Here is a 57,671-nt window from a genome sequence, read left to right as displayed (position 1 = left end):
AAGAACGTGCAGCAGACGCTCTGGAGTACCTTGCCAAATCATTGGACGACCTTTCGCGTTGTCCGCACCCCACCAGCCGGTGAAGCGTGATTCGTTGAATTGGTACATCTGAACAGCAGACAGAACTGGGATTACCACTTGATTGTCAGACAGGATCTTCTCAATCTTGTGTGCAACTTCCATTTGCTCAGACTTGTCAGCCGTTGCGTAGAAGCTGTCCAGCAGTTTGTCTAGCTCAGCGCTCTTGAAGCGGTGCATCGCGAAGCGTGGGTTACCTTCTTTACCCATGAAGCGCGAGTGGAAGCCAGAGTCCCAAGTCAGGTGTGGATCTGGACCTGTGAAGTAGTTAGTCAACGCTACGTCGAAAGTACCGCCAGCCATTGCTTCGTTGTATACGGAGAAGTCTGGGGTTACTGCTTTCGCTTTGATACCTACGTCAGCCAGGTTTTCTGCAGCCAGTTGTGCAGTGTTGTTCCAGTCAGTCCAGCCAGATGGAGTCTGGATAGCCAGCTCGAAGCTCTTGCCTGATGGAGTCTCTACGAAGCCGTCACCGTTGGTGTCTTTAAAGCCAGCTTTTTTCAGCAGCTCTTTAGACTTAGCAACGTTGTATGAGTTAAATACTTTCGCTTTTTCGTAAACGTCTTTGTCAGACCAGCTTTGGTACAGAGCAGCGATACCTGCTGCAGAGTGGTTTGGAGTACCTGCGCCGTAGAACGCGATGTCAATGATAGATTGACGGTCGATAGCGGTAGACATTGCGCGACGGAAGTCAACGTTAGTCAGCGCTTCGTTTTTCGCTGCTTCTGGGTGTTCGAAGTTAACCAGCAGGTTAACCGCAGAACCTACTGGTGCTGGCCAGTATTTGTGGTTCTTGTTCACAGAAGCATAAACTGCGTCGATGTCTGGGATGAACGAAGACGTCCAGTCCAGCTCAGAAGCAACAATCTTAGACAGCAGACCGTCGTTGTTGTTGATCAGAGGCATACGCAGACAGTCGATTTCCAGGTTGGAAGCGTCCCAGTAGTTCGGGTTTTGACACTGAACGTACAGGTTGCTTGTGAAGGTATCAACTTCTGTGAATGGACCAGAACCTACAGGGTTCTCGTTCGCAAACGCTTCTGGCTTGTCAATCTTGCTCCAGATGTGCTTAGGAACGATTGGAGTCTGAACCAGTTTGAAAGGCGCTGAAGAGTTTGCTTCTTTCAGAGTAATTTCAACAGTGTTGCCTTTTTGCTTAACGTCAGTGATAAGCGCTGCGTTACCAGCAAGGTCAATCGCTGCATTGCTGCGGATCAGGTCGTAGGTAAATGCTACGTCTGCTGCAGTGAAAGGTTTGCCGTCAGACCACTTAACGCCGTCACGAATTTCGAAGGTTACTTTTTTCAGGTCATCTGAAATTGTGTAGTCCTTCGCCAGACGCATAACAGGCTTGTTGCCGTCCAACTGGTTGAAAATAACGAGTGGCTCGTAAACGAAGTCCAGCGTTGATTTCAGGTTGTTCTGCAGGAACGGGTTAAAATTACGGGTAAGTTGAGGGTAAAAGTCAGGTACAACAGTCAGTTCTACTCGATCAGCAGCGCTGACAACAGGAGCTGTCAGTACCGACGCTGCGGCCGCAACGACGGCTAACGCAAGTTTTGTTTTCTTTAGATTGGCAAGCATAGCTGTTCCTTACTAGTTGCTTTGTTCCACTTGGTTCTGACCGTTTAATCAATTTGGTCAGGCCGGAACCCGCTATGAATAATCAGGCAAGTGATCCTGTCTATTCACATGGCCGTGCAGGCTCAGTGCAAGCTAAGGAAACTCCGGTTCCATTTTTTGGTCAATCGGGTCGTCCGTAAAAACCGTTAAAACCAAAATGCAGTGCGTTAAAACCGTCAATATTGACGATTTCAACGTGGTGAAAAGTGGTTTGATGCAGGTCAAATATCGCCACAAACCCTGTGCTTTTTCATATCTATGTAAGTGGTCACTATTGTTATTATCTCCTATTTGTAAGGCTTTTCCTTTTGGGGTTAATAATGGTGATCCTGATCGCCAACGTTAAAACCGGTTTATTTATTGCTGAAAATTTCTGATGTCCATTTGTTGTGATTGTCTTCTCATAAACGAACATTTACAGGGTTGACCAGAGGCTGAGAACAAATTTTGAGCGCCATTTTAGCCGTTGCTACTGCCGGGAAATCGTCTTTATGCCGTTTTCTGAATGTGTCTTCGCATCCCGAATTAAGTCTTGGTGGCAGGTTAAATGCGACGGGGTCTACAGCAATATCTTCTGGGGAGTAGGGGCATCGATACTGCTCCGGATGCTTGGCTTTAGCTGGTGCACGTCGGGTGAAGGTGTGCGTGTAATTATGCCAGTGAGCGAGTGACGCGATGGGTGTGTAAAGGGCAGTAAAAAGCCCCGACATGCGGGGCTGGTGGTTCGGGTTAAGCGGGCTTATCGGGTGATTAGCAACTGTAGCCGCTCCCTGAGTTGTTCCAGCTCTTTCCGTTCAGGGTTATCGTCCTGGCAGCGCTCTAGAACGAAGTCGATGGTGTTAATCACTGTTCGCCAGCGAGGCGTCTTCGGTACGGTTTCTGTGTGCAGATACTTGTCCAGCGTACGGGTTTGAAGCGTACTGCGGTCGAGGTAAACCCGCCACAAGCCACTTTCTTCAGCCAAATCGAATTTGGTTTTACCTGTGCTGTTGTGCCAGTAGCTCAATGTGGTTGTCATCACCTTGACCAGCGTATCGCGCAGCAGATCGGTCTTGTCCGGTTTATTGCCAGTAAATTTATCCGCCATACGGGTAAACTCTCCGCCTAACTCCCTCAATTGTTGCAGTTTTTCAGGGTTGGCTTCAAAAGCATATTCCGCCAGGGCTTCAACGGCACTTTCCAATTGGTGTACGCGGTGTGAGGAGGCTTTGTGTCCTGAGCTTATCAGTAACATCATCTGCAGGCCCGAGCTTTCTGGCAGGGCAATCACATCGGTATCCAACGCCAGGATGTCTCCGTCAACCCTAAAGCGGATCTGGCCACTGTAGTGCCCTCGACTGCTGTCAGGCTCTGGCAAGGCCATGGCCAGAAAGTCATCGATATTGTGGCGTTCAAGCTGCTCTGCGCTGAGATGGAATACATTGCTGCAGGCATCGTTGGCATAGCTTATACGACCGTTCTCCTGCACACAGAGAATGCCTTCCGGCGCGCTGTCCAGCAGACCCAGAAGACGGTTCTGTACTTCGCGGAGACCCGCTTCCACCTGCTCCCTGAAGTGGATTTCACTTTGCAGTTCTCGGTTTTGCTCGCGTTCTTTTTCCGTCAGTGCGGCATCAATGTATGCGCGGATGCGTGCGCTAAGCTCGTCTTTGTTGAACGGCTTGGTAAGGTAGTCGTTGGCGCCGGCATCGAACCCTTTGACTTTGTCCTGCACCTGACCCAGCGCAGACAGCATGATGATGGGCAGGTCGGTACGGCTGTAGCGCTCGCGAAGGTGGTTACAAACCTCATAGCCGCTAAGTTCCGGCATCATCACATCCAGCAACATCAGAGCTGGCTTTTCCATGGTGACAGATTCAATGGCCTGACGGCCATTTTCCACCGCTTTGACCCGGTAGCCTTCCAGGCGCAGGAAGTTATTCAGCACCTGAAGATTCACCGGTTCGTCGTCGACAACCAGAATGAGCGGGCCATCCGGATTGTCCGGCAACTCACTGAAACCGGTGTTATCCAGTTCGAGTTTAGGTGCAGCAAAATGCACATTGTTTGCCAGTCTTGTTCTGGCTTTGTCTTCTTCCGTTGCCAAAGGCAGGGTGAAGCTGAATGTGGTGCCCACCATCGGTTGACTGCTGACGTAAAGTTGGCCACCCATGATGTCGATAAGTTGCCGGCTGATAGAAAGGCCCAGCCCTGCCCCCTGACGGTAATTGGCTGAACTGCCCGCCGCCTGGGTCAGTGGCTCGAAAATATATTCGAGTTGATCGGATGGAATGCCCTGGCCGGTATCAACCACCTGAATGCGTAACTGGCCTTCTAGGACAGTGGCAGAGATGATGATCTTACCTTCATCTGTGTACTTGATAGCATTCCCGATCAGGTTGTACAGCACCTGCTCAAGGCGTTGCTCATCGGCACGAACCAGCGGCAGGTCAATCGGTACCTGATTGATAATGCGGACCGGTTTGCCGCCCAGCAGGTGGCTTGAGAGCTCGATAACCAGTCGTACAGCATTGGCGGTATCCACTGCCTGGGGCGAGATTTCAAGATCGCCATAGCGCATCTTGTGGTAGTCGAGCAGGTCATCAACCAGATTGGAGAGGCGTTCACCGCTGTTGATGATCATCTGCAACTGGTGCTTTTGTCTTTCCGGTAACGGGCCTTCTGCGCCTGCCAGCATAGATTCTGCAATGCCTACCATGCCATGCAATGGTGTTCGCAACTCGTGTGATGTGGTCGCCAGGAAGTCATCTTTCATTCTGTCGGCCTGCTGCAACTCGTCATTCTTTTGCTTGATCAGTTGAATGTTGTGTTCCAACTCTTTGTTCTGCTCGCGGATAAGCGCCAGCTTGTCCCTGACAGAACGCTGCATACGGGCAAAACTGACCGCCAGACGGCCAATTTCATCCTCACGGTCTGTGCTGCTGATCTTCTGGTCTAAATCCCCGGCAGAAACCTGCTCTGCCGCCCAGGTCAGTTTCAGCAGTGGCGCGGTAATGGAGTTGGAGAGTAGGTGTGAGGCGACGACAACCAGGAAAATCGCGACCAGCATGACCACGATAAATATTTTCTCGAGTTGGTATATTCGGGCAAAAGCTTCTTCTTCCGGCAGTTCCAGGATGATGGCCCAGGATTTGTCCTGCACCAAGATAGGCGCAAACGCCCCCAACACTTTTTGCTGGTCAATACTCAGGAAGCTGCCGACGTCACTTTGTCCGGCCAATGCTGCTTGAATAGAGCTACTGTCTACGGGTGTTAACACCGATGTTGCGCTGAGGTTTCGTGGGATTTTGTCACTGCCAACCAACAGGGTGCTGATATAGCCTTTTTCCTTCGGCGTTTTGTTCAGCATTTCGACCAGAGGCGCGTTCGGCAGTTTGAACAGCACATAACTGTGCAGATAGCCTTGCTGGGTGATGGGCGCAGCAAACCAAGCGACCATCTCCCCATTGTCAGATTGGGCAAAATCGGTGAATGCGATTGGGGTGGCATCGTTGTCTATCAGGGGAGAGCTGACCGTGGTACGGATATCCGCAAAGGTTTTTCCCACGGCGGTTTCCGGCCAATGTCCGGAAAGCAGGTTGGCACCAAACGTCTCGTCCTTCTGGACGGAATAGACGACGTTGCCGTTGATATCGACCAGCAGGATGTCGGAAAAGTCTGAGCGCTTCAGGTGTTCTTTATATGCCCAGTCATAGCGTTTGTGCAGCAGGCGATATCGCTCACTGCCGGCAAAGTTACTGTCATTGGTTGCTGCGTTCAGCGTGCTGTCTGCTTTCAACCCATAGCGTTCACGGGCGATTTGCCGCGATTGCTCCTGCGAGTTGCCAAGCTGGTGGAACGACGCAACCAGACCATAGAAGCGGCCGCCACTGGCCGTCGCGAGTTCTGAGCGGCTAAATGATTTCACTTCCGAATAGCGAGCGTCGAAATAGCTGACTATCTGCTCTTTCTTATTGTCGCGTAGGAAGGCAAGGTGTGTGGTGCTTTGCTGTTCAAGATCGCTGCTGTGTGATTCCAGAAAGAACATTGCCAGCAGGGTTAAAGGCGTGATGCTCAGCACCAGAAAAGCCAGCATCAGCGTGTGCTGAAGCCGCTTAAACTTCTGTTTTTTATGCATGTCTTTGCCTGACAAAAATGATCGTATAAATGCGCGAGGAGGGCTCCGTAATTATTGGATTTGACGGAGTTTGAGCGCAGGATACTGTCCCTCTGCACTTCTTATACTGGCTTAATTTTTGTTGGCAAGTAAGTGCTTATTGAACTTCGTGTCAACACGCAAAATTAACGTTTTTAACGGGGTGAGGAATGAAATAAGGAGCCACTCGGCTCCTTATTTTGACGGGGTTCAGCTGTTTTTGACGGCCTGGTAGATGGCAAATTTGTTGTTTTTTGCCGGGGTGTTGCAATGACCGAAAGCCTCTTCAATGAAAGGCGGGTAACGCAGGAAGCTGTTGGCCACTATCATCAGCTGACCTTGACGGTTCAGGTGCTGCGGCGCGAGCTGCAGAAACCGCTCAGTGGCGGCATAGTGGGTTTTCAGACCGGCGTGGAACGGCGGATTGCTGACGATATTGTCAAATTTGCCACTGATAGCACTGTAAACGTCTGACGCTAACACTTCGCCGTCAAGATTGTTAAACCGCAGTGTTTCACGGGCAGATGCGACTGCCAGTGCGCTGATGTCTGCCATGGTGATTTGGGCCTTTGGAAAACGCAGCTTGATGGTTGCGCCAATCACACCCGCGCCACAGCCAAAATCAAACACGCTGCCAGACAGGGCTGGCAGGGTGTCGAGCAGCAACTGGGTTCCAGCATCCAGTTCACCGTGGCTGAATACACCCGGCAGGGAGCGGATAGTCAGTGATTGTTCACCGACATTGAGCGGGTAGCTTTTAAACCAGTCCTCAAGGGTAAACGGTGCCGGCGTGTTGTCGCACTGTCCCCAGTAGAAGCTGCAGCGACGGGCTGAGTCGAACTTGGTGACGCGGCCATAAGACGCGAACATTTTCTCAATGCTTTTCACGCCACTGCGGTTTTCACCGACCACGACAATTTCGGTACCCTGGCCAAGCGCCGCCATCAACATGGACAGCAAAAACTCGGCTTCGGCTTTTGCTTTTGGCCAGTACAGCAGCACCATATCAACATTGGGCTGCGCCTGATACTGTTCGCCAAACTGCACGTCAATGTTGTCAAAACGCTGCATTTGGTTTGCGTAGGCCAGGTTGGTGGTGAAGATACTGACGCTGGCTGCGGTGCCCAAAAGCTCAGTGGCAAAGCTATCTTCCAGTTCACCGGCAAGGAGAACATGTTTGCCATCAAAATACTCTAGCTGGCGTGCGGCTATTTGACTGGGTGCACTGTAAGACATGGATGCCTCGGGATTTTAAAAAATGAGGCGCGGATTCTCCCACAAACACAGGCTGGTGGGAACCGCGCCAAGCTAGGTCAGGTGTTGTCCTGCTTTTCGAGGAAGCTGTGGAATTCTGTTTCATACATCCGGAACAGAACCAACGTCAGCGAAAAGATAATGGGGCCATAAATCACCCCCATCAGGCCATAAACATGCAGACCGCCAATCAGGGAAAAGAAGATCAGCAGGGTATTCATGCCGGAGTTGCCCTGCATCAGCAGCGGGCGCAACAGGTTATCGACAGAACCCACTACCAACACGCCCCATCCAATCAGGAATGCTGCCCATTGCCATTCACCGGTCAACAGCAGGTATCCCGCCGCTGGTAACCAGATGAGCGCTGTACCTACCACAGGGATAAATGAGGCGAATGCCATCATGGTGCCCCAGAACAGTCCCGCAAACCCGGCCAGCCACATGGCAAAACCACCGACCAGGCCCTGTGCCAGTGCGGTCAGGAAAGAGCCCAGTACGGCAGATTTGGCCACCTTCTCCACTTCATCCAGCAAGGTGTCTTCCTGGGTGCGGGACAATGGGCTGACGTGGCGCAGGGTGTTAATGATCTTGTCGTGATCGCGCAGCAGGAAAAAGAGCACAAACAACATCAGGAGGAAATTGACGAATACGCCGGTGACGTCGCCCAGGATCTGAGAGCTCATGCCAATCATCTGCGAGCTCAGTGACGACAGGGTAGACGCCGCTTTGGTCACCAGCTCCTGCGGGTTGATGGATTCAACAGGCAGCCATTTGTCCACCAGTTTCAATGCTTCCTGTACAGAAGGGTCAGACAGGATCTGTTTGGCACCGCCGCTGGTCAGCCATTCATAGGCACTGGTGAAGAATGTAATTCCCTGGCGCAGAATAGCGGCGGCCACAAAAATCATCGGAATGATGATCATTACCGTCAGTAGGGTGCAGGAAAGGGTGGCGGCAATGTTGGGATGCGACTTGAGTTTATTGTCGATGCGTTCATGCAATGGGAAAAACAGCAGGGAGACAATGAATGCGAGCACAATTGAACCGACGTAGGGCGCAATCAACACATAACATGCATAGGCGGCCAGACCCAAAGCAGCGATCAGTGTCCAGTGTCGGGGTTCAGCCTTGAAAGATGATGCCACAGTAGGCTCCTTGGTATTTCTCCGTTAGCTGCGGAGAGGGATAAAGTTAGTCTTAACATAGAACGGTACTATGATACGTTGTGACAAATCAGCGAGAAAGGATAAAAAATATGGCATGTTGCGAGGGAGATTGTCAGGCAAAGAAAAGACGCAGCCGACGCCTTTGGATTTTATTCGCTGTGTGCTTGGGGTTGCTGATTGTTTTTAACTGGCAATAAAAAAGCGGAGCCTGGGCTCCGCTGTCTTTGAGTGCCAGGAAATTATTCCGCAGCCAGTTTGGCAAATGCGCGGTCTGCGGCTGCCAGTGTCGCTTCCAGCTCTTTCTCACCATGGGCAAGAGAGGTGAAGCTAGCTTCAAACGCTGACGGTGCTAGATAAACACCTTCATCCAGCATCAGGTGGAAGAAACGCTTGAAGCGTTCGATGTCGCACTGCTGAACGTCAGCAAAGCAGGTGATGCTTTCTTTGTCGGTAAAGAAGAAACCGAACATACCACCTACCTGGTTAATCGCCAGTGGAATACCGTGTTTGTCGGCAGCGGCTTTAAAGCCTTCGGCCAGACGCTGGGTAATTTGTGCCAGATGCGCTTCATTGCCTTCCTGACGCAGGGCGTTCAGGGCGGCTTCACCAGCTGCCATTGCTACTGGGTTACCCGACAGGGTGCCAGCCTGGTAAACCGGACCGGTCGGAGCAATGTATTCCATCACTTCACGGCGACCGCCAAATGCGCCAACCGGCATACCGCCACCAATCACTTTACCCAGCGTGGTCAGGTCAGGTTTGATGTTGTAGTAAGCCTGAGCGCCGCCCAGTGCAACACGGAAGCCTGTCATCACTTCGTCCAGGATGAGCAGCGCGCCAAATTCATCACACAGCGCACGCAGACCTTCCAGGAAGCCAGGCTGTGGCGGAATACAGTTCATGTTGCCCGCTACCGGCTCAACGATAATACAGGCAATGTCTTCCGGGTACTGTTCAAATGCAGCGCGTACCGATGCCAGGTCATTGAAAGTACAGGTCAGGGTATGTTTGGCAAAATCAGCAGGTACGCCCGGTGACGTTGGTTCACCCAGTGTCAGCATGCCAGAGCCTGCTTTCACCAGCAGGCAGTCAGCGTGGCCGTGGTAGCAGCCTTCAAATTTGATGAATTTGTCGCGGCGGGTAAAACCACGCGCCAGGCGGATAGCACTCATGGTTGCTTCGGTGCCTGAACTTACCATGCGCACCATTTCCATTGATGGCACCAGTTCGCTCACCAGTTCAGCCAGGGTAATTTCGCGGGCTGTCGGCGCGCCGAAGCTCAGACCGTTCTGCGCTGCTGCAATCACAGCATCACGAATGCTAGGGTGGTTGTGGCCAAGGATCATCGGGCCCCATGAGCCAACATAGTCAATGTAGGCTTTGCCATCTGCATCATAGATGTACGCGCCGTCAGCACGTTCGATGAAGATTGGATCGCCGCCCACGCCATTAAATGCGCGAACCGGTGAGTTAACACCGCCTGGAATGGTTTTACGAGCTTGTTGGAACAGTTCGGCTGATTTGGTCATGGTAATTCCTTGGCCATTGATGCTTGAATTCAAAGTCGGGGGATATTGTAAGGGAAGCAGACAGCAGTGGCGAGATGGATGATGCGGCAACCATCACATCCGGCTTAAACTTGGTGTATATTGCGGCGTAAGCATTTTACAGATGAGCAATACTTGAACGAATTAGTCGGGTATTGGATAATGCCATCAAACAGATAAGACGTTTTGTGAGGTAGAAATGAGCGATACCACTTTGCCATTGCAATTTACGGATGCAGCGGCGAGCAAGGTAAAGACGCTGATCCAGGAAGAGGAAAACCCGAACCTGAAGCTGCGCGTATACATTACCGGCGGCGGCTGCAGCGGTTTCCAGTATGGCTTTACGTTTGACGAGAACGTAAACGACGGTGATATGACCATCGAAAACAGCGGCGTTACCCTGGTGGTTGACCCGATGAGCCTGCAATATTTGATCGGTGGTGAAGTCGATTACACAGAAGGGTTAGAAGGATCGCGTTTCTTCGTTAACAACCCAAATGCAACCACCACATGTGGTTGTGGCGCATCTTTCAGTGTATAACCTCTAGTACACACTAAGGCGCCTGCTTAGGGCAGGCGGCCTTTCTAAAACGGGCCGGAAGGATCAGTGCCTGTTTCTTTCACTGCAGTACCCACGTCAGGATGAAACTACTATGGCGAATGCAGGCAAAAAAACGATCTACTTTTCCCAGCACCCCTGGATTATATCCCTGGTGCTTCTTGTGTTGTTGGTACTTTGGGTTGGCAGTGGTCACTCTCAGGAAAGCGCCACTGAAAAATCCGCACCGGAAAAAGCCCCACTGACACAGGTAGCGGTAGAAACCTTCTATTCCGAACCTGTTATCCGCACGATATCCCTTTACGGCAGGACTGCTCCCGACCGGGATGCGACCATTTCGGCCGAAGCCGATGGCCGCATTACCAAAGTGAGTGTGCGCAAAGGTGCGTCAGTGAAAAAGGGCGACCTGCTCCTGTTTATCGACAAAGGGGATCGTGAAGCGCAACTGGATCGCGCCGAAGCCCTTATGCGGGTCAGACAACAAGAATTTACCGCAGCCCGGTCGCTCAAGAAAAAAGGCCTTCAAGGAGAAGTAGCCTACTCCCTGGCAGAAGCAAATTTGGTTGAAGCGCGGGCAACCGTGAAGAACCTAAAGCTTGCTCTGGCCAATACCGAAGTGCGCGCGCCGTTTGATGGCATCGTGGATGATGTCATGGTGGAAGTGGGGGATTACCTCGGCGTGGGAGACCCTATGGCGATACTGATTGACCTCAATCCCCTGATTGTGACTGTGGATGTCAGCGAGCGCCATATCAACCAAATTGACGGAACGCTGCCGGCCAGGGTGCAACTGGTTAATGGCATCGATAAAGAAGGCACACTGCGTTACCGCTCCAGTATCGCCTCACCCGCCACCAATACATTTACGGTAGAGCTGGAAGTCTCCAACCCCGATCAGAAACTGCCTGCCGGTATCAGTGCGGAAGTCGACCTTGCGCTTGAACGTGAGCAGGCGGTGAAACTCAACCCTTCCCTTTTGGCGCTGGATGAGAAAGGTAACCTCGGCGTCAAAACGCTCGCGGGGGACAAAGTGGCGTTTATCGGCGCCAATGTTGTCAAGGCTGAACAAAACGGGGTCTGGCTCTCCGGATTGGGAGACAAGGTCGATGTGATCACCCGTGGTCAAGGTTTTGTCCGCGACGGTGATGCGGTTGAGGCAGTGCGTCAGCCAGCGGTTCAATAACAGGAACATCACATGAGAACCTTGATTGATGCGTCACTGGCCCGTACCCGCACCATGGTCACACTGCTGCTGTTTTTGCTGGTGGCGGGGATCAACACTTACCTCACCATACCCAAAGAGTCCGATCCGGATATCACCATCCCGGTGATCTATGTGTCCGTCAGCCACGAAGGTATCTCTCCGGCGGATGCTGAGCGTCTATTGGTTCGTCCGATAGAGCAGGAGCTCCGCTCTATTGAAGGCATCAAAGAGATGACCGCCACCGCCTCTGAAGGCCATGCTTCGGTCACGCTGGAGTTCAACGTGGGCGTCGATCTCGACCAGGCCATGGCGGACGTACGTGAAGCCGTGGATTTGGTCAAACCCCGCCTGCCGGATGACAGCGACGAGCCAACCGTCAATGAAGTCACCTTTGCCAATATGCAGCCCGTGCTTTCCATCGCCCTATACGGCGATGTGTCTGAGCGGGCCATCGTCCGTGTCGCCCGTGAGCTTCAGGAAACGCTGGAAGGCTTCAAACAGGTGCTGGAAGTGGACATTGCCGGTGACCGTGATGATGTGGTTGAAATCATTGTTGAGCCGCTGCTGCTCGAAAGCTACGGGCTCGATCAGCAGGATATATTCAATCTGGTGGCACGGAACAACCGTGTGGTCGCTGCCGGATATGTGGATACAGGTTACGGCCGCTTCTCCGTCAAAGTGCCGTCTGTTTTTGAAACGGTTCAGGATGTGTTGACCCTGCCCATCAAAATTGATGGCTCGCGGGTCGTCACGGTGGCTGACGTGGCCGAGGTACGCCGAAGTTTTAAAGACCCAGAAAGTTTTGCTCGTTTGGATGGAAAGCCTGCGGTAGTGTTGGACGTAAAAAAACGCGCCGGGGAAAACATCATCGAGACGGTAGAGCTGGTCAAGGCGGTGATGGCCGAAGCGCAGCAAACCGTCATTTGGCCGCAGGCACTGCAGGTGAAATATACCTGGGATGGCTCTGAAGATGTGCGCCTGATGCTGACAGATCTGCAAAACAATATCCTCTCGGCAATCTTGCTGGTGGTGATTGTTATCATCGCGATTCTGGGTGCACGGACGGCGTTTCTGGTTGGCGTTTCCATTCCCGGCTCTTTCCTGACTGGCTTAGTGGTGCTCTCGCTGGCAGGATTGACCATCAATATCGTGGTGCTTTTCTCGCTCATCATGGCGGTTGGTCTGTTGGTGGACGGCGCTATTGTAGTCACCGAATACGCCGATAGGCGGATGCGTGAAGGTATCCAGCGAACTCAGGCATTCCGGGAAGCGGCGCACCGTATGGCTTGGCCCATCATTGCCTCGACAGCAACCACACTGGCGGCTTTTGCGCCCCTGCTTTTTTGGCCGGGGATCACCGGCGAATTTATGGGATACATGCCGCTTACCCTGATAGCGACCCTGTCTGCCTCATTGGCAATGGCTCTGTTATTTGTGCCTGTACTGGGAAGTTTAATTGGTAAGCCATTGCCACTATCAAGCGAGCAACAGGCGAGAATCCATGCGCTGGAGGACGGGGACTTCTCGAAGGCGCAGGGGATTACCAGGGCATATATCAACACGCTTTCCATCGCCATCCGTCATCCCGTGAAAATATTGATCGCAGCTTTGCTGGTGGCCGCCGGCGTCGGGTTTGCCTATGCCAAATCCGGTCTGGGCACTGAATTCTTCCCGGATGTGGATCCGCCGTCGTTTAACATCAAAGTACGTGCTTATGGTGACCTTTCTATCTATGAGAAAGACGCGTTGATGAAAGAAGTCGAACAGCGCGTCCTCGGCATGGATGAAATTGAAAGCGTATATACCCGAACCGGTGGTCAGGATGAGATTGGTGTCATCCAGATGAAGCTGGTAGCGTGGCAGGAGCGCCGTAAAGTGGCGTTTATCATCGAAGAGTTGCGGGAGAAAACGGCCGATATTGCCGGGATAGAGCTTGAGTTTAAAAAGCCCCAGGCCGGGCCACCGAGCGAGCATGACCTGTCAATTGAAATCAGTGCCGCGAACAGCCAGTTGATTGCCCCCGCCGCGCTTCAGGTCAGGGCGCTACTGGAACAAAGTCCGGCTTATACCAATTTCAGCGATACCCTGACTAAGCCAGGCATTGACTGGTCTATCGATATTGACCGGGAAGATGCAGCGCGTTTCGGTGCCGATGCTACCCTGGTGGGTAACACAGTACAGTTTGTGACGAATGGTCTGAAAATTGGGGATTACCTGCCGGATGATGCCAGTGAGGAAGTCGATATTCTGGTGCGCTATCCCGAGGATAAGCGCGATATCGGGCGCTTTGATGAACTCAGGGTGAAAACCACCTATGGCCTGATACCGATCACCAACTTCGCCAGGATCAAGCCTGAGCAGAAACAGGGCAATATTGACCGGGTTGATGGTAAACGGGTGAGCAAGGTGATGGCGGACATGGCCGAAGGGTATAACCTCAGCCTGGAATTGCCGGGCCTCAATGAACAGATTGAAGCGCTGGGTCTGCCTCATGACGTGAAAGTGACAATACGGGGGCAGAATGAGGAGCAGGACGAAAGCTCTGCCTTCCTGATGACGGCATTCCTTGCAGCGCTTGGCGCAATGGCGATTATTCTGATCACTCAGTTCAACAGTTTTTATCAGGCGTTTTTGATCCTGAGCGCCGTGCTGTTTTCAACCGTGGGGGTATTCCTTGGCCTGTTGATATTCCAGCGTCCATTCGGCGTCATCATGTCCGGGGTCGGGGTGATTACTCTGGCGGGCATTGTGGTGAACAACAACATTGTGCTGATTGATACCTACAACGTACTGCGAAAACGCGGGCTGGAGAAAGTGGATGCCATTTTGCGCACCGGTGCCCAGCGTCTGCGTCCTGTGTTGCTCACCACGGTTACGACCATCCTGGGCTTGATGCCTATGGTACTGGAGATGAATGTTGATCTGGTTAACCGCGGCATTGAGTTCGGTGCGCCGAGCACCCAGTGGTGGTCACAACTGGCGACCGCAGTGGCTGGTGGACTGGCATTTTCAACGGTACTGACCCTGGTGCTGACGCCCTGTCTGCTGATGCTGGCAAGAGAGCGAAGTAAGGCGAACAGCGAAGACGAAGATAACCATGATATTCTGGTCGATCCACAAAGCGAGGGGAAAGCCGGGCAGTCAGCCGCATACCGGGAAGCAGAACTTCAGTCCTAGCCGGAACAAAACGAAAAAAAGCAGCAAAAAAATGCTGCTTTTTCTTTTGGAGCCAACCTAGGACGCTATTCGCTCGATAGTGCCGATAGAGGCCAGAAGCTGTTCAAATTTATTCAGCTGCGCCATACGGTCTTTCGCCAGTTCGATAAACGCAGTTTTCTCTTTGCCGGTCAGTGACTTTGATTGTGGCAGTTTCACCGTACGCGGATTCTTGTGCACACCGTTCACCAAAAATTCATAGTGCAGATGCGGGCCCGTTACGCGCCCGGTTCCCCCCAGGGTACCAATGGTTTGTCCCTGTTTTACACGCTGACCGGTTTTCACCTTGCGTTTAGTGAGGTGCAGATACTTGGTGATGTACGTGGAACTGTGTCGGATAAACACATAGTTGCCGTTGAACTTGTTGTAGGCCGATTTCATCACTACGCCATCACCGGCTGCCCAGATAGGGGTGCCAACTGGCGCGACGTAGTCCGTGCCGCGGTGTGCTTTTACTGCGCCGGTAACCGGGTGCAGGCGGCGGGGATTGAAGTTCGAGCTGACATAGCGGAAGTTAACCGGCGAGCGCAGGAACGCTTTTCTCATCGCTCGGCCTTTTTCGTCGTAATACTTGCCGGATTCTGAGCGGATCGCGGTAAAGGTTTCACCCTGGTTAGTGAATGTGGCAGCCAGAATGTCGCCGCGGCCAATCATTTCGCCTTCCACCAAACGCTCTTCAAACAACACGGCAAATTTGTCGCCTTGGCGAATATCCAGCGCGAAGTCGATATCCCAGCCGAAAATACCGGCGAGTTCCATAATTTGGTTGGCATTGAGCCCGGCATTGACCCCGGCATTCCAGAAACTGGATGTGATAGTGGCCGAGGCGAAATTGACCTGGGTATCTACCTGTTTGGACTCTTTTTTCGAGAAAAATTCGTCACCAATACGGGTAACGATCAATCTTTCGTTGGCATTTTTAGGTTGTACCAATTGGGTGAAAAGGCCGTTTTCGTCAAAGCCGAGATGAATTTCATCACCAATTTTCAGCGATGCGAGGGATTTGGTTTCCGTGTCACTGTTAATTAAACGGTAAAGCGTCGTTGGGCTGATGCCGACGCGGTCGAATATACCGGCCAGGCTGTCACCAGCCTGTACTTTGAATTTTTGCCATTCCAGCGGCGCGTTGGCCGAGACATTGCGCTGCTCATTTTCAGGAGGCAGCAGGGCAACCGTGTCTAAAGGAACAGGATATAACTTTCCAACCTCAAACTTTGCGTCAGGGTGTTGGGCAGGAGTTTTCGTTGGCAACAGGATAAGCAGTACCACAAGGGCACTGATCGCCATGATCAAGATTTGGTGGAACCTTGGTAGCGCAGCAATATGTTTAACAGGCATTAAAAACAGTCGTTATAAAAATGAACGTTGTGGGGATAACGTTGATGCCAACTCCCTCGATAAAACCGATTGGCCGGTAAATCCCTTGTTGTATCTCTATCCAGACGCTGGAACTCGAGAGCATTCAGGTTGTTTGGATATAACAAGTCTAACTGCTTTCAAAAACCATCGCTATTCAAGTAGTATGTCGGCTTACTAAAAAATGCCGATTCTGTGGGAGCGATTAAATATGGCAAGCATTGAAGCTGCGCTAGCTGAAATTAAGCGTGGCGTTGAGGAGTTGATTCCTGAAGCGGAACTCATTGCAAAACTGAAAGAGAACCGTCCTCTTCGTATCAAGTTGGGCGCGGATCCAACGGCACCGGATATTCATCTGGGTCACACAGTGATCATGAATAAACTGCGTGCCTTCCAGGAGCTGGGCCATGAAGTTATCTTCCTGATCGGTGACTATACCGCGATGGTAGGCGACCCAAGTGGTAAAAACACCACCCGTCCACCATTGACGCGTGAACAGGTTCTGAAAAATGCAGAAACCTACAAAGAGCAGATCTTTAAGATTCTTGATCCGGCAAAAACCCGCGTGGAATTTAACTCAAGCTGGCTGAGTGAGCTGGGTACAGATGGCATGATCCGTCTGGCTGCAAGCTCCACCGTTGCCCGTATGCTTGAGCGTGACGATTTCAAAAAACGTTACAGCAGCAACCAGCCAATCGCTATTCACGAGTTCATTTATCCGCTCCTGCAAGGTTATGACTCAGTCGCGCTGCAAGCTGACGTTGAGCTGGGCGGTACTGACCAGAAATTCAACCTGCTGATGGGCCGTGAACTGCAAAAGCAAAATGGTCAGTCGCAACAAGTTGTGATCACCATGCCTCTGCTGGTGGGTCTGGACGGCGTGAAGAAAATGTCCAAATCGGCGCACAACTACATCGGTATCAGTGATACGCCGACAGAGATGTTCGGTAAGATCATGTCTATCTCTGATGATCTGATGTGGAACTACTACGAGCTGCTTTCTTTCCGTCCGCTGGAAGAAATTGCCCAGTTTAAAGACGACATTGCAAACGGTAAGAACCCGCGCGATGTGAAGATCCTGCTGGCAAAAGAAATCATCGCGCGCTTCCATTCAGAAGCAGATGCAGATGCTGCAGAAGCTGAGTTTATCAACCGCTTCCAGAAAGGTGCGATGCCGGATGAAATGCCTGAGTTCTCTTTCGAGCAAGGCGCAGCGATTGCCAACCTGCTGAAAGATGCCGGTCTGGTGGCGTCAACCTCTGATGCGATGCGTCAGATCCGCGGTGGCGGTGTTCGTATCGACGGCGAGAAAGTTGAAGATACCAAGCTGGTACCGGCAGCGGGTACCGCAGTTTACCAGGTTGGTAAACGCAAATTTGCCCGTATCACGCTGGCATAATCTGAGAAAGGGCGCCGATTGGCGCCTTTTTCTTATCTAACGATAAGCTCCCCTTTCGCTAAGCTGTTTTGCGCTTAGTTAGCTCCCGAACTTAAAGTGTGTAGTCATTACGGCTTTCCGCTTCATCGGACAAGTACTCGATGAACTCCCACTCAATGCCATCCGCGTCAAAGAAATAAGCGCGTTTGCGGGCGGGATGGGTTTCATCAAATGACACTTCTTCATAGCCTGCTTCGTGCAATCTTTGGGCGGCTGACTGCGCATCGCTGACCACCAGACCGATATGGTTTACCCCTAACTGGCGGTAAGGAATGCGCTCGACCGGTTTGTCTATCACCACTTCTTGCAGAGCGATATAGCTGGTGTCTGTGCCGATATGGCACCAGTCATAAAGTTCGCTGCATCCTTCCCCACGGACATGAAAATCAGGCAGGGCGGTTTGCAAAAAATGGATGGTGTTTTTCAGATCGCTCACTGTGATATTGGCGTGTTCGACGTAACTGTTCATGGCGGTGCTTTCCTTTGGCTATGTAAAGTTATTTGTTTATATAATAGGCTGGTATCGAGTTAAGTAAAGTTAGTGGTTTACTTAATTGCTGCAATTGCTACACAGAAGTGGAAAGTTGAGACAGCGAATAGGTTTGGCGTGAAACACGGTGAGAACGTGCTTAAGGTTTTGGCGCAATGAAAAACGCGCCCTGAGGCGCGTTCCAGTGAAGAAGAAGGAGGCGTTACTTTCCGCTGCCAAAAACCGGAAGGGATAAGTGCCAGCGAATCGCTGCAAGCCGGATAAGCAGGGTGGTGATCATGCCTGCGATGGATGCCAGTTCAACATCCGCATTGGCAGCGAGCGCCAGGGTATGCATCATGCCGCCGGCAATACAGGCGGTGGCATACACCTCGGTGCGGAAAATCATTGGGATTTCGCGCGCCAGTACGTCACGGATAATACCGCCGCCGCAGCCAGTCAGCACACCCATGATCACAGCAACCATTGGCGATGCGCCATAGCTCAGCGCCTTATCGACACCAATCGCAACAAACACGGCTAGACCAATCGCATCGGCAACCGGCAGGACGTACCAAGGCAGGCGACGGGGATGACGGATCAGCACAATCGACAAGACACACGTGGCGAGGATAACCCAAAGATATTCGGTTTGGGTGACCCAGAACACGGGTGTGGCACCCAGAACCATATCGCGGATAGTGCCCCCGCCAATGGCTGTCACCATGGCCAGTACAATCATCCCGAAGGGATCCATTCGAAGTTTACTGGCAAGCAGCACGCCGGAAATAGCAAACACGGCAGTACCGAACATGTCCAAGATATAGAGAAGCATAACGCGCTGTTTCATCCCTTATTTCAGTTAAGCGCGCGCGATTTTACGTAAAAGATCCTTACGGGCAATCGGCGACGTCACGCGGTGCGCTGCCAGTGTTTGAATTAGTGACCGAGATCGCTTCTTACGCTGTCCAGAGCGGCACAGATTTGCTTCACCGCTTTCAGTGCGCGTGGTGTTGGCCGGTTAAGCCAATCCCCTGTTATGGCAAAGATAGCGTGGTTTTTTACTGCGGGGACAAAGTCTTGCCATTTCTCCCAGCTTTGTGGCACTTGAGTATTGGCGGCAGGGTAGAAAATGGCTTGTGGCGCTTTTACCACAATCTGCTCGATGTTGACCTGAGGATAGGGCGCTGCACTGCTGGCAAAGATGTTCTCGCCGCCGCAAAGTGAGAAAAGGGGCTGAGGCCAGTGTTCACCATTGTTTGTTAGCAGCGGGGAATCACTCAATTGGTAGAAGTAGGGGACTTTCACTTTTCCTTGCTGACTGGCTTCAATTGCTGCCAGCTCTTTACGAACTGCGTCCGCACGCGCTTTTGCCACCGAAGGATCGGCTGACCATTTGCCGAGTTTTTCAATGTTATCGGCAGCGTCATACAGCGAATGGGGATTGGAGTAAAACACCTCAATACCGAGCCGCTCAAGCTTAGCCAATTCTTTATCAGGATTTCCGCCTTTCCATGCCAGCACCAAATCAGGCTTTAGGGTTACAACCCGCTCAATATTGATGCCACGGTAGTTGGCAACCTGCTCCAATTCCAGTGCTTCCGGCGGATAATCACTATGCGCGCTGACCGCGATCAGGTTGTCACCCAGTCCGGCTTCATAGGCAAGTTCTGTGGTGTGTGGGGACAGGCTGATCACGCGCAGCGGCGCTGCCACTGCCAGTGTTGGCAGCAGAAGTAAGGCAAATAAAAATCTGGACATCATAATAATCCGTGGGCGAACCACATCAGGAAACTTTGGATAAGCAGCCACAGCAGGGCTTTTTGTTTCAGCGACTGGTTGAGCAGCGCCAGATGCAGAGCGGAAGGGGAGATCTCACCGCCAATATTGGGACGTGGGCATTTTTCGCTGTCGTAAATCGCAGGGCCACCCAGGGAGAGCTGGAACTTGGCGCCGGTTCCGGCAAGCAGCCAGCCTGCACCGTTCGCAGACCACTCCTGTCCCTGTTTTCGGATTGCGGTCAGTGCCGGTTCAAAGCGGTGTCCGGCGGCTATCAACAAGGCAAACAGTCTTGATGGAACCCAATCTAACAGAGCCAAAAAGGATGCTGCGGGCAGGCCAAATTCGGCGAATTCAAAGCGGCGTGGTGGCCAGGCGCGGGTCAGTTGTACCACCAGCGCGTAGAGAAATGCGCCTATGCCTCCGGCAATGGCATACCAGAACAGCACGCCAATCAGTCCTCGTGCATAGCCTATCAGCAAGGTTTCACACCCCGCCTTGGCAATGCCAACAGGAGAGAGTGATTGCGTTTCACGGTTCAGCGCCTTGGCGAGCAAGGTACGGGCTAGTGGTTTGTCTTCGCGTGTCAGTGCCTGTTCGATTTGTATAGCGAGTCGCGTCAGCGGTTTCCAGCCAAGTGCAAACCAGAGCAACAGGCCATCGAAAAGCCAGTTAATCCAGACCAGTTGCTTCAAGGCAAGCAGCAATACAGCAACTGTCAGCCACATAATAGCCATGGCTAAAAGGCCGGAGAGTTTCTGTTGCTGTGGGTCGTCTTCGAGGTGATTGACTTTGGCTGAGATGGCATCAGCGACACGCCGCCAGAGGGTAAGCGGGCTGATATCGGCAGGCACCGGAAAAAACCAGTGCAAAAGAAGAGCTCCCCACATCGCGAGCAAGGCGGTGTGATCCAGCAAGGCGTCAAACGGCGTGGGGAGATCGGTCATTATGCTTTCAGCAGCTCAACCATTTTCTCAACCATGGCGCTTGAGCTTTTCGCCGCCAGTGGCAGGAACTCGTCAAACGTCATTGGTGATTCTTTGTCGGCAACGTCAGAAATGGCACGTACAACCACAAACGGCACTTTGAACTGGTGACACGCCTGTGCAATCGCTGCTGCTTCCATTTCTACCGCAATCACGTTCGGGAAATGCTGACGGATGAAGTTTTGTTTTTCCGCAGTGTGAACGAATGCGTCACCGGTGCAGATCAGGCCACGTACCGCGTGAGGAGCTGGCTCCATGGCTGCGAGCGCTTGCTCGGCAACGTCCATCAGTTTTGCATCAGACGCGAAAGTCGCTGGCTGGCCAGCCATTTGACCCATGGTGTAACCAAATGCAGTCACGTCAGCATCGTGGTAAGCCACGTCTGTTGAGATAACCACGTCACCCAGGTTCAGGCTGGCATCAAAACCGCCCGCAGAACCGGTGTTGATCACTACGCTAGGTTTGAAGCGCTCCAGCAAGACAGAGGTGCCTACGGCCGCGGCCACTTTACCGATGCCTGACTGCAGCAGTACCACATTGGTGCCGTTCAGATCGCCGGTGTAGAATTTGCAGCCTGCAATTTCCTGCAACTGGCAGTTATTCATTTTGTTTTTCAGCAGGGTAACTTCCTGCTCCATCGCGCCGATAATACCGATTTTCATCTTGTTGCTCGTCAGAATTTAAGTGTTTAACGAAGTGTATCATGAGCCAAAATAGGGGCGAAAAAAAAGTGCCTTTACAGGCACTTTTCAACGCGATGCTCACAGTGGATTAAAGCTCGAGATAATCGAGGATCCCTTCCGCCGCTTTGCGCCCTTCGTCGATGGCGGTCACTACCAGATCGGAGCCGCGCACGGCATCGCCACCAGCGAAGATTTTGGCATTGGTAGTCTGGTAGGCGAACTCTGATTGTGCTGGAGCCTTGATACGTCCCCATTGATCCAGTTCGACACCGAAGGGTTCCAGCCATGTCATTTTGTGTGGCTGGAATCCGAATGCCATGATGACGGCATCGGCTGGCAGGATGTGCTCACTGCCTTCCACTGGCTGCGGACGTCGGCGTCCGGCTTCGTCCGGTTCGCCCAGTTCGGTTTTCACCACTTTGACACCACAGACGTTGCCGCTGGCATTCAGCTCAATACCCAACGGCTGGAGGTTGAACATAAAGTTCACCCCTTCTTCGCGCGCGTTTTTCACTTCGCGGCGGCTGCCCGGCATGTTGGCTTCATCGCGGCGGTAGGCACAAACCACACTTTTCGCACTCTGGCGGATAGAGGTGCGGACACAGTCCATCGCGGTATCACCGCCCCCCAGTACCACCACTTTCTTGCTTGCCATGTTGATGTATGGCGGCGCGTTTTTGGTCAGCTCCATCACACGGTAAGTGTTGGCAATCAAAAACGGCAGGGCATCAAAGACCCCCGGCGCTTCTTCGTTTGCAAGACCCGCACGCATTGACTGGTAGGTGCCGACGCCAAGGAAGACGGCATCAAACTCGTCAACCAGTGACTGCAGTTCGACATCTTTGCCGACTTCGGTGTTGAGGCGGAATTCAACGCCCATTTCGCTGAACACACGCTGGCGGTTACGCATCACGTCCTTTTCCAGCTTGAACGACGGAATACCAAAGGTCAGCAGGCCACCAATTTCCGGATAGCGGTCAAACACCACAGGTTTGACGCCATTGCGCACTAGCACATCCGCACAGGCAAGGCCAGCAGGGCCTGCACCGATAATGGCGACTTTTTTGTCTGTCCACTGCACACCGGACATGTCCGGCTTCCAGCCCATCTCAAACGCTTTGTCGGTGATGTATTTTTCGATATTACCGATGGTCACCGCGCCAAAGTCGTCATTCAGTGTACAGGAGCCTTCGCAAAGCCTGTCTTGAGGACAGACTCGGCCACACACTTCCGGCAGGCTGTTGGTTTGGTGTGACAGTTCAGCTGCTTCGAGGATGCGTCCTTCATTGGCGAGTTTCAGCCACTGCGGAATGTAGTTGTGTACCGGACATTTCCATTCGCAGTACGGGTTACCGCAGTCGAGGCAGCGGTCTGCCTGCGCCGTTGCTTGCTTATCGGTGAAGGGCTCGTAGATTTCTACGAACTGGGTTTTACGGGTTTTGACGGCTTTTTTGCGCGGGTCGATGCGCTGCACGTCGATAAACTGATATACGTTCTGGCTCATAGGGTCCTCCGTTACTGCGCCTGAACACGCAGCTCAGCTGCGCTTCGGCTTTGGTGCCCCAGCAGGGAACGCACATCCGCTGCTTTCGGTTTCACCAGATAGAATTTGCTGATCCATTGTTCAAAGTCGGCGAGGATTTCCTGCGCGCGACAGGAGCCGGTGAGCTCCAGATGTTGATCAATCAGACCACGGAGGTGTTCCTGATGAATGGCCAAGGTGTCGAGACAGATAGCTTCTACCAGCTCTGGATTGACCCGGCCTGTAAAGTCACCGGTGTCATCAAGAACATATGCAAAGCCGCCTGTCATGCCTGCGCCGAAGTTGACGCCGGTATGGCCGAGGATAGCGATAATGCCACCAGTCATGTATTCACAGGCGTTGTCACCGGCACCTTCCACCACCGCCAGCGCGCCTGAGTTACGCACCGCGAAACGCTCGCCCGCTTTACCCGCGGCAAACAGCTTGCCGCCGGTTGCGCCATACAGACAGGTGTTGCCGATGATGGTGGACTCGTGCGAGTCAAACGCTGAGCCGACATGCGGCTTGATGACGATATTGCCGCCGGCCATGCCTTTGCCCACATAGTCGTTGGCATCACCGGTCAGGGTCAGGTTCACACCACCGGCGTTCCACACCCCAAATGATTGCCCCGCAGTCCCCTGAAGGTAGATATCCAAAGGTGTCGCAACCATGCCCTGGTTACCGTAGCGCTTGGCAATGGCACCGGACAGGGATGCGCCTACCGAGCGGTCGGTATTGCGGATATCCAGATAGGCACTCGCTGACTCGCGGTTTTCAATCGCATCGGCGAAGGTTTCCAGCAGTTTCTTGTTTAGCACCGCTTTATCAAACGGTACGTTTTGCTCTTGCCAGAATACCGCTTTGCCAGGTTTTGGCTGCGGGCTAGCGAGAATGCCGGAAAGGTCGAGCTTGAGCTGCTTGGCAGTGAACCCGTCTATGGCTTCCAGCAAATCAGTGCGGCCAATCAGGTCGGTCAGCTTTTCAACGCCCAATTGCGCCATCAGCTCGCGCACTTCTTCGCCTAAGCCTTTGAAGAAGTTCATCACCTGCTCAGGCAAGCCTTTGAAGTACTCTCGGCGCAGAGTGTCATCCTGTGTAGCAACACCGGTAGCACAGTTATTGAGGTGACAGATACGCAGGTATTTACAGCCCAGCGCAACCATTGGCGCGGTACCGAAGCCAAAGCTCTCTGCTCCCAAAATGGTGGCTTTGATGATGTCGAGACCGGTTTTCAGGCCGCCATCTACCTGCAGGCGGATTTTATGACGAAGGCCGTTGGCAACCAGCGCCTGCTGGGTTTCAGCAAGGCCAAGCTCCCAAGGGCTACCGGCATATTTCACGGATGTCAGTGGGCTGGCGCCGGTGCCGCCATCGTAACCGGAAATGGTAATGAGATCGGCATAGGCTTTGGCCACACCTACGGCTATCGTGCCGACACCAGGTTCAGATACCAGCTTCACGGAAACCAGTGCATCCGGGTTGACCTGTTTAAGGTCGAAGATCAGTTGCGCCAAATCCTCAATCGAGTAGATATCGTGGTGAGGTGGCGGAGAAATCAGGGTCACGCCCTGAACCGAATAACGCAGGCGGGCAATTTCCGCCGTCACCTTATGGCCGGGTAACTGACCACCTTCACCGGGCTTCGCGCCCTGTGCCACTTTAATTTGCAGCACATCAGCATTGGTCAGGTAGTGCGGTGTAACACCAAAGCGGCCTGATGCGATTTGCTTGATGCGCGAGTTACGCTCGGTGTTAAAGCGGCGCGGATCTTCACCGCCTTCACCGGAGTTGGAGTTACCGCCAAGACGGTTCATGGCAATGGCCAGTGCTTCATGCGCTTCCGGGCTCAAGGCGCCGATAGACATAGCCGCTGAGTCAAAGCGTTTGAACAGTTCAGTGGCCGCTTCCACTTTTTCAAGTGAAACGGGTTTGTCTGCAGGCTTCAGTTTCATCAGGTCACGCAGGGATGAAACCGGGCGACTGTTGACAGTCTCGGCGTAGGTTTTGTAATCCATCGCATCGCCGGAGCGCACAGCGGACTGCAAGGTGCTGACGACATCTGGGTTGTAGGCGTGGTATTCGCCGCCATGGACGTATTTCAAAAGGCCACCGTGTTCAACGGATTTACGTTTCAGCCAGGCGCGGCGTGACAGGTTGTACAAATCCTGCTGGAAGTCAGAAAAATCGGCGCCCTGAATACGGCTCGCGACACCTTTAAAGCAGAGGTTTACTACCTGCTCACCCAGGCCAATGGCTTCGAACAACTGCGCACAGCGGTAAGAAGCAATGGTAGAGATGCCCATCTTGGACATGATTTTGAACAGGCCTTTGTTGATGCCGTTGCGGAAGTTGAGCATGGCATCACGCATCGGTTTTTCAATCACGCCTTTTTCGACCATCTTGGCGATGGATTCATAGGCCAGGTATGGATAAACCGCGGTCGCACCAAATCCGAGCAAAACGGCAAACTGGTGAGGGTCACGCGCAGAGGCGGTCTCTACCACAATGTTGGCATCACAGCGCAGAGACGAATCCACCAGGCGTTTGTGCACCGCACCGACTGCCATAGCAGCAGGGATCGGCAGTTTGTCTTTGGCAATGCCGCGGTCTGACAGCACAACCAGCACTGTACCGTCGCGCACAACGCGCTCAACTTGATCGCAAAGGTCGACAATGGCCTGTTCCAGCGACTTGTCTTCCGGCTTGAAATTGATGTCGATGATGCTGTTGCGGTAATACTCGTCGTCGAGTTCCAGCAGTTGCACCATGTCGGAATAAAGCAATACCGGGCTCTTGAATGCCACACGGTAGGCGTGTCCATCGGTTTCGGAAAAGACATTCATTTCCTGGCCGATGCAGGTTGCCAGTGACATGACGTGGTTTTCACGCAGCGGGTCGATAGGTGGGTTCGTCACCTGGGCAAACTTCTGGCGGAAGTAATCGGCAATATGGCGCTCTTTGGAAGAAAGCACCGCCATTGGCGTGTCATCACCCATGGAGCCTGTCGCTTCCTGACCGATGTCGCCCAGTACACGCAGCACCTGATCCTGCTCTTCGCGGGAAACGCCAAACAGTTTCTGGAAGACGTGCAGTTCATCGTCATCCATGCTGCGTTTGCCACCGCTTTCTTCGGCGTTCAGCTCTTCAAACGGCGTCAGACGCTTAACATTTTTATCCAGCCAGGCTTTGTAGGGATGGCGGCTTTTCAGTTCATTATCGATGTCTGCGGAATGCCAGATCTGCCCTTCGAAGGTATCAATCACCAGCAACTCACCCGGGCCAACACGGCCTTTTTCTGCCACTTCATCCGGTGCGTAATCCCAGATACCGACTTCTGAAGCCAAAGTGATCAGTTTGTCTTTGGTGACCACATAGCGGGCAGGGCGCAGGCCGTTGCGGTCAAGGTTACAGGCGGCATAGCGGCCGTCTGACATGACGATACCGGCCGGGCCGTCCCAAGGCTCCATGTGCATGGAGTTGAAATCGTAAAATGCACGCAGATCCGGCGCCATATCTGGGTGGTTTTGCCAAGCCGGTGGCACCAGCATGCGCATGGCGCGGAACAGATCCATACCGCCGGCAAGGAACACTTCCAGCATGTTGTCGAGGCTTGAGCTGTCCGAGCCGGTTTCATTGACAAACGGTGCGGCCTCTTTCAAATCAGGCAGCAGCGGAGAGTTGAATTTGTATGCGCGAGCGCGGGCCCACTGGCGGTTACCTTCAATGGTGTTGATTTCACCATTGTGGGCCAGATAACGGAATGGCTGTGCCAACGGCCATTTAGGCGTGGTGTTGGTTGAAAAACGCTGGTGGAACAGACAGATAGATGCTTCTAAGCGCAAGTCGGCCAAGTCGAGGTAAAACCTTGGCAGGTCAGCGGGCATGCACAGACCTTTGTAGACAATGGTGCGGGTGGAGAGGCTTGTGATGTAGAAATCGTTGTCTTCAGCCAACGCTTTTTCCGCGCGGCGGCGGGCGATGTATAGGCGACGCTCTACGTCACGTGCTCGCCATCCGGCAGGGCCGTTGATAAAGACCTGTTCAATATTGGGAACTGTGCTGGCCGCGATTTCACCCAAAACATCCTCATTGGTGGGCACTTCGCGCCAGCCAACAATGGTGAGGGTCTCTGCGGCAATTTCCTTTTCAAACACCGCTTTGGCATGTTGTGCCTTCACCGGGTCTTTGCTGAGGAAAATCATGCCTACGCCGTAGAGCTTACTGAGGTTCCAGTCGTTCTCTTCGGCGACAAGGCGGAAAAAGGAATCGGGCTTTTGAAGCAATAAGCCGCAACCGTCACCGGTTTTCCCATCAGCGTTGATAGCGCCACGGTGGGTCATCCGGTCAAGTGCGGAAATGGCGGTCCGGACAAGTTTGTGGCTGGCTTCACCTTCTGTATGGGCGATGAGGCCAAAGCCGCAGTTGTCTTTCTCCAGCGTTGGATCGTACAGCGACATTGCAATTCTCCCTTGCGACTGCTTTAGGCAGTGACTGCAGTTTTTTATGCCTTCCTGGCACCTGTCCCTCGATATACCAATATCCTATTGGCGGTTGAGCAACACTATCGAGTGGGCAGTGTAGTGTTTATGCATTTTCGACCCTTCAAGTTATCGGTTAATGACGAAGAGGTCAAATTTCGTCACATTACTTTAACTTTAGGAATTAACAGCGATATATCTGGCAAACCTTGGTTGCAGACAGCATTTAATGGCGGATCTTTTAACTTGGTCGCAGAGATTAAATTACGCGCAGGTGGCGATTATTTATCGCTTGGTGGCAACTTTTAGCCGTCGGTGTGGGGAACAGGGACGAAAAAGAAAAAAGCCAGCCGCAAGGGCTGGCAAAACTGGAAGATATTACTGAGTTATAGTTATGCGGAGAGCATCAGCGAGTCTGCTTTTGCCTCTAAGTTGGTGTTGCCCATCAAGAAGGTGTCGATTGCGCGAGCACACTCACGACCTTCATTGATACAGCGAACAACCAGTGACTGTCCGGTGCGCATATCTCCGGCGGCAAACACACCTTTCTGGCTGGTCTGGAAGTGAGTGGTGGCGACATTGCCACGCTCATCCAGCGCCACATCCAGTTGTGCCAAGACGCCATGCGGTTCTGGGTGTAGAAAACCCATAGCAAGGAATGCCATATCACAAGGAATTTCACGCTCAGAGCCAGCCACTTCTTCAAAGCTTGGGCGCTCGCCTGGCGCAGCCTCTTTCCAGACGATGTCTGCAAGGCGTAGTGCTTTCACATTGCCGTTACCATCGTCGATAAAGGCTTTGGTCAGGATATTCCAGTGACGCTCACAGCCTTCTTCGTGGGAAGTCGACGTTCGCAGGATCATTGGGTACTGTGGCCAAGGCATGTTAGCTGGGCGTTTTTCCGGTGGGATCGGCATGATCTCCACCTGGGTAATGCTCGCGGCGCCATGGCGATTCGAGGTACCCACACAGTCAGAGCCTGTATCACCACCTCCGATCACGACGACGTGTTTGCCATTAGCGTGGATCTCTTCGGTTTTCAGATCCATGCCGTTGGCACGGCGGTTGTTCTGACCCAGAAACTCCATCGCGAAATGCACCCCTTTCAGCTCGCGGCCAGGGATGGGCAGGTCACGTGGGACGGTCGAGCCACCGGTCAGCAGTACGACATCGTAATCCTGACGAATTTGCAGGGCATTAACGTTCACACCTACGTGCGCATTGACCTTGAATTCAATACCGGCTTCGGCCATCAGGTTGATCTTGCGATCAATCACATCCATGCCGAGCTTGAAGTCAGGAATACCAAAACGCAGCAGACCGCCGACTTTCTCATCGCGCTCGAACACAGTGACGTTGTGGCCGGCACTATTAAGCTGCTCTGCAGCCGCCAAACCCGCAGGGCCTGAGCCAATGATGGCGACTTTCTTGCCGGTGCGTGAAGTGGGCGTTTTCGGTTTGGCATACCCTTCACGGTATGCCGTTTCAACGATGGTTTTTTCGATATTACAGATGGTGATGGGGTCTTGATTGATCCCCAGTACACAGGCACTTTCACACGGCGCAGGACAAACCCGGCCGGTGAATTCTGGGAAATTATTGGTGGAGCTTAATATGTTCCACGCTTCCTCCCAGCTGTCGCGGTAAACCGCGTCGTTAAATTCAGGGATAATGTTCCCGATTGGACAGCCGCTGTGGCAGAAAGGAACACCACAGTCCATGCAGCGCGCAGACTGTTGGTTGATCTTTTCACCAAACTCGCTGTTCAGGACAAACTCCTTGTTGTCCTGAATACGAACGGCGGGGTCTTTCTTGGCCGGCAATTCGCGGCCAAATTCGAGAAATCCGGTTGGCTTACCCATTTACAGCCTCCACTTCTTCCTTGTTTGCGGCTTCTTGTTTACGTTGTTCCAGCACGGCTTTGTAATCACGTGGCATGACCTTGACGATGGCATTGAGGTTTTCCTCAACGTTCGACAGGAAGGTTTCAGCCACGGTACTGCCGGTCAGCGTGTGATGTTTGCTGATCATCTCTTTCAGCAGTGCAACGTCCTCGTCGTCCAGCGGATCTAAATCAACCAGCTCTGGGTTGAGCTTGGTTTCGAAGTCACCAAACTGATCCCAAACGTATGCCACACCACCACTCATACCTGCAGCGAAGTTGCGTCCAGTCTGGCCGAGAACAATCGCGACGCCGCCGGTCATGTATTCACAACCGTGGTCACCGATACCTTCAACCACTACTTTGGCGCCGGAGTTACGCACACAGAAACGTTCACCTGCCACACCGCGGATATAAGACTCACCGGAGGTCGCGCCGTAGAAACAGACGTTACCGACAACGATGTTGTCTTCCGCAATGATGTCGCTCTTCGCATCCGGGTAGAGCACCAGTGTGCCGCCGGACAGGCCTTTGCCCCAGTAATCGTTGGCGTCGCCTTCAACGGTGAATGTCACGCCTTTGGCGAGGAAAGCTCCGAAGCTTTGACCAGCAGAGCCCTTGAACTTGACGTTCATTGCCTGTGGAAGCCCCTGGTCTTTGTACACTTTCGAAATTTCATTCGACAGCATGGTGCCGGCGCTGCGGTCGGTGTTCACAATCGCGAACTCTGCATCCACTTTACGGCCTTCTTTCAGTGCACTTGATGCAACCTCAATCAGGCGGCGGTCAAGCACTGCTTCCAGCGCGTGGTTTTGTTGGGTCTGGCAGTACATGCCGTCACCTTCACGTGGCTCTTCTTTATGCAGAACAACGTTGAGATCCAGGTTCTGGTATTTCCAGTGACCGACGTCAGAGCGCACTTTCAGGTGCTGAGACTGACCGACCATCTCATTGATGGTGCGATAGCCAAGCTCAGCCATGATTTCACGCAGACCTTCTGCCATGTAGGTGAAGAAGGTAACAACGTCTTCCACGCGGCCGTCAAAACGCTCACGCAGGGTCTTGTTCTGGGTGGCGATACCGACAGGACAGGTGTTGAGGTGACACTTACGCATCATGATACAACCTTCAACCACCAGTGCAGCGGTTGCCACGCCCCATTCCTCTGCACCCAGCAGGGTGGCTACGGCAAGGTCACGCGGGGTTTTCATCTGACCGTCAGATTGCACAACGATACGATTACGCAGGCCATTTTTCAGCAGCGTCTGGTGTGTTTCTGCCAAACCCAGCTCCCACGGCAGACCTGCGTGTTTGATGGATGACAGAGGTGAAGCACCGGTACCGCCATCGAAACCAGCAATCAGTACAACGTCAGCTTTGGCTTTGGCCACACCGGAAGCAATCGTACCGACACCGGCTTCGGATACCAGTTTGACGTTGATACGCGCTTTACGGTTGGCGTTCTTCAGGTCATAGATCAGCTGCGCCAAATCCTCGATAGAGTAGATATCGTGGTGTGGCGGTGGTGAGATAAGACCGACGCCCGGGGTGGAGTGACGGGTACGACCAATCCAGTCGTCTACCTTGTGACCCGGCAGCTGTCCGCCTTCGCCTGGTTTTGCACCCTGTGCCATCTTGATTTGCAGCTCATCGGCATTCGCCAGGTAGTAAGAGGTGACACCGAAGCGTCCAGAAGCAACCTGTTTAATCGCAGAGCGTTCCCAGTCACCGTTTTCTTTTTTCTCGAAACGGATAGGGTCTTCACCACCTTCACCGGAGTTGGATTTCGCGCCAATACGGTTCATCGCAACAGCAAGGGTTGAGTGCGCTTCATGCGAGATGGAACCAAAGCTCATTGCACCCGTCGCAAAGCGTTTCAGGATGCTCTCTACCGGTTCGACCTCTTCCAATGGGATGCTGCCAGCCGGATTTTTTACAAAGTCGAACTGGCTGCGCAGTGTTGCGGCATCATCACCCTGGCTGTCGACGGCTTTACAGTATTCTTTGAACTGTTTGAAATCTTTGTCGCGCGTGGAGTGCTGCAACAGGTGAATAGTTTCAGGGTTGAACAGGTGTTTCTCACCACGCTGTTTCCACTGGTAAACACCACCTACATCCAGCATCTGTACTGGGATCTCACGGGTAGGGTAGCCCAGGCGGTGACGCACCAGTACTTCTTTGGCGATGTCATCAATGGTCAGACCCTGAATACGGGAAACCGTACCGGTGAAGTACTTGTCCACCACAGACTTGCTGATACCCAGTGCTTCAAAGATTTGCGCACCGTGGTATGACTGCAGGGTAGAGATCCCCATTTTGGAGAAAATCTTGAGAAGACCGGCATTGATAGACTTACGGTAGTTCTCGAACAGTTTGTCCACATCCGCGGCTGGATCCAGCTTCTTGGTACGCTGTAGATCGACCAGAGTTTCGTAGACCAGGTACGGGTTAACAGCATTCGCACCGTAGCCAACGAGTGTGGCAAAGTGATGGGTTTCACGCGCGTCACCGGTTTCGATAACGATGTCGGCTTTCGCACGCAGACCTTTGCGGATCAGGTGGTGGTGTACCGCACCCACGGCCAGCATGGCAGGGATTGCAGCATGGTTGGAGTTTACTGCACGGTCAGTCAGCAGGATGATGGAGTAGCCATCAATGACAGCATCTTCTGCATACTGGCAGATTCGCTTCAGTGCACGCTCCAGTTTGCCCGGCTCACCGCTGGCACGGAACACGATATCAAGCGTCTTGGCTTGCAAGTGATCGTTATCAATCGCGCGCAGTTTTTCTAGCTCAGCGTTGCTCAGTACCGGTGATTCCAACTCGACCTTGCGGCAGTGGATTGGGGATTCAATCAAGAGGTTCTGATCTTTACCCAAATACGTTTTCAGCGACATAACCATGCGCTCACGGATCGGATCGATCGGTGGGTTGGTCACCTGAGCAAACAGCTGCTTGAAGTAATTCGAAAGGTGCTGGGACTGATGCGAAAGCACAGCCAGTGGCCAGTCTGCCCCCATGGCACCCAATGGCTCTTTGCCGTCTTTCGCCATTGGTAAGATGATTTCGTTGACCTCTTCTGAGGTCACACCAAACGCTTGTTGATGGTGCAGCAAACGATCTGGTGACGGCTGGTGGTGCTTGCTGTCTGCATCCGGCAGTTTGTCGATGTGCAGCAGGTTTTTCTCTACCCACTCCTGGTAAGGCTGGGCAGTAGCGATTTCATTCTTCACCTCTTCATCAGAGATGATACGGCCTTGCTCAAGGTCAGCAACAAAGATACGGCCTGGTTGCAGGCGGCCACGGAAATGAATGTTTTCAGGAGCGATCTCTACCACACCTGACTCGGATGCCATGATGAGGTAGTCGTCTTTGGTCACTGTGTAGCGACTAGGACGCAGGCCGTTACGGTCAAGGGTTGCACCCACTTTCACACCGTCAGTAAAACAGACAGACGCCGGGCCATCCCAAGGTTCCATGATATTGGCGTGATACTGGTAGAAAGCACGGAGTTTCGGATCCATGTCTTTCTTCTCCTGCCACGCTTCCGGGATCATCATCATCAGAGCGTGCGGCAGGCTGCGGCCGGTCAACACGAGCAGTTCCAGTGCCATATCGAAGTTGGCGGAATCCGATGCGCCTTCCTGACAGATTGGCAGCAGCATCTTGAGTTCCTGGTCGCTAAACAGCTTCGTTTCCAGCAGCGCTTCACGGGCTTTCATCCAGTTCAGGTTGCCGCGGACTGTGTTGATTTCACCATTGTGGGCGATATAGCGGAAAGGCTGTGCCAGACGCCATTTCGGGAAGGTGTTGGTGGAGAAGCGCGAGTGAACCAGCGCCAGTGCAGTCACCATGGAGGGGTTTTGCAGGTCGAGGAAGTACTGAGGTACCTGCTCGGTAGTCAACTGTCCTTTATACACCAGTGTCTTGGCTGAGAAGGAGTTGATGTAGAAGTCATCACCAATGTTGGACACACTTTCCAGACACACGCGCACGGTGTAGTTACGCAGCACAAACAGTTTGCGCTCAAGTTCGTCCAGAGAAAGATAATCACCACCGGTTACAAATGCATGTTCAAACTGAGGTTCGGTGCTCAGTGGATCGGCACCAATCATAGAGTTATCGGTTGGCAGAACACGGTAACCAATGACTTCGAGATCGAGGCGTTTGGCGTTGCGTTCGAAGATTTCACGGCATTGCTGGCGTTTGTTCTCGTCTTTCGGGAACAACATGACACCGACACCGTACTTGTCAGACGATGGCAGTTGAATGCCCAGTTTGCGGGTTTCTTCGAGTAAGAATTCGTGGGGTTTTTGTAAAAGTATACCTGCGCCGTCACCACTACATGGATCACAGCCCTGGCCGCCGCGGTGTTCCATACGGGCCAGCATATCAAGTGCCTGAGTTACAATCGCATGAGACTTTCTGTTCTTCAGGTGGGCGACGAAGCCAATACCACAGGCGTCGTGTTCCATTTCGGGCACATAAAGTCCCTCGGTGCGTAGCACTGAATCAGTCATGTTTACGTCCTTCCAGTTGACACAAATGCGGTGGGCGCATTTGCCTTCCTTTACCTCGCCTGTTGCGGGCGGGGTTTGAGCGGTCGCCAATTGTTGTCAAACCAAGGGTTTGTCACGGCAACCAAGCCCGGCTACTGATAAAACCAGTAACCATCTCCTTTTTGCAATCCTATGCAGATATGCTGCGCTTTCTTTGATATGCCATACAACTGACTAAAAAAGCGCGTTATATGGCGAATTTTATTGCTCACAATTTAGGCGCAGCTGTAGCTATCCTACATATTTAGAAAATTAATTACCATAAAAAGTTGCACTTCAATCGCCGCGAACGGCGACTTTAGATGTTAAATCCGCGATTGAAATGCATGAATATTCGAAAATCAGATTCTTTGATGAATAAGCAGATCTTTTGCTTTTTTGATGCTTTGAGAGGCAGTGAAAAATCTGTAATTTACTTTCATTGGGGCGATAAATAGTTAAAGCGATATTGATTTGATCGAGGTTTTGATCCAGCTGCCTGTGTTAGGATCCCGCGCTTTTTTCTTCCAATGAACAAGTCAGGCGGTCAGCGATGGAACTTCATCATTTGGTGAATACCTTTGGTCAGGATTTACAACGCAGGTATGGCGAAAAAGTTCACAAACTCACCCTTCATGGTGGCTTCAGTTGCCCGAACCGGGACGGCACCCTTGGAAGAGGTGGATGTACGTTTTGCAATGTGGCGTCATTTGCCGATGAAACAGCGCAGCAGCTATCTGTGACTGCACAGCTGACACAACGCGCGACGGAAGTGAACCGGGCTAAACGCTACCTGGCTTACTTCCAGGCCTATACCAGTACCTATGCGGAAGTGGAAAAGCTCAAGGCGATGTATGAAGAGGCGCTGAAAAGTGCGGATATCGTCGGCCTTTGCGTAGGTACACGCCCTGACTGTGTCCCTGATGCCGTGCTGGAATTACTGGCACATTACAAAGATCAGGGTTTTGAGATTTGGCTGGAGCTGGGTTTGCAGACGGCCAATGATAAGACCCTGCAGCGGATTAACCGCGGCCACGATTTTGCTTGTTATGATCGCATCACCCGCAAGGCGCGGGCGCTTGGGTTGAATGTGTGTACCCATCTGATTGTAGGGCTGCCGGGCGATACCCGTGTCGACCATATCGAAACTATGGATCGCGTCATCGGTACCGGTACTGAAGGCATCAAACTACACCCACTTCATATTGTTGACGGCTCGATTATGGCGAAAGCCTGGCGTGCAGGCAGACTGGATGCTATTTCACTGCAAGATTATGTCGAGAGTGCCTCTGAGATGATCCTGCGGACACCTCCGAATGTGGTGTATCATCGCGTTTCTGCCAACGCACGCAAGCCAACCCTGCTGGCGCCGGAGTGGTGTGAAAACCGCTGGTTGGCGATGACTGAGCTTGGCCGCGCACTGAACATCAAGGGTGCGCAGGGGAGTGCGCTGGGTACCCCGTTCGTATTTCCACGATAATGTGACTGGGGTTTGATACCTCACAAAATTATGTCGGGTTATTCGTTTTCTTTCATGAGCATATGGCAAGATTAAGCGTGACTTTAGTTCAAAGTTTTAAGCTTTCTTCAGGGTGGAAGAATGAGTGAGTGGTTGCCATTGACGTTGGCAGTGTTGTTGATTGGGTTTATTGCCGGGGCGTTCTGGATCTCTCACCGGCGCGTCATGTCGTTAAAAACATGGCGACTTTACCTTTCTAATCTGCACTCACCTAAAGCCATGATCCGCGATAAAGACGGTAGCATTCTGTATGCAAACCGCAGTTTCGTGCGCCTGTTCAGTGTGGATACCTCTGACGATATGTACCGCATTTGCGGCGAACGTGAACAGCGAACTATTACCGCTTTGCTGGCATCCCGCACCTGGCCGCATCCTTTCATTGAAATGACCACGGATTTTCGCAGCACATCGAAATCTTGTAACACGCGTTATGCGCGTTTTTCAGGGTTGCCGGTCTGGTGTGGAGGTCAACGGGTGTGGATCGTCTCACTGGAGCCGAAATCCGATACGGTGTACAGCGAGCCATTCAGTGACAATGACAGCCAGATCTTCCGCAGTGTAATCAACTCCCTGGCGGAGCTTATCTGTTTTCAGGACAAAGACGGCCACGTCGTCGGCTCTAACCTTGCATTCGACCGTTTCTGGAAAGGGCGCGAGAACGAGGGGCTGATGTTCAGCGAACAGGACGATCCCAGAGGCCGGCGTACCCAACAAAGCTGGACGACTAACCCAATCGGCGACAGCTGCTTGCTGGAAACCAGTCAGACGCCGCTGCTGGATGATGACAACCGGGTGTTTGGAACTCTCAGCATCAGCCATGACGTCACCAACTGGTACATGATGCGTCAATCGCTGGAACGGGAAATCGAGGCGCGCCAGGAAGTTGAACAGCAACTGAAAAAACACAGTAACGTACTGACCTCTATTTTTAAGGCCAGTGTTGATCCTATCGGTATATATAACCGGGATTATGAGTTTTTAGGTGGCAATGCAGCATTTGCTGAAGCAATGGGAGCGTCGCACGACAACCTTGAAGGTGAGCGGGCTGACGACGTGATGGAACCGGAGGCGCTTGCACAGCACCGGGCGATTGACGAACCCGTACTTCGCGATGGTAAAACCATTAAATATGAAGATCTGGTCATGAAGCGCGATGGTTCACAGGTTTGGTACGAATTGACCAAAACCCAGTTCCGTGACCCTACAGATGACACCATTGGCGTACTGGTCATTGCCCGAGACGTCACCGAGCGTAAGGCAACACAGCAACAGCTGGCAGATGCCATCATGGAGCTGGAAGAACTCAGCTTTGTCGATGGTCTGACCAAGGTTGCCAACCGCCGCAGCTTTGACGAGCAGTTGGTGAAAATGTGGCATGCGCATATCCGCGATCAGGAACCGTTATCCCTGATTTTCTGCGATATTGATTACTTCAAACCTTACAATGACAACTATGGTCATCAGGAAGGGGACAAAGCGCTCCGTCAGGTGGCTGATGTGTTCCAACGCGTGATTCGCCGTCCACTGGATGCGGTTGCCCGTTATGGTGGTGAAGAGTTTGCGATCCTGCTGCCCAACACCAACGCAGAGGGGGCACATGTCGTAGCGCAGAACATTGCCCGTGAGCTGGCAGCTGCAGCCATTCCCCATGCGTATTCTACTGTGCATGAGGACCTGACCCTCAGTCAGGGCATTGCGACAGTTTACCCTCGGGCGGGGCAGGATTACGGTGATCTGGTGTCGCTGGCCGATAAAGCGCTCTATAGCGCTAAACACGCCGGGCGCAATCAGATAGCGGTGAGCTCAAAATCCGCAGAACCTACTTGTCAGCCACAGCCTGCATAGCGTGAAATTGTGTCGCACCGGCACAATTATCACTGCCTTCTCCTTTAGCTTGCTGTAAGGCAAGGCTATCATTCCCGGTAATTCACGTTGTACGGGATGTTCAATGAAACAAATTAAACTTTTAGCGCAGTACTATGTCGATTTGCTGGTCAAACTCGGCATCGTGCGTTTCAGCATGTTGCTGGCGCTTGCGCTGGTTGCACTGGCCGTGATTGTCCAGGTTGGGATCACCCTCGTCCTGAATGGCACAGTACATGACAGTGACATCGTCCGCTCAGTCTTCTTCGGTCTGTTAATCACGCCCTGGGCGGTCTATTTTCTTTCCGTGGTTGTCGACCAGTTGGAAGAATCCCGCCAACGCCTCACCAAGCTGGTTTCAAAACTGGAAGAGATGCGGGCAAGGGATATGGAACTTAACCGCCAACTCACTGACAACATTACCCAGTTGAATCAGGAGATTGAGGAACGTAAGCGCGCAGAAGGCGCCCGTGAGGAAGCGATGCAGGATCTGGAAAATGAGGTCTACCAGCGTGAAAAGGCGCAGGTGGAACTGGCAGAGCAGACTGCACTGCTGCGCTCATTCATCGATGCGTCGCCCGATCTCATTTACTACCGCAATGAAAAAGGCCAGTTCTCCGGCTGTAATAAGGCAATGGAAGAGTTGACCGGCAAGAAGGAAAAAGAGCTGGTGGGCCTGACGCCATGGGATGTTTACCGTGAAGACATCGCCAGTAAGGTGGTAGAAACGGATCAAGAGGTCTTCGACAACAATATCCCGCTTACCTACGAGCAATGGCTGGAGTACAGCGACGGACGCAAAGCCTACTTTGAGCTGCGTAAGTTGCCATTCTATTCCCGTGATGGCCGGCGCCTTGGGTTGGTTGGCTTTGGCCGGGAAATCACTGAACGTAAGCGTTATCAGGATGCACTGGAAAAGGCGAGCCGCGATAAGACCGCCTTTATCTCCACCATCAGCCATGAGCTGCGCACACCACTTAACGGCATCGTTGGCCTGAGCCGGATGCTGCTGGAAACCAAGCTGTCAGAAGACCAGCTTGGCTACCTGAGAACCATTCATGTCAGCGCCATTACTCTGGGTAATATCTTTAACGACATTATCGACTTGGACAAATCTGATCGCAGTCGGCTGGAGTTGTTGCCACAACCTGTAGACCTGTCTGATTTTGTGGCTGAAATTGAAAATATCAGCGCCTTGATGGCCGAACAAAAAGGCCTGCGTTTCTCCCTTGATCGCATGACTACGCTGCCATCTGCAGTGTTGGTGGATGCAACGCGACTGCGCCAGATCCTCTGGAATCTGGTGGGTAATGCGGTCAAATTCACCAAACATGGTGCGGTGAATGTGGCGGTCAGTTGTGATGTTGAAGAGGGTAATGCCCACCTGCAGTTTGACATTGAAGACAGTGGTATCGGTATTCCGCAGACGGAACAGGGTAAGATTTTTGCCATGTATTATCAGGTGCAGCAAGGGCAGGACAACCTGCACGCAGTAGGCACCGGTATCGGCCTGGCGGTTTCCCGCAAGCTGGCAAGGCTGATGGGGGGTGATATCACGGTCGACAGTGAAGTCGGGGAAGGAAGTACCTTCACCGTTACCCTGACTGTACCTGTGTGTGATGCAATCCAGAATGCAGCCACGGTGAAAGTGGAGCAAAGCCCGCTGCAAATCTTGCTGGTGGAAGACATTGAACTGAATATTACGGTTGCCACCAACTTGCTGGAAAGCCTAGGGCATACTGTTTTTGTCGCCCGCAGTGGACAGGAAGCGCTGACGATGTACCCTCACCATACCTATGATCTGGTATTGCTTGATATCCAGCTTCCGGACATGACCGGGTTTGATATTGCCAAGACGCTGCGTGCGGAAGAGAAAAACCTGCCGCCATTGGTGGCGCTGACAGCCAATGTCATCAAGGACAAAACCGAGTACATCAACCAGGGGATGGATGATGCTATCAGCAAGCCTATCAGCGTGACTGCGATGACAGATGTGATAGAGCGCCTGGCGCTGCAGTGTCCAATCGTGGAAAAAGAGAATATGGGCAAAACAAACAAGAAGCCTGGCAATGAGATGCTGGAAACCTTGCTGGATCTGGAGATGCTGAGTTCTTACGTCGACATTGTCGGTGCAGAGCCCGTTCTGCAAAGTATTGGCATGTTTGAAGAGTTGATGCCGGAATATCTCAAGATACTCGACAGCAATATGACGGCCAAAGATCAGGATGGTATTGCCAGTGAGGCGCACAAAATCAAAGGGGCGGCGGGCTCCATAGGCCTTAAGCATATTCAGAAACTGGCGCAGAAAGCCCAGTCACCGGAACTGCCGGCATGGTGGGAGAATATTGGGGATTGGGTCGATGAAATCAAAGAAGGGTATCCGCACGATATTGGCGTGCTGAAACAGTGGCTGGAAAGCTATACCCAGAAAGCGTAACCAAAGAAAAGGCCTGCAGTTGCAGGCCTTAATCATTGAATCTTGTCAGACTTAGAAGTCTTCCAGTTCACCACAGAAGCGGTAACCTTCACCGTGGATAGTTGCGATGATTTCTGGCGTGTCACCGAATGATTCGAAGTGTTTACGAATGCGGCGGATAGTCACGTCTACAGTACGGTCGTGCGGCTTCAGTTCGCGGCCAGTCATCTTCTTCAGCAGATCAGCACGGGTCTGGATCTTGCCTGGGTTTTCACAGAAGTGCAGCAGTGCACGGAACTCAGAGCGTGGCAGTTTGAACTGCTCGTTGTTCGGGCTGATCAGTGAACGGCTGTTGATGTCCAGCGTCCAACCGTTGAACACGTAGCGGTCAACAGAACGCTTGTCTTCAGGCGTTGCACCTTGGTTCATCGCACGGGTCAGCAGGTTGCGGGCACGGATGGTCAGTTCACGTGGGTTGAATGGCTTGGTGATGTAGTCATCCGCACCGATTTCCAGACCCAGGATCTTGTCTACTTCGTTATCGCGGCCGGTCAGGAACATCAGCGCCATGTCGCCTTGCTCACGCAGTTCACGCGCCAGCAGCAGGCCATTTTTACCAGGCAAGTTGATATCCATGATAACCAGGTTTACCTGATTGTTTGACAGCACTTGGTGCATCTCTTCGCCGTCGTTAGCTTCCAGAACGGTATAACCTTCCGCTTCAAAAATACTTTTTAGCGTATTACGTGTTACGTGTTCGTCTTCAACAATCAGAATGTGAGGGGTTTGCATTGGCGTTACCTAATTTCTTAAGGAATCTGGTACTGAGGCATAAGCACGCGTGCTTACCCTCAATCAACCACAGCGTCCGGGACACTGTGAAGAAAATTTACAAACAGGAAAAGTATACCTAAAGTGCTTTGCGTGCTAACTCAAGCATACCTTCCTGATACAAACGCCATCCTTAGAGAAGGTGATTGCAGATGCGTTTAATCGCGCTGCATGCTACTAGACAAATCATTTTGGCCAGCAAATCCTTTGGATAGCGCTGATTGTATTCATTTAACAGCGTGCTAACAATATTTGGTAATAAATCAACGCAACTTTTTTTAATCTTTATTGATATACGTCAATCTCGCTTCCAGTGGTCGCAATTGGTGGAATTCGGGCCGAAAAACCAGCGTAAAGATGACAAAATCGTTCGGAATTTTTCGTACTTTTACCACAAGTGTGAATATTGTGTAACGGCGCGATTATCAGAGCATGTTGTCGCATATCGGTCAACTACATATGGTTGAGTTATGCCCCAAAATCATGGCAAAAAAAGCAGAAAATGCGGATTAGCACTCAGAGCCTTTTTTCGAAAAATCCGATAGTTAGCTTAGCCTGATTTCATCTCTCAGGGTGTTTTGTTGCACGTTAAATTTGCGCAAGGGAAGCCGATAATCAGTGCGCATTTCTCGCTTTAGTCATCTGGAGCCGACTTCTTCACATGAACCTTGCTACGTTTAAACCACGGAGAAGTTATTCAGTGAATGTACAAAGGAGAGAAGCATGGAAGATTTATTGCCAGATATCAGCGATGCCCATGGCGATGCCGTTCATTGGATCCCGGTGCAATGGCGCGATTTTGGCGGCAGGAAAGTGTTCTCCGGCCGGGTTGAAACACTGCGTTGTTTTGAAGACAACTCCAAAGTGCGTGACATTCTGGGAAGACCCGGTGCAGGGCGCGTATTGGTGGTGGATGGTCACGCCAGCCTGAACAAGGCATTGCTGGGGGATTTACTGGCAGCCAGAGCGGTTGAAAATGGCTGGGAAGGTGTGGTGGTTTTCGGCGCTATACGCGATGCCGGCGCGCTCAGCGAAATGGAACTCGGGGTAAAAGCGTTGGGCGTTTGTCCGATAAAAACGGAAAAACGAGGCGCCGGTGACGAAGATGTTCCGCTGCGCATCCATGATGTGCCCGTTTCTCCGGGGGATTACCTTTTCGCCGATCTCAATGGCGTCATGATAAGCCAACACCCGATTGAATTTGGCGAAGAGCCGATGAAAGGTTGAATCTTGGAACTAAAAAACCGCCATTTCAATAGGCGGTTTTTTTGTGTTCGCAATTTAAACCTAGAACCGGTAACCAACACCCAGTTGATAATTGGCGGACGCGGCAGGCTCCTGGTTCAGGTTGTAGTCAAATTTGGCTTCAAGATTTAACTTGTCGGTCAGGCGCAACTGGCTACTCATTCCAACCACACCGATGGTTTCTTCATTGACCCTCTCAGCCTGCACGCTACTTCCAACACTGAGTTTGTTATTGAAGTTGTACTGGATACCGCTCAACAACCCTTTTGAACTGGCACTGTAATCGGTTTCAGATGTCATCTCGGTAGCAAGATAAACGTTGATATTTTCCAGCAGCGGGTAGTGAAAACCTGAGCTGACCGTCCAGCTGTCAAAACTCTGGTTGCCGGTCGAGATAGAGCTGGAAAACCAAGGTTTTTGGTTTTCTTCGAGATATTCTGACAGCGGTAACGAACCCTGCGCGAATGCCAAAAAAGCCACTGATTGCAGGGTGACGGCGAGGAGTATTTTTGTCATTTGCCACCTTCCCTGATTCGTTTTTATTCGACTGAATTTTCAGTCTAGCTCACCTGTTTAGCTTTTGATAACGACAGTGTAAAAAGATCTGCGTTATCGCATTTCCCTCCCCTGACGCAGGAAAAACATGGCCGTGCGGGGAGGGCTGATTGTTATTTAAGCAAGCAATGTGCCTGTAATGGCGACACATTTTTGGCACTGGCAAACAGTGATCACATTTCTAGTGTTTCGTGAAGCGGTACTCCTCACTGTAGGGGAATACGTCATTAAATTGCCCCTGTTCAATGTTGCCTTGCAGACCCTTCCAGTAATCTGCATCGAACAGATCCGAGTGTAGCTCTTCAAACAGCGCCCGTATTTTCGGGTTGATCAGTAAGAAGGTGCGGAACTCTTCCGGGAAGACGTCAAATTCTCCCACGCTGTACCAGGGCTCTGCCGCCATTTCATCTTCAGGGAACCGTGGAGGTGGAATGTGCCGGAAGTTGACCTCCGTGAGATAGGAAATTTCGTCGTAGTCGTAAAAAATGACGCGGCTGTGGCGGGAAACCCCGAAGTTCTTAAACAACATGTCACCGGCAAAGATATTGGCAGCAGCCAGTTGTTTGATGGCATCCCCGTATTCTTGGACTACATGGCGTAACTCGTCGTCATCGGCCTGCTCAAGGTAGATATTGAGCGGGATCATTCGCCGTTCCATATACAGGTGGCGGATATGCACTTCCCGGGCCGTGAGTTTAATATTGGACGGAGCCACTTCCAGCAATTCATCGATCAACTCCTGGCTGAAACGGCTGCGCGGGAAAATAAAGTTGCGGTAGTCCAGGGTATCAGCCATACGGCCGACCCGGTCGTGCTCCTTAACCAGACGGTATTTTTCTTTAACCACGGCGTGGGTAATGTCTTTTTGCGGGGCAAACCTGTCTTTAATGATTTTGAAGACAAACCCATAGGAAGGCAGGGTAAACACCGACATCACCATGCCCTTGATACCCGGGGCGATAATGAATTTGTCGTCCGAAGATTCAAGGTGGTGGAGAAATTCGCGGTAGAGCTCTGTTTTGCCATGTTTTTGACACCCAATGGCGGTGTAGAGCTGTGCCGGGGTTTTGTGGGGCATAAGCTGGCTTAAGAAATCCACCATGGCTGCCGGTGCAGGGGCATACACCATGAAGTAAGAGCGGGCAAAACCGAAGATAACACTTAGCTCATCAGAGTCAGAGATACAGGCATCTACATAGAGTTCATTATTGGAGTTCACCAGTACCGGAAGTACCAGAGGGCGGATTTGGTTTGCCATGTCCAGACGGCCAATCAGGTACGCTGCTTTATTCCGGAAGAAGGGTTCGCGCACCATATCAATGGTCACTTCGTCGGTCAGCTGGGGCCCAAGCTGGCGTTGCAAAGCCTCTACAATCCGGTGAACGTCCCGGGCTTTGTTGACCCAGTTCAACGTAAAAGGGGTGTCATCCAGGATCCGCTCGATCGTTTGGATAAGATTGGTTTTGGATGAATAGCGTTTCAACAGTGGGGTCGGGTATTTAGGGATCCGGCCTCCCTGAGAGCTGTTCACGAACAGTTTTTCACGGCGGATATTGCGGTGGTCGAACATCCGGCAATAGACAGAGTTAAAGAAACTCTCGGCGATATCATACCGGGGGTAGCCGTCCAGCAGGCGGCTGTATTCTGCCTTAACTGCCATCAAGAAAGATCGTGTGGCATGCTGCCGATTCAGCATGGTTTTCAACTGCTGGCTGACGAGGCCAACATGGTGGTCGTAAAAATTGATGCGGGTTTTGAGCGCCTTTTGTACGCTTTTCCAGTCCCTGTCTTCAAACCGTTCCTGCGCCCCAGCGGTGACATCCAAAAAACGCCCGTACATGGCGTCTGCACCCTGCAATATGGTTTGCGCGACCAACTCCTCCATCGCAACTGCCATGGTTCCCTCCTTCGCCGTTGCTTAATTTGTGTTCAATTCAACTAACTATGTATGGCAGGGACGATCTGTGCAAGAACCAAGCGGGTAAATAGCGGGGTTTCTCATCTTTTAAATTTGATAATTTAGAGTTGCGAATCGGGGCGTTTTTTTGAGAGATAACTTAAATTTTTGTTGACCTTAATGCCTTCATTCGGTAAAGGTTATAAAAACGTAGCAAGGAAGGTTCAAAAGCCATGCTTCATTCAGTCGGCACCACAACCATTATCACCATTATTACCATCACCGTTGGTGCGGGTGCGGGCTGATATGCACAGAATTCTCAAAAAAAGCCCGTACCCAAATCTGGTACGGGCTTTTTTTTAACCTGTTTATTATTGAATCAGCGAGTTCAGGAAGAAGTTGGAGGAAAGGATGCGAGTATTAAAGTTTGGTGGTACCTCGCTGGCGAATGCGGAAAGATTTAGCCGCGCCGCCGAGATCATCACCAGTAACACATGCCAAAGTGAGGTATCGGCGGTTCTGTCCGCCCCGGCTAAGATCACCAACCTTTTGGTCGATGTGATCGATAACACTATCAAACACGGTGAAGCGGAGCTTCAGGTGGCTGAAATCCGCAAAATTTTCAATGCTCTGTTTGACGGCCTGGCGGAAATGGATCCGGGGTTGGACAAAGCGGGTTTGCAGGAAAAACTCGATCGCTCTGTGAATCAGCTCAACCAGTATATCCACGGTATCGCGCTGCTGGGGCTGTGTCCGGACAACATCTATGCCCGTATCATCAGCAAAGGAGAGCGCATTTCCATTGCGACCATGTCCGCGTTGCTTAAAGCACGTGGCTACAACACGTTTGAAATTGATCCGGTTAAATACCTGCAATCAAAAGGCGATTACCTTGAAGGTATCGTTGATATCGAAGTTTCCTCTGAGCGATTCAAAAAAGAACCCATCCCTGAAAAGCATATCGGTTTGATGCCGGGCTTTACTGCTTCCAATGAAAAAGGCGAGCTGGTGACATTGGGCCGCAATGGCTCGGACTATTCAGCTGCCGTGCTGGCGGCATGTGTCCGCGCAGAGTGCTGTGAGATCTGGACCGATGTTGATGGTGTTTACAGCTGCGACCCGCGTCTGGTGCCGGATGCCAAGCTGCTCAAATCCTTGAGTTATCAGGAGGCCATGGAGCTTTCCTATTTCGGTGCCAAAGTGCTGCACCCGAAAACCATTCTTCCTATTGCACGTTTCCACATTCCGTGTCTTATCAAAAACACCGCCAACCCGCAGGGTGCAGGTACCCTGATTGGTATCGACAGCGGTGAAGACAACCTGGCAGTGAAAGGCATTACCACGCTGGAAAAACTGAGCATGGTGAATGTCTCTGGTCCTGGCATGAAAGGTATGGTTGGCATGGCTGCCCGTGTGTTTGGCGCAATGTCGGCTGCCGGCGTATCGGTTGTGCTGATCACCCAGTCATCTTCTGAATACAGCATCAGCTTCTGTATTGAAGCGGAAGACAAGCCGCTTGCGCAGCGTGCCCTGCAGGAAAACTTTGAGCTGGAACTGAAAGATGGTCTGCTGGAGCCGGTTGAGTTTATTGATAACGTCGCCATCGTATCCCTTGTCGGTGATGCCATGCGCACCGCTAAAGGGGTTGCGTCCCAGTTCTTTACCTCGTTGGCAGAAATGAACGTCAACATCGTGGCGATTGCGCAGGGCTCTTCAGAGCGTTCAATCTCCGCCGTTATCCCAGATAATTGCGTTTCTGAAGCGGTGAAGGCCTGTCACGAGAACCTGTTTAACTCCAACCACTATCTGGATGTCTTCATTGTCGGTGTCGGTGGTGTAGGCGGTGAACTGGTCGAGCAGGTCAAACGTCAGCAGAGTAAACTGGCGGATCAGGGCATTGTTATCCGCGTATGTGGCCTTGCTAACAGCAAAGGCATGCTACTTAACAGTAAGGGTATCGATCTGAGCGGTTGGCGTGATGAACTGGCAACGATCAACGAGCCATTTAGTCTGCCGCGCATGGTGCGTTTGGTGCAGCAAAACCACATCATCAACCCGGTCTTTATCGATTGTACCTCTGATCAGGCTATCGCAGATCAATATGCTGATTTCTTGTCCGCTGGCTTCCACGTGATCACGCCGAACAAGAAAGCCAACACTGCGGGCATGGCGTATTACCAGCAATTGCGTAAAGCAGCACGAGCTACCCGTCGTAAGTTTATGTATGACACCACTGTGGGCGCCGGTCTGCCGGTCATCGAGAACCTGCAAAACCTGATTGCAGCCGGTGATGAATTGGAAAAATTTACCGGTATCCTGTCCGGCTCCCTGTCCCATATTTTCGGTAAGCTGGACGAAGGACAAAGCTTCAGTGAAGCGACCACCGTCGCGAGAAACAACGGCTTTACCGAGCCAGATCCCCGTGACGATCTCTCCGGCATGGATGTGGCGCGTAAGCTTCTGATCCTGGCGCGTGAAGCAGGCATGCATCTGGAGCTGGAAGACGTTGAAGTAGAACCCGCGCTGCCGCCTGGCTTTGATGCCTCAGGTGATGTTGATGCCTTTATGGCAAGGTTGCCTGAAGCGGATGCTTACTTTGAAAAACTGGCGGGTGATGCACGCGCTGAAGGCAAAGTGCTGCGCTACGTCGGCAGTATTGATAACGGCCAGTGCTCAGTGAAAATCCAGGCTGTTGATGCCGATGATCCGATGTTCAAAATCAAAGAAGGTGAAAATGCCCTGGCATTCTACAGCCGCTATTACCAACCTATTCCTTTGGTGCTGCGCGGGTATGGCGCAGGTACGGCAGTAACCGCAGCCGGTGTGTTCGCAGATTTGATGCGTACATTGGGCTGGAAGCTGGGGGTATAAGATGAGCGTTGTGGTTTATGCACCGGCTTCTATTGGTAATGTCAGCGTCGGTTTTGATGTCTTGGGTGCAGCGGTATCGCCCATTGACGGCACGCTACTGGGTGACCGTGTAAAAGTGGAAGAGGGCGGTTCAACGCCTTTTTCCCTCGACTGCGTTGGGCGCTTTGTTGATAAGCTGCCACAGAATAAAGAAGAGAACATCGTTTACCAAAGCTACCTGGTATTTTGCCGCGAAATGGAAAAGCGCGGTGAACCGGTTCGCAACGTGGCGATGATCCTTGAGAAGAACATGCCGATTGGCTCAGGCCTTGGCTCCAGCGCCTGTTCTATCGTGGCGGCGCTGGATGCCTTGAACAAATTCCATGGCGACCCGCTGGATGAAACTACCTTACTGGCGCTGATGGGGGAGATGGAAGCGGCCATCTCTGGCAGTCTCCATTATGACAACGTTGCCCCTTGCTACCTCGGTGGCTTGCAACTGATGGTGGAGCAGCTGGACATTATCAGCCAGCAGGTTCCCTGTTTTGATAACTGGTACTGGGTGATGGCCTATCCGGGGATAAAAGTCTCCACTGCGGAAGCGCGAGCGATTCTGCCGGCGCAATACCGCCGTCAGGACGTGATTAATCATGGCCGTCATCTGGCAGGGTTTATCCATGGCTGTTACTCTGGTCAACCCCAGTTGGCGGCAAGCATGATTAAAGATGTGGTGGCTGAGCCCTATCGTGAAAAACTGTTGCCGGGTTTTGCTGACGCGAGGCACTTTGCTGCAGATGCGGGAGCGCTGGCGACAGGGATTTCCGGTTCAGGACCAACCCTGTTCAGTATTACGGATGACAAAGCCGTAGCTGAGCGCGTCGCTAAGTGGTTACAGGAACATTACGTTCAAAATGAAGAAGGATTTGTCCACATCTGTCGATTGGATGTGACGGGATCGACAGTGACAGGAAGTGAACTATGAAGCTTTATAACATTAAGGAAAATGACGAGCAGGTCTCGTTTGGCCAGGCAGTAAAGCAGGGACTTGGCCGCAACCAGGGTCTGTTCTTTCCCAGCGAACTGCCAACATTTGATGACGTTGACGCGCTGCTGGAAAAAGATTTTATCAGCCGCAGCAGCGACATCCTTTCCGCGTTTATCGGTGACGAACTGACACCGGAAACCGTGCGTAGCATGGTAGAGAACGCATTCCAGTTCCCGGCACCGGTTGCCAAGGTGAGCGACCAAGTCAGTGCGCTGGAGCTGTTTCACGGTCCAACACTGGCATTTAAAGACTTCGGTGGCCGCTTTATGGCGCAGTCACTGGCAGCCGTTTCTGAAGGCGGTAAGGTGACCATCCTGACTGCCACGTCCGGTGACACCGGTGCGGCGGTGGCACATGCGTTCTTCGGCATGGAGAACATCAATGTCGTTATCCTGTACCCGAAAGGCAAGATCAGCCCGTTGCAGGAAAAACTGTTCTGTACCCTGGGTGGCAACATCCACACCGTGGCAATCAACGGTACCTTCGATGACTGCCAGGCGATGGTGAAGCAAGCGTTTGATGACGCAGAGCTTCGCGCGGCGATTGGCCTGAACTCTGCCAACTCCATCAACATCAGCCGCCTGATGGCACAAATTTGCTACTACTTTGAAGCGGCTTCACAGCTGACCAAAGCGCAGCGTGAAAACCTGGTGGTTGCCGTACCAAGCGGCAATTTCGGTAACCTGACCGCCGGTTTGCTGGCCAAAGCGATTGGCCTGCCAATTAAACGCTTTATCGCGGCGACCAATGTGAATGATACCGTGCCACGTTATCTCAAGACCGGTGAGTGGACGCCTGAGCCTACAATTCCAACTCTTTCCAATGCCATGGATGTCAGCCAGCCAAACAACTGGCCGCGTATTGAAGAGCTGTGCACAGTGAAAGGTTGGGGTCTCAATGAACTGGGTTCTGGTGCCGTGACCGATGAGCAGACTGCTGACACTTTAAAATCCATGTATGCCAGCGGCTACCTGTGTGAGCCACACGGTGCGATTGCTTACCGCGTACTGGAAGAGCAGCTTCAGGACGGCGAATATGGCCTGTTCCTGTGCACAGCACACCCGGCGAAGTTTAAAGAGTCAGTAGATGAAATTCTGGGACTGGATATCCCGCTGCCAGCGCCGTTGGCAAAACATGCGGTGATGGAATTGCTGTCAGAAGAGCAGGATGCAGACTTTGCCCAGCTGCGTGAATACCTGATGAAGGTAGCGGGCTAACGCTGCGAAAACTGAAAACAAAAAACCGGCCATGAGGCCGGTTTTTTTATGTCTTGCTAACTGTCTATTACAGAGAGTTAGTGAAAGTACGTGCGATAACGTCGCGCTGCTGTTCAACAGTCAGTGAGTTGAAGCGTACAGCGTAACCAGATACACGGATAGTCAGCTGTGGGTACTTTTCTGGGTGCGCAGCTGCGTCTTCCAGAGTTTCACGCTTCAGTACGTTCACGTTCAGGTGTTGGCCACCTTCGATTTTTGCAGGCGCTTCGATAGCCAGTTCACGGCTTTCGAACTCACCCAGGTCAGCAACTGGGATAACCTGATCTGCTTCGAAACCTGCAGCAGCTGCAACGCAACGTGCTTCGTTGGTCTCGCTGTCCAGCAGCCAGATAGAGTTCAGTAGATCGTCGTTTGCCGCTTTAGTAATTTGAATACCGGTGATCATAGTCTTTCCCCTTTTTTGATAGGCTTTGGTGGTTTTATTTTTCCAACAATTGATGAGCTGGGTACTTGTATACCTTACTGAAAGCAAGGTTATTTTGATTTTAGTCAAATTACAACCAAAATATGCAAAACTTGCGTCTTTGATTTTTTGTTTTGAATCAAGAAATGATTAAATAATTGTATTAAAACAAAACTGTAACATTGTACGAAGTGATGAAAATTTTCATTTGTAATTTAATTACTACATTTTGAGCTTGTGTAAATTAATTCAATATCATCAATGCAGCGTATAAACGTCTGGAATGGTAGCCACTCTGCCAAATACGACAGGCGAATCCTGCCAGTGAGTGCGCTAGTATGAGTAACTTAAAATGTTGTCGGTTACGGTTTCCGGCAAGGGAGAGAAGATGAAGTATATCGGAGCCCATGTTTCGGCATCAGGCGGCGTAGAAAACGCGCCAATCAATGCTGCAGCGATTGGTGCAAACGCTTTTGCACTGTTTACCAAAAATCAGCGCCAGTGGCAGGCGAAGCCTTTGGAAGCATCCAATGTGGCAGCGTTTAAAGCCAACTGTCAAAAGCACGGCTTTGTACCGGAAGCTATCCTGCCTCACGACTCTTATCTGATTAACCTTGGTGCACCGGAAGAAGACAAGCTGGAAAAGTCGCGCAATGCCTTTATTGATGAGATGGAACGTTGCCAGACACTGGGCTTGCCACTTTTGAACTTCCATCCGGGCAGTCACCTGAAAAAGATCAGTGTAGAGGCGTGTCTGTCATTGATTGCTGAGTCTATCAACCTGGCGCACCAGGCTGTGCCTGGCGTTGTCGCAGTGATCGAGAACACTGCGGGTCAGGGCACTAACCTTGGGTGGTCGTTTGAACAGCTTGCGGCCATTATCGCGCAGGTAGAAGACAAATCCCGCGTGGGTGTATGCATCGATACCTGCCATGCCTTCGCAGCAGGTTATGATCTACGCACCCACAGCGCTGCCGAAGCCACATTCGCTGAGTTTGAGAAAACAGTCGGCTTCCAGTACCTGCGTGGTATGCACCTCAATGATTCCAAATCGACATTTGGCAGCCGTGTTGACCGTCACCATGCATTGGGTGAAGGGGAGATCGGTCTGGCCTGTTTTGAAGTGATCATGCAGGACAAGCGCTTTGATGGCATCCCTTTGGTGCTGGAAACCATTAAACCTGAGCGCTGGGCAGATGAGATCCGTCTGTTGCGACAGTTTGAAGTCACAGCAAGCGAGCGTGTTTCTGCGTAGAATATGGCGCAACACCATAGTTAAAGATTGGGGAAAAGATGACACAGGTAACGACCTGGCACGACGTGATTGGTCAGGAAAAGGAACAGGACTATTTCAAGCACACCATGGCCTACGTGGCTGAAGCGCGGGAGCAGGGTAAGGTGGTATATCCGCCCAAGGAAGATGTCTTTAGTGCATTCCGTTTTACTGAACTGGCGGATGTGAAGGTGGTTATTCTTGGGCAGGATCCTTATCACGGCCCAAACCAGGCTCATGGTCTTTGCTTTTCTGTGTTGCCGGGCATTAAGCCACCGCCGTCACTGGTGAATATGTACAAAGAGCTGGCGCAGGATATTCCCGGTTTCACCATTCCCCAGCATGGCTACCTGAAAAGCTGGGCGGATCAGGGCGTGTTGCTGCTCAATACGGTGCTGACGGTTGAACAGGGCAATGCCCACTCACATGCCCACCTTGGCTGGGAAACCTTCACTGACCGTGTCATTGAGGCTGTTAACCAGCACTGCGAAGGGGTGATATTCCTGCTTTGGGGTTCCCATGCGCGTAAAAAAGGCCGCGTTATCGACCGTAAACGCCACCACGTGCTGGAGGCACCGCATCCATCTCCACTGTCTGCCCACCGCGGCTTCTTGGGCTGCAAACACTTCTCCACGACCAACCATCTGCTTGAGCAGGCGGGCAAAGCGCCAATCAACTGGCAACCTGAGCTGGACTAGCCGCTTTTTTGTGCAGGCTCGTGATACAGATCGCGCGCTTGCACATCACCTTCTTCTTTCTGGGAAAAGTGCGCAAAAAGTGACCATGAACAAGTTGTGTTTTACATGGTTATATACACTGATTGTGTGAGTGAATGAAGAAAGGGAGGAGCTATGTTAGTAGCCAGTATTCATCGGGATCACCGCAATATCAGTCGTTTATTAAAGCTTCTTGGTAACAAACTGACCGCGCTTCAGGATGAAAAGGCGGTGAATTACAACCTTATCCGGGACACGGTAGCCTACCTGCAAGAGCACGCAGAGAAATACCACCACCCCAAGGAAGATCTGATCTATCACTACTATTTAGAGCGCTATCCCGATGCTGACAGCGTCGCGCGCCTTGATCAGGAACACCATGATTTGGCTGAGCTGACGGCAGAATTTGCCAACACCGTCGACATGATCCTGATGGATGCCGTGGTGCCGCAGGACTTGTTTGCAGAAAAACTGAACCGTTTTATCAGTAGCCAGAAGTCTCATCTGGAGCTGGAAGAGAGAAGCGTACTGCCCGTTTTGGAGCATACCCTGACAACGGAAGACTGGGCATACTTGCAGTCGCAATGGGAATCAGAAGAGAGTGATCCCCTGTTTGGTGAGCAAGTTGCTGACCGCTTTAAAGAGCTGGCCGCCGCACTTTAACCCCTCAGTTTTGGCACAAAAAAAGGCACCCCGATGGGTGCCTTTCCTCTAAATTCCTATTACGTTTTCAGCCCTGGGACTGAAGATTTAAACCAGCTTGAGGTGCTGCTTAGAAATCGAAGTCGCTGTCGTTAAAGTCGCCCAACATATCGATATCCTGCAGCTCTTTGCGAAGACGCTGTTTGTCTTTTAGCGCTTCAATTTCTCTCCACTTACGTTTTGCTTGTTTGGTTCGTCCACCGCGTTGTGGTCGCTCTTGATCAAAAAAATCATCAAAGGCAAAGCTATCCATATATTCACCTCGTTATACCAAGCGGTCGCTATTTAAGTATCAAACCTCCGATAAAATAAAATTGAAGTGTTTCTCATTTGTTGCACCTCAGTGAAGTTTTTATGAGATCACAATCACTTTTATTCTCGGGTTGAATAAAATGTGTTCAGTTGCAATGCGATAGATGAGAGCCGTGCTGACAGATACCGTCTGTCGAACTGAACTTCCGTTGAACCCTTTCATAACAGTAGACCGGGGAATTTGTGCGTTGTGTCACCCCGCCACTGAAAAAGTTGAATGCGGATGTCCCGGGCGATATGGATGTTTCGCCAATGTTGATAAAAAGCATAATTAAAGGGTTGGATTTTTATCTGGCGCACAAAAAACAATCACAATTAAGCAAATTGGTGCATATTGATTTTTGAGTCTGCAATCTGCATCATCTCGCGGCAAATTGCTGCATCAGACGGCAATACCAACAAAAAATAGGAATTTTCGGCCGATTTTCATCGCCGTTTTTCCTCTTCTTTTTCGGCAGGCGCATGCGTCGGTCGCATCCATTCGCACGCTCTCCGGCTTCCCGGAATTTAGCGTGGCGAGAATGTTTATGCGTACAGAGGGGTAGGCGTGGTAAGTCTCATTAATTTTATAAACGATCTCATCTGGAGTTCGGTACTCATTTATCTGTTGATCGGCGGCGGGATATTTTTCACCTTGCGCCTCGGCTTCATCCAGCTTCGCCATTTTGGACACATGTTCTCTGTGATGAAAAACAGCCGCAAAGCAGATAAAAACGGGATCTCATCTTTTCAGGCCCTGTGCACAAGCCTGGCCGCAAGGGTCGGCACCGGCAACATGGCCGGTATTGCGGTTGCGTTGACACTCGGTGGCCCGGGCGCCATTTTCTGGATGTGGCTGATCGCTATTCTGGGGATGGCAACAGCATTTGCTGAAAGTACCCTGGCGCAGCTATATAAAACCCGTGACGATGACGGTAACTTCCGCGGTGGGCCAGCCTACTACATGGAAAAAGGGCTGGGTATGCGCTGGATGGGCGTGGTGTTTTCGGTATTGCTGATCATCGCATTCGGCCTGGTGTTTAACTCGGTGCAAGCCAACTCGATCACCCAGGCGGCGTACGTTGCCTTCGGTTTTGACCCTCTCTATGTCGGTATGGCGCTGGTGGTGTTGTCGGGCTTTGTGATTTTTGGCGGTATCCGCAAAATCGCCCGAACCGCAGAGATTATCGTTCCTGTGATGGCGCTGCTGTATCTGGCGCTGGCTTTCTACATCATGCTGACCAACCTGGATAAAGTGCCTGGTGTGTTGGAGATGATCTTCCGCAGCGCATTTGGTCTGGAAGAAGCGGCCTCAGGCGCGCTGGGCTATACCGTGGCGCAGGGGATGGTTCAGGGTATCAAGCGTGGCCTGTTTTCCAATGAGGCGGGTATGGGCTCTGCACCAAATGCCGCAGCAAGTGCGACACCGTATCCACCACACCCTGCATCCCAGGGGTATGTGCAGATGCTGGGCGTGTTTGTCGATACCATTGTGATTTGTACCGCGACTGTGGCGATCATCCTGATTTCCGGTGAGTACATGCCGGGCAGTGAAATCACCGGCATCGAACTGACCCAGCGTGCGCTGGCCAGTGAAGTGGGTAACTGGGGCGGCATTTTTGTCGCGGTTGCGATCTTCTTCTTCGCGTTCACCTCGATTATCGCCAACTATTCCTATGCAGAAACCAACCTGCTCTTTTTGGAACACAACCACAAAGTTGGCCTGAACATTTTCCGCGTGATTGTGTTGTGTATGGTGATGTTTGGCGCCATGGCAGAGTTGCCCGTGGTGTGGGTAATGGCTGACACTTCGATGGGGTTGATGGCGATCGTCAACATGATTGCTATCTTGCTGCTCTCCGGCACGGTGGTGACTTTGGCCAAAGACTACAACCAGCAACTGAAACGCGGTCAAATCCCGTCGTTTAATAGTCACAACCACCCTGAAATGGTGAACCAGATTGAGCCGGGTGTGTGGGGGAAAGCGGAAACGGAAGAAGAGGTGTCGCGTCACCACGCACGCTGAGTTTCGGTTTTGCCTATGGCAGTTATCGGAAAAAGCCACGCCTGAGAGCGTGGCTTTTTCTATTGGCGGTGTTAACCTTTGGTCAAAGTAAGAGATTGAAAGGAATGACACTATGCTGATTGTGGTTTCTCCGGCCAAAACCCTGGATTACCAATCGCCACTGGCTACTGAGCGTTATACCCAGCCAGCGCTTACCGCACATTCAGAGGCGCTTATCGAGGTGTGCCGCACCCTGACACCGGCAGATATAGCCAGCCTGATGAAGGTCAGCGACAAGATTGCCGGGTTAAACGCCGCACGCTTTGCCGAGTGGTCGCCAACCTTTACAACTGATAACGCCCGCCCTGCGGTATTGGCGTTTAAAGGGGATGTGTACACCGGTCTGGAAGCAGAAACCTTCAGTGAAGATGACTTTGACTGGGCGCAGGACCACTTCCGTATGTTGTCCGGTCTGTATGGCCTGTTGCGACCTCTGGATTTAATGCAGCCTTACCGTCTGGAAATGGGCACAAAGCTGGCCAATCCGCGCGGAAGCAACCTGTACCAATTCTGGGGGGACATCATCACCGAGGCACTGAATGAAGCGCTGGCTGCGCAAGGTGACAAGGTGCTGGTCAACCTGGCATCAAACGAGTACTTCAAGTCAGTGAAGCCAAAGAAACTGGATGCGGAGATCATCACGCCTGTATTCAAAGACCGCAAAAACGGTCAGTACAAGGTGATCAGCTTCTTTGCTAAAAAAGCACGGGGCATGATGGCGCGTTACATCATCGACAATCGCATTGATTCAGTTGAGGCGCTGAAGGCGTTTGACGCTGCTGGTTACTGGTTCTGTGAAGCGGAATCAAAGGGGACGGAACTGGTGTTCAAGCGCGAAGAGCAGTAACGCGCCGTTTTCACCGTCTAGCACAAAAAGAAAAAGGTTAGCCGCGGCTAACCTTTTTTCGTTGTGGAGCATATTTAGGAGAGGGCTATTAAGCAACCGGATTGATCGGTTTACCTGAAACCTCTTCCTCACCGGTTTTCGCCTCTGTGCGGCGAGCCAGGCGGCGCTCCCAGTAATCGGCATTCTTGATGCCAAGCTTAACAGGATCGAAAGTGTATTCCTCCACACCTTCTTTTTGCTGACGCTCGTAATCGTTCAACGCTTTGAGCGCAGGTTTGCTCAGGAAGAAGATGATCACGATACCGACGATATTCAGCCAAGCCATCAAGCCCACGCCGACGTCACCCATTGCCCATGCAAGATTCGCCGTTTTCACCGTGCCGTAAAACACTGCAGCCATCAGAACCAGCTTGAGTACAAACATCATACCCGGGACTTTCACGCTGCGGCGCAGGTAGGCAATGTTGGTTTCGGCAATGTAGTAGTACGCCAGAATAGTGGTAAACGCGAAGAAGAACAGTGCGACCGCGATAAACGGTTTACCCCAACCCGGCATGGTGCTTTCGATAGCCATTTGGGTGAAAGCAGGGCCGTTAGCGGCGATATCCGCTGCCACGTTCTGAACAATAAACATCTCTGCGCCTGCACCGTGTACGTTGTACGCGCCGGTGATCAGGATCATAAATGCCGTTGCTGAACAGACCAGCAGGGTATCAATGTAGATAGAGAAGGACTGCACCAGACCTTGCTGCGCAGGGTGATCAACGTTTGCCGCCGCAGCAGCGTGAGGACCTGTACCCTGACCGGCTTCGTTCGAGTAAACACCACGTTTAACACCCCAACCGATAGCGGCACCGACACCGGCCATTGGCGTGAATGCGTCGCTGACAATCATGGCGACAATGCCTGGGATTTCAGTGATGTTCAGCGCAATGATCACGAACGCCACGATGATATAGGCCAGTGCCATGAACGGAACCACAACCTGAGTGAAGCTTGCGATACGTTTTACACCACCAAAAATAATGAAACCAAGTAGGATGGAAATCAAAGTGCCAGTGATGATTTTCGCCACGCTGTAAGTACCGATGGCGGTTTCAATCATGTCGCCTGAGCCAAACGCGGTTTCAATCGCATTACCGATGCTGTTTGACTGCACACCCGGCAGCAGAACACCACAGGCAAAGATAGTGGCAATAGCAAAGATCCATGCATACCACTTCTGTCCCATCGCTTTTTCGATGTAGTAAGCCGGACCACCGCGGAACTCGCCGTTATCTTCTTCTTTGTATATTTGGGCAAGGGTAGATTCGGTGTACGCGGTGGCAGCGCCCAGGAAGGCAACGACCCACATCCAGAAGACGGCACCCGGGCCACCAAAACCGATGGCGGCTGCAACACCTGCGATATTACCAGTACCTACGCGGCCAGACAGAGAAACTGCCAGCGCCTGAAATGATGAAATGCCTTTGGCCGAGCTTTTGCCGGAAAACAGCAAACGCGTCATTTCCTTGAACTGTCGAACCTGAACAAAACGCGTCACGATGGAGTAGAACAAACCCGCACCCAAACAGGTGTAGATAAGTACAGGACTCCAGATGATACTGTTTAAAAAATCAACAACAGATTGCATTGAAAGATCCCTCTTATAAAAAATATTGGATAGATGACTATTTATCCAATGGCAGGATAATCCGAAATAGACACACCTTGTTAACATTTTGTGTTATCAGTGTAACGGATTGTGAGCCCGATCTTTGGTCTGCCATCCATTAGCAAACCAGAATATTTCGCTGCGACGGATCGCAGAAAAACAAAAAAGGAGGCTTTTCACCTAATGCCGATCAGTTAAGAGATAAATGATCGGTTGAACGATCCAACAGATGGCTTATAAAGGCTCTAAGTCCCCATACTTAGAGCCTTTTATTTTGCAATTGACCACAGCCCTTACCCTCGCGAA

38 protein-coding genes and 1 other annotated feature (1 of these 39 running past the window's edge) are annotated in these 57,671 nt (G+C 51.9%); of the genes, 16 read left to right on the top strand and 22 right to left on the bottom strand.

Annotated elements, in window-relative coordinates; all coding sequences use genetic code 11:
- From KU854_RS19265 to hemL, 5 genes are all read right to left on the bottom strand, one after another.
- Positions 1–1,662, bottom strand: the 5' portion of a protein-coding gene (locus KU854_RS19265; RefSeq protein ID WP_218359980.1) for an ABC transporter substrate-binding protein. The gene continues 21 nt to the left of window position 1, outside the view; only the first 1,662 of its 1,683 coding nucleotides appear in the window; the start codon lies at positions 1,660–1,662; its stop codon lies beyond the left edge, outside the window.
- A gap of 778 nt (positions 1,663–2,440) precedes the next feature.
- Positions 2,441–5,818 carry a hybrid sensor histidine kinase/response regulator gene (locus tag KU854_RS19260; protein ID WP_218359979.1) on the bottom strand — a complete coding sequence of 1,126 codons (3,378 nt, stop codon included), beginning with the start codon at positions 5,816–5,818 and terminating at the stop codon, positions 2,441–2,443.
- Between the two features lie 228 nt (positions 5,819–6,046).
- Entirely contained in the window at positions 6,047–7,072 is a 1,026-nt protein-coding gene (gene rsmC / locus KU854_RS19255) for a 16S rRNA (guanine(1207)-N(2))-methyltransferase RsmC (RefSeq protein ID WP_218359978.1), read from the bottom strand.
- Positions 7,073–7,149: 77 nt separating this feature from the next.
- Positions 7,150–8,235, bottom strand: a complete 1,086-nt coding sequence (locus KU854_RS19250; protein ID WP_054779918.1) for an AI-2E family transporter — start codon at positions 8,233–8,235, stop codon at positions 7,150–7,152.
- Between the two features lie 260 nt (positions 8,236–8,495).
- The gene (gene hemL / locus KU854_RS19245; RefSeq protein ID WP_218359977.1) at positions 8,496–9,785 is read right to left on the bottom strand and encodes a glutamate-1-semialdehyde 2,1-aminomutase; all 1,290 of its coding nucleotides are present in this window, start codon (positions 9,783–9,785) and stop codon (positions 8,496–8,498) included.
- A 217-nt stretch (positions 9,786–10,002) separates the two neighbouring features.
- On the opposite strand from hemL, the gene erpA reads away from it, so the two are divergent.
- The 3 genes from erpA to KU854_RS19230 all read left to right on the top strand — a co-directional run bounded on the left by erpA (position 10,003) and on the right by KU854_RS19230 (position 14,743).
- Positions 10,003–10,344, top strand: coding sequence for an iron-sulfur cluster insertion protein ErpA (gene erpA / locus KU854_RS19240; RefSeq protein ID WP_054779919.1), 342 nt, complete (start codon positions 10,003–10,005; stop codon positions 10,342–10,344).
- 112 nt (positions 10,345–10,456) lie between these two features.
- Positions 10,457–11,545 carry an efflux RND transporter periplasmic adaptor subunit gene (locus KU854_RS19235; protein ID WP_218359976.1) on the top strand — a complete coding sequence of 363 codons (1,089 nt, stop codon included), beginning with the start codon at positions 10,457–10,459 and terminating at the stop codon, positions 11,543–11,545.
- Between the two features lie 12 nt (positions 11,546–11,557).
- Entirely contained in the window at positions 11,558–14,743 is a 3,186-nt protein-coding gene (locus KU854_RS19230; RefSeq protein ID WP_218359975.1) for an efflux RND transporter permease subunit, read from the top strand.
- A gap of 57 nt (positions 14,744–14,800) precedes the next feature.
- Here the strand turns inward: KU854_RS19230 and KU854_RS19225 are convergent, their stop codons facing one another.
- A complete protein-coding gene (locus tag KU854_RS19225; RefSeq protein WP_218359974.1) occupies positions 14,801–16,120 on the bottom strand; it encodes a peptidoglycan DD-metalloendopeptidase family protein in 1,320 nt (439 codons plus the stop codon).
- A gap of 229 nt (positions 16,121–16,349) precedes the next feature.
- On the opposite strand from KU854_RS19225, the gene tyrS reads away from it, so the two are divergent.
- The gene (gene tyrS / locus KU854_RS19220) at positions 16,350–17,537 is read left to right on the top strand and encodes a tyrosine--tRNA ligase (protein ID WP_218359973.1); all 1,188 of its coding nucleotides are present in this window, start codon (positions 16,350–16,352) and stop codon (positions 17,535–17,537) included.
- A gap of 91 nt (positions 17,538–17,628) precedes the next feature.
- Here the strand turns inward: tyrS and KU854_RS19215 are convergent, their stop codons facing one another.
- The 9 genes from KU854_RS19215 to gltB (KU854_RS19175) form a co-directional block, all read right to left on the bottom strand.
- Positions 17,629–18,045, bottom strand: coding sequence for a VOC family protein (locus KU854_RS19215; protein ID WP_218359972.1), 417 nt, complete (start codon positions 18,043–18,045; stop codon positions 17,629–17,631).
- 223 nt (positions 18,046–18,268) lie between these two features.
- The gene (locus KU854_RS19210) at positions 18,269–18,880 is read right to left on the bottom strand and encodes a TRIC cation channel family protein (RefSeq protein ID WP_218359993.1); all 612 of its coding nucleotides are present in this window, start codon (positions 18,878–18,880) and stop codon (positions 18,269–18,271) included.
- A gap of 104 nt (positions 18,881–18,984) precedes the next feature.
- The gene (gene btuF / locus KU854_RS19205) at positions 18,985–19,806 is read right to left on the bottom strand and encodes a vitamin B12 ABC transporter substrate-binding protein BtuF (RefSeq protein ID WP_218359971.1); all 822 of its coding nucleotides are present in this window, start codon (positions 19,804–19,806) and stop codon (positions 18,985–18,987) included.
- Positions 19,806–20,771, bottom strand: coding sequence for a cobalamin biosynthesis family protein (locus KU854_RS19200; protein ID WP_218359970.1), 966 nt, complete (start codon positions 20,769–20,771; stop codon positions 19,806–19,808). Before KU854_RS19200 ends, btuF begins: the two co-directional genes overlap by 1 nt.
- Positions 20,771–21,472 carry a 5'-methylthioadenosine/S-adenosylhomocysteine nucleosidase gene (gene mtnN, locus KU854_RS19195; RefSeq protein WP_218359969.1) on the bottom strand — a complete coding sequence of 234 codons (702 nt, stop codon included), beginning with the start codon at positions 21,470–21,472 and terminating at the stop codon, positions 20,771–20,773. Before mtnN ends, KU854_RS19200 begins: the two co-directional genes overlap by 1 nt.
- Before the next feature lie 109 nt (positions 21,473–21,581).
- A complete protein-coding gene (locus KU854_RS19190; RefSeq protein WP_218359968.1) occupies positions 21,582–22,997 on the bottom strand; it encodes an FAD-dependent oxidoreductase in 1,416 nt (471 codons plus the stop codon).
- Between the two features lie 11 nt (positions 22,998–23,008).
- A complete protein-coding gene (gene gltB / locus KU854_RS19185) occupies positions 23,009–27,475 on the bottom strand; it encodes a glutamate synthase large subunit (RefSeq protein WP_218359967.1) in 4,467 nt (1,488 codons plus the stop codon).
- 413 nt (positions 27,476–27,888) lie between these two features.
- Complete coding sequence (locus KU854_RS19180; RefSeq protein WP_218359966.1) at positions 27,889–29,358, bottom strand: glutamate synthase subunit beta; 1,470 nt, start codon at positions 29,356–29,358, stop codon at positions 27,889–27,891.
- Complete coding sequence (gene gltB, locus KU854_RS19175; RefSeq protein ID WP_218359965.1) at positions 29,351–33,898, bottom strand: glutamate synthase large subunit; 4,548 nt, start codon at positions 33,896–33,898, stop codon at positions 29,351–29,353. Before gltB (KU854_RS19175) ends, KU854_RS19180 begins: the two co-directional genes overlap by 8 nt.
- Before the next feature lie 571 nt (positions 33,899–34,469).
- Here gltB (KU854_RS19175) and mnmL point away from each other — a divergent pair.
- The 3 genes from mnmL to arcB all read left to right on the top strand — a co-directional run bounded on the left by mnmL (position 34,470) and on the right by arcB (position 39,735).
- Positions 34,470–35,396 carry a tRNA modification radical SAM protein MnmL/YtqA gene (mnmL, locus tag KU854_RS19170; protein ID WP_218359964.1) on the top strand — a complete coding sequence of 309 codons (927 nt, stop codon included), beginning with the start codon at positions 34,470–34,472 and terminating at the stop codon, positions 35,394–35,396.
- Between the two features lie 120 nt (positions 35,397–35,516).
- Positions 35,517–37,280 carry a sensor domain-containing diguanylate cyclase gene (locus KU854_RS19165; protein ID WP_218359963.1) on the top strand — a complete coding sequence of 588 codons (1,764 nt, stop codon included), beginning with the start codon at positions 35,517–35,519 and terminating at the stop codon, positions 37,278–37,280.
- 103 nt (positions 37,281–37,383) lie between these two features.
- A complete protein-coding gene (gene arcB / locus KU854_RS19160; RefSeq protein WP_218359962.1) occupies positions 37,384–39,735 on the top strand; it encodes an aerobic respiration two-component sensor histidine kinase ArcB in 2,352 nt (783 codons plus the stop codon).
- A gap of 51 nt (positions 39,736–39,786) precedes the next feature.
- On the opposite strand, the gene arcA is transcribed toward arcB, so the two are convergent.
- The gene (arcA, locus tag KU854_RS19155) at positions 39,787–40,506 is read right to left on the bottom strand and encodes a two-component system response regulator ArcA (protein WP_054779926.1); all 720 of its coding nucleotides are present in this window, start codon (positions 40,504–40,506) and stop codon (positions 39,787–39,789) included.
- Positions 40,507–41,268: 762 nt separating this feature from the next.
- Here arcA and KU854_RS19150 point away from each other — a divergent pair.
- Complete coding sequence (locus KU854_RS19150) at positions 41,269–41,772, top strand: putative 4-hydroxy-4-methyl-2-oxoglutarate aldolase (RefSeq protein WP_218359961.1); 504 nt, start codon at positions 41,269–41,271, stop codon at positions 41,770–41,772.
- A 60-nt stretch (positions 41,773–41,832) separates the two neighbouring features.
- On the opposite strand, the gene KU854_RS19145 is transcribed toward KU854_RS19150, so the two are convergent.
- Positions 41,833–42,306 carry a hypothetical protein gene (locus KU854_RS19145; RefSeq protein ID WP_218359960.1) on the bottom strand — a complete coding sequence of 158 codons (474 nt, stop codon included), beginning with the start codon at positions 42,304–42,306 and terminating at the stop codon, positions 41,833–41,835.
- A gap of 220 nt (positions 42,307–42,526) precedes the next feature.
- The gene (gene aceK / locus KU854_RS19140) at positions 42,527–44,242 is read right to left on the bottom strand and encodes a bifunctional isocitrate dehydrogenase kinase/phosphatase (RefSeq protein ID WP_218359959.1); all 1,716 of its coding nucleotides are present in this window, start codon (positions 44,240–44,242) and stop codon (positions 42,527–42,529) included.
- Positions 44,243–44,485: 243 nt separating this feature from the next.
- Positions 44,486–44,604: a sequence feature (Thr leader region), on the top strand.
- A 49-nt stretch (positions 44,605–44,653) separates the two neighbouring features.
- Here aceK and thrA point away from each other — a divergent pair.
- The 3 genes from thrA to thrC are packed head-to-tail and all read left to right on the top strand — an operon-like array spanning position 44,654 to position 49,354.
- On the top strand, positions 44,654–47,113 hold the full coding sequence (gene thrA, locus KU854_RS19135; protein WP_218359958.1) for a bifunctional aspartate kinase/homoserine dehydrogenase I: 2,460 nt from the start codon (positions 44,654–44,656) through the stop codon (positions 47,111–47,113).
- Position 47,114: 1 nt separating this feature from the next.
- A complete protein-coding gene (gene thrB, locus KU854_RS19130; protein WP_218359957.1) occupies positions 47,115–48,074 on the top strand; it encodes a homoserine kinase in 960 nt (319 codons plus the stop codon).
- Positions 48,071–49,354: a threonine synthase gene (gene thrC, locus KU854_RS19125; RefSeq protein WP_218359956.1), complete on the top strand. Its 1,284-nt coding sequence runs from the start codon at positions 48,071–48,073 to the stop codon at positions 49,352–49,354. The genes thrB and thrC overlap by 4 nt, the downstream gene beginning before the upstream one ends.
- 67 nt (positions 49,355–49,421) lie before the next feature.
- Here thrC and grcA read toward each other — a convergent pair whose 3' ends face one another.
- Positions 49,422–49,799, bottom strand: coding sequence for an autonomous glycyl radical cofactor GrcA (grcA, locus tag KU854_RS19120; protein WP_218359955.1), 378 nt, complete (start codon positions 49,797–49,799; stop codon positions 49,422–49,424).
- A gap of 406 nt (positions 49,800–50,205) precedes the next feature.
- Between grcA and nfo the strand changes: the two genes are divergently transcribed.
- The 3 genes from nfo to KU854_RS19105 all read left to right on the top strand — a co-directional run bounded on the left by nfo (position 50,206) and on the right by KU854_RS19105 (position 52,469).
- Positions 50,206–51,072, top strand: a complete 867-nt coding sequence (nfo, locus tag KU854_RS19115) for a deoxyribonuclease IV (protein ID WP_218359954.1) — start codon at positions 50,206–50,208, stop codon at positions 51,070–51,072.
- A gap of 38 nt (positions 51,073–51,110) precedes the next feature.
- Positions 51,111–51,788, top strand: coding sequence for a uracil-DNA glycosylase (gene ung, locus KU854_RS19110; RefSeq protein ID WP_218359953.1), 678 nt, complete (start codon positions 51,111–51,113; stop codon positions 51,786–51,788).
- 153 nt (positions 51,789–51,941) lie between these two features.
- On the top strand, positions 51,942–52,469 hold the full coding sequence (locus tag KU854_RS19105; RefSeq protein WP_054779931.1) for a hemerythrin domain-containing protein: 528 nt from the start codon (positions 51,942–51,944) through the stop codon (positions 52,467–52,469).
- Between the two features lie 109 nt (positions 52,470–52,578).
- Here KU854_RS19105 and KU854_RS19100 read toward each other — a convergent pair whose 3' ends face one another.
- Together KU854_RS19100 and KU854_RS19095 are read right to left on the bottom strand one after the other, a co-directional pair.
- Positions 52,579–52,761, bottom strand: a complete 183-nt coding sequence (locus tag KU854_RS19100) for a DUF3545 family protein (protein ID WP_054779932.1) — start codon at positions 52,759–52,761, stop codon at positions 52,579–52,581.
- 441 nt (positions 52,762–53,202) lie between these two features.
- Positions 53,203–53,484, bottom strand: coding sequence for a hypothetical protein (locus KU854_RS19095; RefSeq protein ID WP_218359994.1), 282 nt, complete (start codon positions 53,482–53,484; stop codon positions 53,203–53,205).
- On the opposite strand from KU854_RS19095, the gene KU854_RS19090 reads away from it, so the two are divergent.
- Both KU854_RS19090 and yaaA read left to right on the top strand, forming a co-directional pair.
- Complete coding sequence (locus tag KU854_RS19090; RefSeq protein ID WP_218359952.1) at positions 53,368–54,825, top strand: alanine/glycine:cation symporter family protein; 1,458 nt, start codon at positions 53,368–53,370, stop codon at positions 54,823–54,825. The two genes, KU854_RS19095 and KU854_RS19090, sit on opposite strands and share 117 nt — an antisense overlap.
- A gap of 112 nt (positions 54,826–54,937) precedes the next feature.
- Positions 54,938–55,711, top strand: a complete 774-nt coding sequence (gene yaaA / locus KU854_RS19085; RefSeq protein WP_218359951.1) for a peroxide stress protein YaaA — start codon at positions 54,938–54,940, stop codon at positions 55,709–55,711.
- Positions 55,712–55,799: 88 nt separating this feature from the next.
- Here the strand turns inward: yaaA and KU854_RS19080 are convergent, their stop codons facing one another.
- Positions 55,800–57,344 (bottom strand): alanine/glycine:cation symporter family protein, encoded by a 1,545-nt coding sequence (locus tag KU854_RS19080; protein ID WP_218359950.1) that lies wholly within the window; start codon positions 57,342–57,344, stop codon positions 55,800–55,802.
- Positions 57,345–57,671 lie beyond the last annotated feature (327 nt).

The organism is Enterovibrio paralichthyis (assembly GCF_019209835.1).
Taxonomy (GTDB): domain Bacteria; phylum Pseudomonadota; class Gammaproteobacteria; order Enterobacterales; family Vibrionaceae; genus Enterovibrio; species Enterovibrio paralichthyis.
Note: the sequence above shows the minus strand (reverse complement) of the source record. Positions and strands in the feature narration are given on the sequence as shown.

Coding starts and splice junctions, on each gene's coding strand:
- KU854_RS19260 (WP_218359979.1), bottom strand. CDS start 5,818: ATGCATAAAAAACAGAAGTTTAAGCGGCTTCAGCACACGCTGATGCTG.
- rsmC (WP_218359978.1), bottom strand. CDS start 7,072: ATGTCTTACAGTGCACCCAGTCAAATAGCCGCACGCCAGCTAGAGTAT.
- hemL (WP_218359977.1), bottom strand. CDS start 9,785: ATGACCAAATCAGCCGAACTGTTCCAACAAGCTCGTAAAACCATTCCA.
- erpA (WP_054779919.1), top strand. CDS start 10,003: ATGAGCGATACCACTTTGCCATTGCAATTTACGGATGCAGCGGCGAGC.
- KU854_RS19235 (WP_218359976.1), top strand. CDS start 10,457: ATGGCGAATGCAGGCAAAAAAACGATCTACTTTTCCCAGCACCCCTGG.
- KU854_RS19230 (WP_218359975.1), top strand. CDS start 11,558: ATGAGAACCTTGATTGATGCGTCACTGGCCCGTACCCGCACCATGGTC.
- KU854_RS19225 (WP_218359974.1), bottom strand. CDS start 16,120: ATGCCTGTTAAACATATTGCTGCGCTACCAAGGTTCCACCAAATCTTG.
- tyrS (WP_218359973.1), top strand. CDS start 16,350: ATGGCAAGCATTGAAGCTGCGCTAGCTGAAATTAAGCGTGGCGTTGAG.
- KU854_RS19215 (WP_218359972.1), bottom strand. CDS start 18,045: ATGAACAGTTACGTCGAACACGCCAATATCACAGTGAGCGATCTGAAA.
- KU854_RS19210 (WP_218359993.1), bottom strand. CDS start 18,880: ATGCTTCTCTATATCTTGGACATGTTCGGTACTGCCGTGTTTGCTATT.
- btuF (WP_218359971.1), bottom strand. CDS start 19,806: ATGTCCAGATTTTTATTTGCCTTACTTCTGCTGCCAACACTGGCAGTG.
- KU854_RS19200 (WP_218359970.1), bottom strand. CDS start 20,771: ATGACCGATCTCCCCACGCCGTTTGACGCCTTGCTGGATCACACCGCC.
- mtnN (WP_218359969.1), bottom strand. CDS start 21,472: ATGAAAATCGGTATTATCGGCGCGATGGAGCAGGAAGTTACCCTGCTG.
- KU854_RS19190 (WP_218359968.1), bottom strand. CDS start 22,997: ATGAGCCAGAACGTATATCAGTTTATCGACGTGCAGCGCATCGACCCG.
- gltB (WP_218359967.1), bottom strand. CDS start 27,475: ATGTCGCTGTACGATCCAACGCTGGAGAAAGACAACTGCGGCTTTGGC.
- KU854_RS19180 (WP_218359966.1), bottom strand. CDS start 29,358: ATGGGTAAGCCAACCGGATTTCTCGAATTTGGCCGCGAATTGCCGGCC.
- gltB (WP_218359965.1), bottom strand. CDS start 33,898: ATGACTGATTCAGTGCTACGCACCGAGGGACTTTATGTGCCCGAAATG.
- mnmL (WP_218359964.1), top strand. CDS start 34,470: ATGGAACTTCATCATTTGGTGAATACCTTTGGTCAGGATTTACAACGC.
- KU854_RS19165 (WP_218359963.1), top strand. CDS start 35,517: ATGAGTGAGTGGTTGCCATTGACGTTGGCAGTGTTGTTGATTGGGTTT.
- arcB (WP_218359962.1), top strand. CDS start 37,384: ATGAAACAAATTAAACTTTTAGCGCAGTACTATGTCGATTTGCTGGTC.
- arcA (WP_054779926.1), bottom strand. CDS start 40,506: ATGCAAACCCCTCACATTCTGATTGTTGAAGACGAACACGTAACACGT.
- KU854_RS19150 (WP_218359961.1), top strand. CDS start 41,269: ATGGAAGATTTATTGCCAGATATCAGCGATGCCCATGGCGATGCCGTT.
- KU854_RS19145 (WP_218359960.1), bottom strand. CDS start 42,306: ATGACAAAAATACTCCTCGCCGTCACCCTGCAATCAGTGGCTTTTTTG.
- aceK (WP_218359959.1), bottom strand. CDS start 44,242: ATGGCAGTTGCGATGGAGGAGTTGGTCGCGCAAACCATATTGCAGGGT.
- thrA (WP_218359958.1), top strand. CDS start 44,654: ATGCGAGTATTAAAGTTTGGTGGTACCTCGCTGGCGAATGCGGAAAGA.
- thrB (WP_218359957.1), top strand. CDS start 47,115: ATGAGCGTTGTGGTTTATGCACCGGCTTCTATTGGTAATGTCAGCGTC.
- thrC (WP_218359956.1), top strand. CDS start 48,071: ATGAAGCTTTATAACATTAAGGAAAATGACGAGCAGGTCTCGTTTGGC.
- grcA (WP_218359955.1), bottom strand. CDS start 49,799: ATGATCACCGGTATTCAAATTACTAAAGCGGCAAACGACGATCTACTG.
- nfo (WP_218359954.1), top strand. CDS start 50,206: ATGAAGTATATCGGAGCCCATGTTTCGGCATCAGGCGGCGTAGAAAAC.
- ung (WP_218359953.1), top strand. CDS start 51,111: ATGACACAGGTAACGACCTGGCACGACGTGATTGGTCAGGAAAAGGAA.
- KU854_RS19105 (WP_054779931.1), top strand. CDS start 51,942: ATGTTAGTAGCCAGTATTCATCGGGATCACCGCAATATCAGTCGTTTA.
- KU854_RS19100 (WP_054779932.1), bottom strand. CDS start 52,761: ATGGATAGCTTTGCCTTTGATGATTTTTTTGATCAAGAGCGACCACAA.
- KU854_RS19095 (WP_218359994.1), bottom strand. CDS start 53,484: ATGGCGAAGCTGGATGAAGCCGAGGCGCAAGGTGAAAAATATCCCGCC.
- yaaA (WP_218359951.1), top strand. CDS start 54,938: ATGCTGATTGTGGTTTCTCCGGCCAAAACCCTGGATTACCAATCGCCA.
- KU854_RS19080 (WP_218359950.1), bottom strand. CDS start 57,344: ATGCAATCTGTTGTTGATTTTTTAAACAGTATCATCTGGAGTCCTGTA.